Source organism: Exiguobacterium sp. MMG028 (genome assembly GCF_027947425.1).
GTDB classification, from domain to species: domain Bacteria; phylum Bacillota; class Bacilli; order Exiguobacteriales; family Exiguobacteriaceae; genus Exiguobacterium; species Exiguobacterium aestuarii_A.
Map to the genome: position 1 here is coordinate 55,609 of NZ_JAQJIN010000005.1, position 47,760 is coordinate 103,368.

Annotated in this window: 46 protein-coding genes and 2 tRNA genes (1 of these 48 only partly in view); 22 read left to right on the top strand and 26 right to left on the bottom strand. The window is 43.6% G+C overall.

What is annotated here, in order from left to right; genetic code table 11:
- Nucleotides 1–85: the beginning of a CBS domain-containing protein gene (locus tag PJK55_RS13635; protein ID WP_271306160.1), read on the bottom strand. Its footprint begins 614 nt before the window's first position; 85 of the gene's 699 nt are visible here — the first part of the coding sequence; the start codon lies at nt 83–85; its stop codon lies beyond the left edge, outside the window.
- A gap of 29 nt (nt 86–114) precedes the next feature.
- A complete protein-coding gene (locus tag PJK55_RS13640) occupies nt 115–2,448 on the bottom strand; it encodes a hypothetical protein (protein WP_271306161.1) in 2,334 nt (777 codons plus the stop codon).
- A gap of 62 nt (nt 2,449–2,510) precedes the next feature.
- Between PJK55_RS13640 and drmA the strand changes: the two genes are divergently transcribed.
- From drmA to PJK55_RS13685, 9 genes are all read left to right on the top strand, one after another.
- On the top strand, nt 2,511–5,921 hold the full coding sequence (gene drmA / locus PJK55_RS13645; protein ID WP_271306162.1) for a DISARM system helicase DrmA: 3,411 nt from the start codon (nt 2,511–2,513) through the stop codon (nt 5,919–5,921).
- Nucleotides 5,908–7,662 (top strand): DUF1998 domain-containing protein, encoded by a 1,755-nt coding sequence (gene drmB, locus PJK55_RS13650; protein WP_271306163.1) that lies wholly within the window; start codon nt 5,908–5,910, stop codon nt 7,660–7,662. The genes drmA and drmB overlap by 14 nt, the downstream gene beginning before the upstream one ends.
- A 133-nt stretch (nt 7,663–7,795) precedes the next feature.
- Entirely contained in the window at nt 7,796–8,245 is a 450-nt protein-coding gene (brxF, locus tag PJK55_RS13655) for a BREX-3 system P-loop-containing protein BrxF (RefSeq protein WP_271306164.1), read from the top strand.
- Nucleotides 8,246–8,266: 21 nt separating this feature from the next.
- On the top strand, nt 8,267–11,971 hold the full coding sequence (locus tag PJK55_RS13660) for a DUF6079 family protein (protein WP_271306165.1): 3,705 nt from the start codon (nt 8,267–8,269) through the stop codon (nt 11,969–11,971).
- 12 nt (nt 11,972–11,983) lie between these two features.
- Complete coding sequence (locus PJK55_RS13665) at nt 11,984–14,743, top strand: DNA methyltransferase (RefSeq protein ID WP_333781804.1); 2,760 nt, start codon at nt 11,984–11,986, stop codon at nt 14,741–14,743.
- 18 nt (nt 14,744–14,761) lie between these two features.
- The gene (gene pglZ / locus PJK55_RS13670) at nt 14,762–16,648 is read left to right on the top strand and encodes a BREX-3 system phosphatase PglZ (RefSeq protein ID WP_271306167.1); all 1,887 of its coding nucleotides are present in this window, start codon (nt 14,762–14,764) and stop codon (nt 16,646–16,648) included.
- A gap of 18 nt (nt 16,649–16,666) precedes the next feature.
- Complete coding sequence (locus tag PJK55_RS13675) at nt 16,667–17,329, top strand: hypothetical protein (RefSeq protein ID WP_271306168.1); 663 nt, start codon at nt 16,667–16,669, stop codon at nt 17,327–17,329.
- A 48-nt stretch (nt 17,330–17,377) separates the two neighbouring features.
- Nucleotides 17,378–20,521 carry a DEAD/DEAH box helicase gene (locus PJK55_RS13680; protein WP_271306169.1) on the top strand — a complete coding sequence of 1,048 codons (3,144 nt, stop codon included), beginning with the start codon at nt 17,378–17,380 and terminating at the stop codon, nt 20,519–20,521.
- 64 nt (nt 20,522–20,585) lie between these two features.
- Nucleotides 20,586–21,356, top strand: a complete 771-nt coding sequence (locus PJK55_RS13685; protein WP_271306170.1) for a hypothetical protein — start codon at nt 20,586–20,588, stop codon at nt 21,354–21,356.
- Nucleotides 21,357–21,464: 108 nt separating this feature from the next.
- On the opposite strand, the gene groL is transcribed toward PJK55_RS13685, so the two are convergent.
- Together groL and groES are read right to left on the bottom strand one after the other, a co-directional pair.
- Nucleotides 21,465–23,099 carry a chaperonin GroEL gene (gene groL, locus PJK55_RS13690; protein WP_224863484.1) on the bottom strand — a complete coding sequence of 545 codons (1,635 nt, stop codon included), beginning with the start codon at nt 23,097–23,099 and terminating at the stop codon, nt 21,465–21,467.
- A gap of 39 nt (nt 23,100–23,138) precedes the next feature.
- Nucleotides 23,139–23,423, bottom strand: coding sequence for a co-chaperone GroES (gene groES, locus PJK55_RS13695; protein WP_214689558.1), 285 nt, complete (start codon nt 23,421–23,423; stop codon nt 23,139–23,141).
- 214 nt (nt 23,424–23,637) lie between these two features.
- Here groES and PJK55_RS13700 point away from each other — a divergent pair, with 214 nt between their 5' ends.
- The gene (locus PJK55_RS13700; protein WP_271306171.1) at nt 23,638–24,333 is read left to right on the top strand and encodes a CPBP family intramembrane glutamic endopeptidase; all 696 of its coding nucleotides are present in this window, start codon (nt 23,638–23,640) and stop codon (nt 24,331–24,333) included.
- Nucleotides 24,334–24,349: 16 nt separating this feature from the next.
- Nucleotides 24,350–24,559, top strand: coding sequence for a YdiK family protein (locus PJK55_RS13705; RefSeq protein WP_015880600.1), 210 nt, complete (start codon nt 24,350–24,352; stop codon nt 24,557–24,559).
- Nucleotides 24,560–24,573: 14 nt separating this feature from the next.
- Here PJK55_RS13705 and PJK55_RS13710 read toward each other — a convergent pair whose 3' ends face one another.
- Entirely contained in the window at nt 24,574–24,975 is a 402-nt protein-coding gene (locus tag PJK55_RS13710) for a hypothetical protein (protein WP_271306172.1), read from the bottom strand.
- Between the two features lie 11 nt (nt 24,976–24,986).
- Nucleotides 24,987–26,612 (bottom strand): ABC transporter substrate-binding protein, encoded by a 1,626-nt coding sequence (locus tag PJK55_RS13715; RefSeq protein WP_271306173.1) that lies wholly within the window; start codon nt 26,610–26,612, stop codon nt 24,987–24,989.
- Nucleotides 26,613–26,712: 100 nt separating this feature from the next.
- Between PJK55_RS13715 and PJK55_RS13720 the strand changes: the two genes are divergently transcribed.
- A complete protein-coding gene (locus tag PJK55_RS13720) occupies nt 26,713–27,948 on the top strand; it encodes an MDR family MFS transporter (RefSeq protein ID WP_271306174.1) in 1,236 nt (411 codons plus the stop codon).
- Between the two features lie 36 nt (nt 27,949–27,984).
- Here PJK55_RS13720 and PJK55_RS13725 read toward each other — a convergent pair whose 3' ends face one another.
- Both PJK55_RS13725 and PJK55_RS13730 read right to left on the bottom strand, forming a co-directional pair.
- Nucleotides 27,985–28,383 carry a hypothetical protein gene (locus PJK55_RS13725; protein ID WP_214748815.1) on the bottom strand — a complete coding sequence of 133 codons (399 nt, stop codon included), beginning with the start codon at nt 28,381–28,383 and terminating at the stop codon, nt 27,985–27,987.
- Nucleotides 28,380–28,538, bottom strand: coding sequence for a hypothetical protein (locus tag PJK55_RS13730; protein ID WP_271306175.1), 159 nt, complete (start codon nt 28,536–28,538; stop codon nt 28,380–28,382). Before PJK55_RS13730 ends, PJK55_RS13725 begins: the two co-directional genes overlap by 4 nt.
- A 104-nt stretch (nt 28,539–28,642) precedes the next feature.
- On the opposite strand from PJK55_RS13730, the gene PJK55_RS13735 reads away from it, so the two are divergent.
- The gene (locus PJK55_RS13735) at nt 28,643–28,978 is read left to right on the top strand and encodes a TM2 domain-containing protein (protein ID WP_214697039.1); all 336 of its coding nucleotides are present in this window, start codon (nt 28,643–28,645) and stop codon (nt 28,976–28,978) included.
- Between the two features lie 39 nt (nt 28,979–29,017).
- Here PJK55_RS13735 and PJK55_RS13740 read toward each other — a convergent pair whose 3' ends face one another.
- On the bottom strand, nt 29,018–29,596 hold the full coding sequence (locus PJK55_RS13740; protein ID WP_271306176.1) for an NADPH-dependent F420 reductase: 579 nt from the start codon (nt 29,594–29,596) through the stop codon (nt 29,018–29,020).
- A gap of 3 nt (nt 29,597–29,599) precedes the next feature.
- On the bottom strand, nt 29,600–30,073 hold the full coding sequence (locus tag PJK55_RS13745; RefSeq protein WP_159563401.1) for a hypothetical protein: 474 nt from the start codon (nt 30,071–30,073) through the stop codon (nt 29,600–29,602).
- Nucleotides 30,074–30,232: 159 nt separating this feature from the next.
- On the opposite strand from PJK55_RS13745, the gene PJK55_RS13750 reads away from it, so the two are divergent.
- A complete protein-coding gene (locus PJK55_RS13750) occupies nt 30,233–30,415 on the top strand; it encodes a PspC domain-containing protein (protein WP_074032578.1) in 183 nt (60 codons plus the stop codon).
- A gap of 35 nt (nt 30,416–30,450) precedes the next feature.
- On the opposite strand, the gene PJK55_RS13755 is transcribed toward PJK55_RS13750, so the two are convergent.
- The 6 genes from PJK55_RS13755 to PJK55_RS13780 form a co-directional block, all read right to left on the bottom strand.
- Nucleotides 30,451–31,797 (bottom strand): FAD-dependent oxidoreductase, encoded by a 1,347-nt coding sequence (locus PJK55_RS13755; protein ID WP_271306177.1) that lies wholly within the window; start codon nt 31,795–31,797, stop codon nt 30,451–30,453.
- Nucleotides 31,798–31,970: 173 nt separating this feature from the next.
- On the bottom strand, nt 31,971–32,261 hold the full coding sequence (locus PJK55_RS13760; protein ID WP_271306178.1) for a hypothetical protein: 291 nt from the start codon (nt 32,259–32,261) through the stop codon (nt 31,971–31,973).
- Nucleotides 32,262–32,298: 37 nt separating this feature from the next.
- On the bottom strand, nt 32,299–32,592 hold the full coding sequence (locus PJK55_RS13765; RefSeq protein ID WP_271306179.1) for a hypothetical protein: 294 nt from the start codon (nt 32,590–32,592) through the stop codon (nt 32,299–32,301).
- 131 nt (nt 32,593–32,723) lie between these two features.
- Nucleotides 32,724–33,512 carry a twin-arginine translocase subunit TatC gene (gene tatC, locus PJK55_RS13770; protein ID WP_214761444.1) on the bottom strand — a complete coding sequence of 263 codons (789 nt, stop codon included), beginning with the start codon at nt 33,510–33,512 and terminating at the stop codon, nt 32,724–32,726.
- Between the two features lie 3 nt (nt 33,513–33,515).
- Complete coding sequence (gene tatA, locus PJK55_RS13775; protein ID WP_034770678.1) at nt 33,516–33,734, bottom strand: twin-arginine translocase TatA/TatE family subunit; 219 nt, start codon at nt 33,732–33,734, stop codon at nt 33,516–33,518.
- Nucleotides 33,734–34,390, bottom strand: coding sequence for a redox-sensing transcriptional repressor Rex (locus tag PJK55_RS13780; RefSeq protein ID WP_015880579.1), 657 nt, complete (start codon nt 34,388–34,390; stop codon nt 33,734–33,736). Before PJK55_RS13780 ends, tatA begins: the two co-directional genes overlap by 1 nt.
- A 150-nt stretch (nt 34,391–34,540) precedes the next feature.
- Between PJK55_RS13780 and PJK55_RS13785 the strand changes: the two genes are divergently transcribed.
- The 5 genes from PJK55_RS13785 (at nt 34,541) to PJK55_RS13805 (ending at nt 39,210) form a co-directional block, all read left to right on the top strand.
- Complete coding sequence (locus PJK55_RS13785; RefSeq protein WP_271306180.1) at nt 34,541–36,442, top strand: ABC-F family ATP-binding cassette domain-containing protein; 1,902 nt, start codon at nt 34,541–34,543, stop codon at nt 36,440–36,442.
- The gene (locus PJK55_RS13790; RefSeq protein WP_026824457.1) at nt 36,439–36,846 is read left to right on the top strand and encodes a hypothetical protein; all 408 of its coding nucleotides are present in this window, start codon (nt 36,439–36,441) and stop codon (nt 36,844–36,846) included. The genes PJK55_RS13785 and PJK55_RS13790 overlap by 4 nt, the downstream gene beginning before the upstream one ends.
- Before the next feature lie 154 nt (nt 36,847–37,000).
- Nucleotides 37,001–37,663: a type 1 glutamine amidotransferase domain-containing protein gene (locus tag PJK55_RS13795; RefSeq protein WP_271306181.1), complete on the top strand. Its 663-nt coding sequence runs from the start codon at nt 37,001–37,003 to the stop codon at nt 37,661–37,663.
- Nucleotides 37,664–37,749: 86 nt separating this feature from the next.
- Nucleotides 37,750–38,043 carry a putative quinol monooxygenase gene (locus tag PJK55_RS13800; protein WP_271306182.1) on the top strand — a complete coding sequence of 98 codons (294 nt, stop codon included), beginning with the start codon at nt 37,750–37,752 and terminating at the stop codon, nt 38,041–38,043.
- A 3-nt stretch (nt 38,044–38,046) separates the two neighbouring features.
- A complete protein-coding gene (locus PJK55_RS13805) occupies nt 38,047–39,210 on the top strand; it encodes an iron-containing alcohol dehydrogenase (RefSeq protein ID WP_271306183.1) in 1,164 nt (387 codons plus the stop codon).
- A gap of 26 nt (nt 39,211–39,236) precedes the next feature.
- Here the strand turns inward: PJK55_RS13805 and PJK55_RS13810 are convergent, their stop codons facing one another.
- Nucleotides 39,237–40,100 carry a LysR family transcriptional regulator gene (locus PJK55_RS13810; protein WP_271306184.1) on the bottom strand — a complete coding sequence of 288 codons (864 nt, stop codon included), beginning with the start codon at nt 40,098–40,100 and terminating at the stop codon, nt 39,237–39,239.
- A gap of 113 nt (nt 40,101–40,213) precedes the next feature.
- On the opposite strand from PJK55_RS13810, the gene PJK55_RS13815 reads away from it, so the two are divergent.
- Entirely contained in the window at nt 40,214–41,197 is a 984-nt protein-coding gene (locus PJK55_RS13815; RefSeq protein ID WP_271306185.1) for a zinc-binding dehydrogenase, read from the top strand.
- A 42-nt stretch (nt 41,198–41,239) separates the two neighbouring features.
- Here PJK55_RS13815 and PJK55_RS13820 read toward each other — a convergent pair whose 3' ends face one another.
- From PJK55_RS13820 to PJK55_RS13850, 7 genes are all read right to left on the bottom strand, one after another.
- A complete protein-coding gene (locus PJK55_RS13820) occupies nt 41,240–41,806 on the bottom strand; it encodes a hypothetical protein (protein ID WP_271306186.1) in 567 nt (188 codons plus the stop codon).
- A gap of 14 nt (nt 41,807–41,820) precedes the next feature.
- Nucleotides 41,821–42,843, bottom strand: a complete 1,023-nt coding sequence (tsaD, locus tag PJK55_RS13825; RefSeq protein WP_271306187.1) for a tRNA (adenosine(37)-N6)-threonylcarbamoyltransferase complex transferase subunit TsaD — start codon at nt 42,841–42,843, stop codon at nt 41,821–41,823.
- Nucleotides 42,840–43,301, bottom strand: a complete 462-nt coding sequence (rimI, locus tag PJK55_RS13830) for a ribosomal protein S18-alanine N-acetyltransferase (protein WP_214761456.1) — start codon at nt 43,299–43,301, stop codon at nt 42,840–42,842. Before rimI ends, tsaD begins: the two co-directional genes overlap by 4 nt.
- On the bottom strand, nt 43,294–43,950 hold the full coding sequence (gene tsaB / locus PJK55_RS13835; protein WP_271306188.1) for a tRNA (adenosine(37)-N6)-threonylcarbamoyltransferase complex dimerization subunit type 1 TsaB: 657 nt from the start codon (nt 43,948–43,950) through the stop codon (nt 43,294–43,296). The genes rimI and tsaB overlap by 8 nt, the downstream gene beginning before the upstream one ends.
- Nucleotides 43,947–44,396: a tRNA (adenosine(37)-N6)-threonylcarbamoyltransferase complex ATPase subunit type 1 TsaE gene (gene tsaE / locus PJK55_RS13840; protein ID WP_214786283.1), complete on the bottom strand. Its 450-nt coding sequence runs from the start codon at nt 44,394–44,396 to the stop codon at nt 43,947–43,949. The genes tsaB and tsaE overlap by 4 nt, the downstream gene beginning before the upstream one ends.
- 103 nt (nt 44,397–44,499) lie before the next feature.
- Nucleotides 44,500–44,576, bottom strand: a tRNA-Met gene (locus tag PJK55_RS13845).
- A 25-nt stretch (nt 44,577–44,601) separates the two neighbouring features.
- A tRNA-Met gene (locus tag PJK55_RS13850) sits at nt 44,602–44,678 on the bottom strand.
- Nucleotides 44,679–44,816: 138 nt separating this feature from the next.
- Here PJK55_RS13850 and PJK55_RS13855 point away from each other — a divergent pair.
- The gene (locus PJK55_RS13855) at nt 44,817–45,599 is read left to right on the top strand and encodes a sporulation protein (RefSeq protein ID WP_214748859.1); all 783 of its coding nucleotides are present in this window, start codon (nt 44,817–44,819) and stop codon (nt 45,597–45,599) included.
- On the opposite strand, the gene PJK55_RS13860 is transcribed toward PJK55_RS13855, so the two are convergent.
- Nucleotides 45,584–46,225 carry a uridine kinase family protein gene (locus tag PJK55_RS13860; protein ID WP_271306189.1) on the bottom strand — a complete coding sequence of 214 codons (642 nt, stop codon included), beginning with the start codon at nt 46,223–46,225 and terminating at the stop codon, nt 45,584–45,586. The two genes, PJK55_RS13855 and PJK55_RS13860, sit on opposite strands and share 16 nt — an antisense overlap.
- A gap of 50 nt (nt 46,226–46,275) precedes the next feature.
- Here PJK55_RS13860 and PJK55_RS13865 point away from each other — a divergent pair, with 50 nt between their 5' ends.
- Entirely contained in the window at nt 46,276–46,653 is a 378-nt protein-coding gene (locus tag PJK55_RS13865; protein ID WP_271306190.1) for an HIT family protein, read from the top strand.
- 9 nt (nt 46,654–46,662) lie between these two features.
- Here PJK55_RS13865 and PJK55_RS13870 read toward each other — a convergent pair whose 3' ends face one another.
- The gene (locus tag PJK55_RS13870) at nt 46,663–47,601 is read right to left on the bottom strand and encodes a hypothetical protein (RefSeq protein ID WP_271306191.1); all 939 of its coding nucleotides are present in this window, start codon (nt 47,599–47,601) and stop codon (nt 46,663–46,665) included.
- Nucleotides 47,602–47,760: the final 159 nt, after the last annotated feature.

The window sequence follows — 47,760 nt, forward strand, 5'->3', positions numbered from 1 at the left end:
AAATATGCTCTTCTTGTCTTAATTGCTGACGCAACATCGTTTCAATGCTATGGAACCGATCTAAGAAAATAACGGATTTTTCCATCAGATACCTCCATGTTTGAAAATCTGATCTCAACGCACCACAAACTCTTCTTGCTTAACAGTTTTCCATGCCTCTCCGTCATACAATTTAAACAACTCGCTAGCCAATTGGTAATTCCGCTCAAATGCTACGTTACCTAGATTAAAGAATGGTTTTGTAGATTCGCTCCAATTCCACAACACACGCTTGTCATCTCTAATTGGCATTTGTCTATCTTCTAACAATGCAGTGAGCGCTTTGCGTTCTATCGGCTCAGAGTATCCAAGCATCGCATAGAGGAAGTATGCGTACTCCGTCTCATCAAAATTCAAAACAACGACATGCGCATTATGTTCGTTAATAAACCGCATCATTATCCTATACTGTTCAAATAACAACGGTGCTAAAAGCGTACTTTCTGGATGGCTACCATTCAAGATTGATTTCGTCAATCGGGAACACTTCAATCGATGAGGTAACCGTAAAGCTGGGAAAGTAGGGATTGCTAGTACATTCGTTTTAACTCCAGCTAGTCGAAAGAAACGTTCAATTTTTTGATCAAACGCATGTCTTGTAGTCGAACTACTTTTTCCTTGTTCATATATGAGAGACGCCCATGTCAAAAACTGTTCTTCGTCCAAATTCTGATTGATTGACTTAGGGTTAAGGAGCATTCCACCTTCTCTATACTCAAATTCTTGAGTTCGATTTAATGGAGATTGGCCACCCCATATCATGACACGAACATCTTCGACATCTTGTGGGATAAAATGTGGAGCTGGTGCGTTACTACCTTCATATATGAATGGTATTAACTCTCCCCAAATCTGAATCAATTCTTCGTTCATATTTAATAAACTATTGGATTCTTGACGTGTATTCCAGAGACCCGGCTCAAAGCGCCATGTGTGAAGCGTATCTTGAATGAAGTAGGGATGTTTGTACAGAATTGACTCGACCGTTTTCGGTGAATATGGATATTGCTGTTGAACCTCTTCAATTAACTTATCCACAGAAACGGGAGATTTTTGTTTCAATAAATAGTTTACTAAGAGTGAACGTGCGCTTGGATGTTCAAGGGATGGATCGAGTTCTTGTAGACGGTTAAGCCGCTCAGCTTCGCGCATATCCTCTGGTAGATACGAAGCCACTCTGACAGTCGCTTTGCCCTCCTGAAGATTCTCGAATATCATCTTTTGCCCCGGTTTAATTCGATGTTCAAAGAGAAAATCGCTAAAGCTGTGGCTTCCTGCCTGACCTTTTGCATTCATGGTAAGGATAAAAGGACTCGACTGATTTAATACCTCTAACTGTCCATTGACAAAATACTTAGCCAACTCACCAGACACCTGAAAGGTAGAATTTCTTCGTTCGAGTGTAGATAAACGAACCGTCACACGATTATTGGCTGTACGTTCACGTTTAATAGGTTCAGTAACGTTTAAGCTCTGCTTTAGTCGCGGCGATGGAATTGGAGAAATAATTGTTTTCCCTCGCGTTTTATTTGAAGTGAGATCTAGTAGTTCTTTAGGTTTGGAATCATCATAAATAATTGTATTTTGAGAAATGACAATATTTCGTTCCATCTTTAAAACTTGTCTCAATCCTTCATAATAAGCAGAGAATATATTTTCATACGGCTGTTTTCGGAAATATTTTTGAATCACTTCTCGAATTTTAATCGGTGTTTCACGATTCCGTTTCAGGTGCTCAACAATGGCGCCTTTCTGTTCTTCAATTTCTTCTAGAATATCTGGTGAAACGATGATGTTGTAATCCATTGGTGGATTATCATAATCATTTAAACTAATCCGTTGATAAGATGTCTTGAAACGAGAATCTACTTTAGGAAAGAACAAGACGTTAGAATCTTGAATGTCATAGTATGATTTTACTTTTGCAATCACATCATGTCTGACGATATTTTCGAGTTTATTCTTATACATATAGCGATGAACCAAATCATTTAGCAATTGCCATTCGCTAAGAATGACATACTGTGCGTCTTTATGCCCGTGCTTTCCGTTTAAAACAATAAATCGAGGGTCTTTATATAAACTTGCAATTTTGTTTTTCAAATCTTTATTCATTAGAACAGGCTCTCGGTTTTGACGTAGCTCACGCTCTAGCGAGTTAAATTGTGACGAAGGATCATTTTTTCGTCTTACGTAATCTCCTTCGCTAATGACCGACGGTACGTTTGCTTCTAATGCTGTAGTTAAATTCCGTACAGCATCTTCTCGCTTACAGCCTCGTCCTGAATCCCAAATCATCATCAAATATTCAATTAATTTCTCTCTCGTCAATACATCAGTATGAAGTGAGTTAAATGACAACTGAATATAACTAATATTTGAAGAGACTACCCCTGAAGATTCCATCATTTCCCCTCGCCCCCTTTATTCAAATGTTTTACAATTAAATTATATAAGAAAGGGGCAAAATAATGAATGATATTATCCAAAGCCTAGTTAATTTTTTATCAGGTAAAGATAATCAACAAGCCTCGATTGATGAGGTATTAGATTTACTTGAAGATGAGTTCATCGATTTGCGACAACTTCGACAGATTTTAGCACATCAATCGCAAATTCAAATGAATGAGGACACTCTTCAATTAATTAGTCAGAAGAAGCAATCTACACAGGCTAAAGCCTTTACACCTAAACAACGAACTGCACTCGTTGAGAATCTAGAAAAAAGACTGATAGGACCTCAAAATGGTGAACATGAAACACTAAAAGCGGCACCAAGTTCTTACTATTTGACTGGTCGCCTTTTTCCATATGGTGCTTCATCGAACGTTATTCATGAAGAAGAAACGGATCAACCTTTAAATGAAGTTGAAGGCATTACTGTTGAAGGTGAAGCCATTGAAGAAATCATTACTTCTCAAGACCAATTCCGTAATTCAAGCATGGGCGTTAGTTTCATTTTAAATGACGTTACCACACTAACTTGTCACATTAATTGGGCTCGTTATGAATCCGTAGAAGAAGATAGCTCTTTTCATTACAAGCGGCGTCCGTTCTCAAAAACTATCTCACTTGATTTAAAACAAAGTGGTGAACTGTCAGTCGACTTAGATTCAAACCTACTTTTAAAATGGTATGTTCGCTCAGGTAAATCAGGGTTAGACATTGGTCTTTATCTCGTCCATAGCTTGGATTTGAGTTCAACTAATCGTTTTCCGAGACAAGACGAAATCATCTTCCAACCGCAACTATCGTTTAGCATTAATAAGCAGTCGATTGTGCCTCGTCCTGCTTATGGCATGAATAACTTAATTAACTTCTTATATCGCGAAAGAACCGTACCGATTATCGGTCACCAAATCGGTACAGATTGGTCTGTAGATGATACAACCTACTACTTCACAACAACATGGTTACCAAAAGAAGAAGTGCCACTTGTTGAGCATCAACGTTTGACAAATACGTCGTTTAATATGCTTGATTTGGCTAAACAACCTAAAGATGAAGTGATTTCTCGATTAAACAAATTACCAGATGCTTACATGGAATGGATTGCGGATGAATCCGCGAAGTTGGACGGTCTTACCGAAATGGATCAATCCTTACTTTTACAACAAGTTGAACAAGCAAGAGAAACTTGCTCGCGTATGTACGATGGCATTCGTCTTTTAGAGACGAACGACAAAGCATGGACCGGTTTCAGACTCTCGAACTTAGCGATGCATATTCAACGCGAGCAAGGAATCCATGCCTCGGTTTATAAAGAAACAGGACAATATGATTTTGAACCCGTTAAAAGCGAATGGCGTTTATTCCAGTTAGCCTTTATTCTTATGAACTTACCTAGTAGTTTTGACGAGCAACATGAAGACCGTCAGCTTGTCGACTTGCTGTGGTTCCCGACCGGTGGAGGTAAAACGGAAGCTTATCTTGGTCTAGCAGCGTTTGTGATGTTTGTTCGCCGCTTAAAGAATGATGTTAGCAATCCAATGAGTTATGGTGGCATGAGTGTCATGATGCGCTATACACTCCGTCTACTAACCATTCAACAGTTCCAACGCGCGACACTTCTTATTTGTGCCATGGAAGCAATTCGCCGACACGAAGATTCTTACTCAAAACAGATTTCTGATATTCAATTAGCAGATCTAGGCACTGTCCCGTTTTCAATTGGACTTTGGATTGGAAGTGCATCTACGCCAAATAATTATGATGATGCAAAAATCGCCCTTCAAAAACTAGAAAGTAACGAGCCTCTCGAGAACGGTGAAGTCGGAAACCCGATGCAACTTAGCCATTGTCCTTGGTGTGGTGAGAAGTTAACTGTACAATGCTATTCTGTCGATCGGAGTAAAGCGACAATCACATGTCCGAAGGCAAGATGTACGTTTCATAGTGGTATACCAGCTTATACGATTGATGAGGCGATTTATGATCATTTACCGTCACTTGTCATTGGAACAGTCGATAAACTAGCACAAATCGCTTGGCAACCACGAATTGGCGAATTGTTTGGCCGCAAATCATCCTATCGAGCCTCTAGCAATAAGTTTATAGGTGATTCTCCGACACAAGATTTGACTCAGCAACAGGCTTGGCTCCCACCTGCGGATCTTGTGATTCAAGATGAGCTACATCTATTAAATGGTCCGCTCGGCTCTTTAACAGGATTATATGAGTTTGTGATTGACGAGCTCATGGGCTTTGGAGAATCAAAACCAAAAATAGTGGCTTCAACTGCTACCATCAGTGGGGCAGAATCTCAGATTCGAGGGCTTTATGACCGCCCGGCAAATCAATTCCCTGTCTATATTCATTCACCTGATGACTCATTTTTTTCAAAAACAGTACCGATTGATCAGAAACCAGGACGTCTGTATGTAGGAGTTTCTTCGCCAGGCGTCAGTATGAAAATCCATACGGTGAATGTATATGGAGCTCTAATTGCAGCGACTCGGAAACAAGAAAAGCAAGCAGAACTCGATCCATACTGGACAGTCGTTGGATATTTCAATACCATACGTGAATTGGCCGGAACGAATACAATGTTTTATGACGAAATTCGAACCTATCTTCAGGCAAATGAAATTGAAGAACCGTTACTCGATTTCGAAGAGTTAACGAGTCGCAAAAAAGCACAGGAAATTCCTGAATTATTAGCTCGAATGGAACGATCATTTGAGAATGATGAAGTATTGGATGCAGTTCTCTGTACAAATATGATTTCAGTTGGAGTTGACGTCAATCGCCTCGGCTTAATGGTTGTGCATGGTCAACCGAAGACAACTGCTGAGTATATTCAAGCTACAAGCCGAGTTGGGCGTCAACACCCTGGTCTTGTCGTGACAATTCTGAATCCTCAACGAACACGCGATTTGTTCCACTTTGAGCAGTTCAAATCATTTCATCAGTCGTTCTATCAATATGTGGAACCTACAAGTGTGACACCATTCTCAAAAGGTGCATTAAAACGTGGAATTACTGGTGTTCTCGTGGGATTAATTCGTCAAACGATGACCTCGCCTCCTATTTCAAAAGCCAATAGCGCAGGTCAATTTAACTTAGATGCCGTAGATGCTTCAATGATTGATCGCTTCGTCGCTCGAGCTAAATCCGTCTATGATTGTTCAGAAACAGAAACTCGTCAGCTCGTCAGTGAAGTGTTAGATACATGGGAATCACTCGCTAATCGTACAAATCGTGAACTAGCCTATCGGCAAAAAATTGTGAACGGTAGACCGATGAATACGTCACACCATTTGTTGAAGTACTTTGAAGAAACACCTTATACTCACGAGGCGATGTTTGCACTCACTTCTTTACGTAGTGTGGAACCTGAAATTAAAGTGGAAGAGGAGGTCAATCGCTATGACAGTTGGTGATTCAAAGCATTCCTATCAACGAGGCTCAATTCGAGCGGCTCAATTACTTCATCACTTTGGTCCGGGAGCAATCGTAGATTTACCAGATGGTAGTTTCATTACGAACGCAGTGGATCAATGGAAGTTCAAACACAATCAAATTCGAGAAGAAGATCATGATGCTGTCATGAGCGCATTCAATCAGAAGCCGATTCGCCTACTAAACAGCAACCCTGAAGCAATCCGAACGAAAGTATCACGATTTCCAATCTGGCGTTTCTGTCCGAATTGTGGTTCTATGACGGATCAACCGAGACGCACGTTTTGTACGAACCCAAAGTGTGAACCACTTGGAGTAAAATATGCGCCGATGCGTTTTGTAACGGTTTGTCGTAAGGGACACATTAGCGATTTCCCTTGGGTAAAGTGGGCGCATCAAGAACATAACGTTTGCGATAAGCCACGTTTACGATTGATGACAGATAAGGGGACGCTATCGAGTTCTTACAAAACAATGCGAATTATATGCTCAAATTGCGAAGCACCTCCCGTTTCTTTAGCACGGATTAAAGAAAAAGGAGAGCTCGAACGTGTCACGGGTAAAAAATGCGCTGGAACCAAACCATGGATCTTACATCATCAAGCCGAGACTTGCGATGCTGAAATGACAGTGGCTTTGCGTGGAGAGACAAAATTACACATTCCAAATGTCCAAAGCGTGATTACACTCCCGCTCAAAACAGCTAGTTCTGAAGCGATTTATCAAGAAATTGATAAAAAGTATGAGTTATTTAAAAATACATGGTCAAACTTTTCCTCAGAACAAAAAATGGTCATGTTGAAAGGCCTATTGAGTGATGGAGATTGGACAGAAAATGATATTCAAAAAGGAGTTCATTACTTAGACTCTAATCGACAATTGGATGATATTTCTTTTGGTTCCATTAAGCAACGCGAACTTAGTGCATGGAAGCATACGAAAACTGCGCCACTCCAAGAAAAAGACTGCCAAGCGGAGCGGGTGCCTGTTCCTGAAGACTGGACGGACTACATCAGTCACATTACTCGTGTAGATTTGATGCGCGAAGTCCGTGCCTTGACTAGTTTTAATCGTTTGAAATATGCCGATTCATTCGTCGAACGTAAAGCAGGAGATGGTGTTTCCATCTTTAAAAATCATACAAACTGGTATCCAGGAATCGAAATTTTTGGCGAAGGGATATTTATTGAATTAAATCCAGAGATGATTGAAGAATGGGAAAGTCGCGACTCTGTAAAGCGTATCTTTGAAAGTCAGTTAGCAAGATTTCAACAAAAACGTCTAAAGCGTGACCAAGCTGAAATCGAATTATACCCGCGTCACATCTTGCTTCACACATTTGCTCACGCTTTAATTCGCGCATTTGCTGAAACGAGTGGGTATTCTTCTACCTCTTTACGAGAACGGTTGTATTTTGAGAATGGCGCTGCCTCTGTACTAATCCATACTGCCGAAGGTGACTCTGAAAGCAGTTTAGGGGGATTGATTGAACTCGCCAAGCCAGAGAAGATGTCATTGATGTTAAAGCGTGCCATTGAATTGACGGAGTACTGCTCCTCAGACCCGACTTGCCTTGAAGGTGGACAAGACCGAAAAGCTGCCGCATGTCATTGTTGTCTGTTCTTAAGTGAGACTTCTTGTGAATGGAACAATGAATTGTTAGATCGGCGGACACTTCATCCAAAGTTATCGGATGATCATCTTGCGTTCTTTAACCTATAACATTTTTTTAAATGCTAATCGCTTATTTGTTTACTATAATAAGGACATCAGCAACAGCTGATGTCCTTATGCGCATTATAAAAATGTGTGTTAGTATTATAAGTTGCATTAGACAACATAAGGGAGGATTCTCATGAATTTAAACACTGTCGAAAAAATTCAAAGCAGTCTCCCGCAAGTAACTAATCAATACTACAAACTTATATATGTGAATGAGTACTTACATGGGAATACCATTTCTTACTATGCTAAAAACTTTGAGACAGGCTATTTAAATTTAGGCATAGAATTATCCTTATCTTTACTCGACATTCCACTTAAACGTCGACCGTTCAAAGTGACAGACATAATGGAAAATCTCATTCAAAAACAACATAACAAGATCATTTGTATCGATCGTATCGAAATCTTATTCGAACCTAGCTTAAAAACAAATCCATTCCAAATGTTAAAACAGTTAAGTAAAAACCATACGTTGATTATTGCTTGGCGTGGAGTAGTCAGTGACCAAACCTTAACTTATGCAAAACCAAATCATCCTGAATACTCCAAGTACACAACAACTGAAGAATGGATTTTATAAAAAACTGAAGGAGTGCCTCTTATGCTATATAAAGATTTACTTCAATTTGAACCAATCGAGTCAATCATTAAACTGACTGATGCTAATGAAGAAGACTATGCTAAAGGAATGCTTCAATCATATGTCATTTCTGAGCGTATGGCAGATCAGTTAGCAGATGAAATTATTGAGCACATTCAATTCGAACGCCCACTTGAAAACAAAGGTCTTTTTATCGTCGGTAACTATGGGACCGGTAAATCACACTTAATGAGTGTTGTTTCTACGTTAGCGGAGCGTGAGAACTCCAGCCAATATATCACTAATGAAAAAGTTGCTACTAAAGCAAAAGATATCGAAGGGAAGTTTAAAGTAATTCGAATCGAAATAGGTTCAGTTCAAACCCCTTTACGTGATATTTTAATTGATGCTATGGAGACTCATCTATCTGACTGGGGAATCGATTATAAGTTCCCTTCAGACATGAAGATAGCTAACAATAAAATTGCACTTGAAGAAATGATGGGCTTATTCAATGAAAAATATCCAGATCAAGGACTTCTTCTCGTCATCGATGAATTATTAGATTACCTACGTGGACGTAAAGAACAGGAACTCACACTTGATTTAGGTTTCTTACGCGAAATCGGAGAAACTTGTTCAAAAACTCGACTACGCTTCATGGCTGGTATTCAAGAAATGTTATATGGAAACGCACGTTTTAGTTTTGTAGCTGACTCGCTACAAAGAATTAGTCAGCGCTTCGTTCAAATTAGCATTGTCCGTGAAGATATCGCATTTGTTGTTTCAGAACGTCTTTTAAAAAAGACAGATGAACAAAAGTCGTATATTCGTGAACATCTTAAACAATTCACAAAACTGTACCACCGTTTAAATGAAGATATAGAAACATACGTTAACTTGTTCCCAATCCACCCTGCCTATCTGACTGCTTTTGAAAGTGTAAACCTAGTTGAAAAGCGAATCGCACTTCAAACAATTAGTGCAGAAATCAAAAAAATCATTAATCAACCATTGAATGAACATAATCCAGGTTTGATTTCATACGATAGCTACTGGACATACATTGAATCGAATGCCACAAACAAGTCAGATCAGCATATTCGTGATGTAATGAGTAAACATAAAACTTTGTATCGAGCGATTGATCAGTCGTTTCCAGAAACTAAAAAGCGCAGCTACCAGCAGACTGCGTTTCGAATTATTAATGCGTTAGCTGTTGATCGTTTAACGACCGACGACATTAACGATAAAGTTGGACTAACACCTGAGCGTTTACGTGATGAGTTATTTCTCCTGCCACCTGTAAATATTGAGTTCTTATTAGAAGAAGACGACCCATCAGATTTTTTGAAAACCAATGTTGAGGCAGCATTAAAAGAAATCCAAAAAACTGTAAGTTACCAGTACATTTCAACAAATGAAAGCAACGGCCAGTATTATTTGGATTTAAAGAAAGACATCGACGTGGACAGTCTAATTCAAGCTCAGGCTGAGACGATTGAAAATAACAAGTTGGATCGTTACTATTTTGACCTGCTTCAACAGACGTTGGAACTAGACGACAACACCTACATTAGTAACGTTAAAATTTGGAGTTATCAATTAATGTGGGAAGCTAACCGTATTGAACGTAAGGGTTATCTGTTCTTCGGAGCTCCGAACGAACGCTCGACAGCACAACCAGAACGTGACTTCTATTTATACATGTTGCCTCCTTATGAGAAACGTTCATTCAAAGATGAACAAAAACCTGACGAATTATTCTTTGAATACGATCGTAGCGACAGCGAATTTGATCGCTTGTTAAAACTTTATGCTGCCTCTCAGGACTTAGCACACGATGCTTCAGTAAGTACAAAGAAATTGTATACTGCTAAAATCGATACGTACCGTAAACAATTAGTAAGACGATTAACGGAGCAGTTTAACCAAACGGTTCAGGTTATTTATCAAGGAAAAAAAGCAATAATTGCTGATACGATTCCGTATATGTTAAATACAGTTTCAGTCAAGAAATTAATTGATGCATCGGCAGAATCTCTATTGACCGATTGGTTCTCTAAAAAATATCCCGATTACCCTTCATTTGGACGAATTTATCCAGGAGTAACATTTGAAAACATGCGTCAATATGTATTCAAAGCGTTACAAATGATTAACGGTGATCCTCAAAAGATGGGTGAAGATTTATTATCTGGTTTTATCTTACTAGACAGTAAAAATCAATTTACAACCAGTCACTCTGGATATATCAAGTGGCTACAACAATTATTAGAGAATAAAGAGAATGGTCAAGTCATCAATTATGACGATCTAATTGTTACTGAGCGAATTAAAGGAACTGAAGATATTCGTTATACGAAAGAATTTCGCATGGAACCTGAACTTTTTGTTGTATTGCTTGGTGCTATGTTACAAACAGGCAAAATTGAAATTACAATCGACGGTAAAACGTACGATGCAATGAACTACAGTGAGTGGATGAAACTAGATATAAGTCTCCAAACAGGATTTAATCATATTCGAAAACCATCTGGGCTTCCAATCGCTGCAATCACAGCATTAAGTGACTTATATATGATTCCATTATCCAATTTTGAAGAAGAAACACTTCAACGCTTTATTAGAAAATTAAATGAGAAAACGTCAGAAATCATTAAAAATATCCTTGAAGTGAATCAAAAATTAAGAGATGGACTTCAAATTAATGGCCAATCGATTCTCCCTTCACGGGAGATTCAAGAAAATCAAAGTATTCTAAATAAACATAAAGAGTTTGCAGAAACGTTACAACGCTATAATACAAAAGCTAAATTGAATAACTTGAGATACAGTGAAGAGGACATTAAAAAGCAAGAGGAAGCTTTGAAAGTATACGCAAAACTCAATGAACTTCTCTCCAATGTGAATCAATTGCAACCATTGCTCCATTATTTAAACTTGGCTCAATCAGCAGTATCTTTAGACTCTGAATGGAACAATCAAGTTGAGATTACAGTCGTTGAATTGGGACAAGTATTGCGAGACGGAACTAATATCGATTCAATTAAAAGACAATTAGAACAACTAAAGGAAACCTATACTCAAAAGTATCTACTAGCACATTCTAAAGTACGACTTACAGCTACTGAAAATACTCAAAAACAGAACTTGTTAAATGATCAAAGACTTAGAGACTTAGAGTCATTAGCGGAACGGATTTCGATCTATCAAAGTTCTCAATTAAATCACTGGAAGCAACAGCTAATGAATTTGATGCCTTGCTACGAAGCAACTGAGGAACAACTACAAAGAAATCCATTATGCAATTGTAAGTATCGAATGAATCAAGAAGAGCATATTGATAAACGAACATTAACTCAAGCAGATGAAAAGCTTCAGACTTTATATGATCATTGGACTGAAGAACTCGCTAAAACTCTCTCATCGCAAGATATTCAACAAAACATTTCATTACTAAAAGACACACAGCAAAAACAAATTCAGGATTTTATTTCATCTAGAAAATTACAATCTCCGATTGAAATTTCGTTTTTGCAAACAGTGAGTGAATTACTCTCTGGAATTACAAAAGTTGAATTCACATTAGAAGATTTTGAGAACATGATGGCACATGGTAGCCCGCTTACCATTCCTGAAATGAGAAATCAATTTGAGCAATTATTACGTGAAAAGATTGGAAACCAATCCCCACAAAGTATTCGCGTATTGTTGAAGAAGTAAAGGAGAATTATGATGTCTGAACACGAACAATTATCATTTACTACAGGAAACGAGACAAACGGTGAACCTGTCGTTTGTCTCGGTTTGACATTTAAAAATGATGATGAAAGAAGAGTGTATTTTAGAGAAGAACTACGTAAAAAATTACCTGAGTTAAAACAAATTGATGGCTTCCCAATTGGTCAAGATGAAGACATCATCGCTCTATCTGATCCGCCTTATTATACAGCTTGCCCTAATCCATGGCTAAATGAATTTATTCAGGAATGGGAGTTGCAGAAACAAGAATATTATAAAGAATTTTCAAATGATATTTATAAAGTTGAGCCATTTACTAGTGACGTTAGTGAAGGGAAAAACGATGCCGTTTACAATGCACATTCTTATCACACGAAAGTCCCACCAAAAGCGATTTTAAATTACTTATTACATTATACGAATCCAGGAGATATTGTTTACGATGGTTTTTCCGGCACTGGTATGACAGGTGTAGCGTCTATAATGGCTAATCAAGAAGTTACAGTGGAACAATTAAAACAAAAATCACTTCTAAATCATTCTAAAGAAATTTCCTATGGGAATCGGAACGTGATTTTGGGGGATTTGTCACCCATAGCTACCTTTATCTCAAAAAATTATAACACTCCATTAAATAGTGAGGATTTCGAGAAAGAAGCTTTAAAAATAATTTTTGAATTAGAAGATGAATATGGTTGGATGTATCAAACGCTAGATGAAAACACTCAAAAACATCATACTATTAGTTATACAGTTTGGAGTGATGTCTTCTCATGTCCCCAATGTGAATCAGATATAGTTTTTCACTATGATGCTACAGACGATAAAAATAACAAAGTTTTAGATTCCTTTAGCTGCCCTAATTGCAAAATAAATTTAACTAAAAAAGAATTAAATCGATCATGGGAATATATTTTCGATGAAGCATTGAATCAAAATGTAAAATGTATTAAAACATTACCAGTAATGATTTGTTATAAAGAGAATAATAGAAACAAACTCAAAACAATTTCTCAAACAGATAATGAAATAATTGATCGAATAAATAATTTACCACTTGATTCCTGGTATCCAACTGACAGGATGCCTGAAGGCGATGAGTCTAGAAGGAATGACAGAATCGGATACACTCACGTTCAACATTTTTATACAAAACGCAATTTATTTTTGCTCTCTAAGCTACACGAACGTATTTCTGTAAGCCCCTATCGAGACCAACTTTTATTGTTGTTTACTAGCCACCTTGTAAACTTGTCTAAACTTAATCGATATCGTCCTGAAGTTTCTTTTCCATACAATCCATTAAGCGGTACGCTCTATATTGGTTCAAGAGTTGCAGAATCTAATATATTTGAAGCTTATAAGAATAAAGTTAAAAAACTAAAATTAGCATTTCTTGCAAAAAATAAAAATAACGTAGTATCTCTACACTCACAGTCACATACAAATATTAAAGATAATACAATAGATTATGTATTTACTGATCCTCCATTTGGAGCAAACATAATGTATTCTGAGCTTAGTTTTTTATGGGAATCCTGGATTAGAGTTAAGACTAACAACAAACCTGAAGCCATCATCAATAAATCTCAGAATAAAAAGATAAATTCATACCAAAAATTAATGGAACAAAGCTTCAAAGAGTATTATAGAGTATTGAAGCCTGGGCGATGGATTACAGTAGAATTTAGTAACTCTAAAGCTAGTATTTGGAATTCCATACAAGATTCGATACAAAAAGCAGGATTTATAATAGCTAATGTAGCTGCTCTTGACAAAAAAATGGGAAGCTTTAAAGCGGTGACTTCTGCTACAGCTGTCAAACAGGATTTAGTTATTTCTGCATATAAACCGCTTAATAAAGACATAAAGAACATTCAGCAAAAATCTAATAGTATTGAGTCGGCATGGATGTTTACATCGCAACATCTTGAGAAATTGCCTCTAATTCATAAAAACTCTTTACAAAATGACTATATTATAGAACGTACTCCTAGAATATTGTTTGATAGAATGGTAGCTTATCATATACAAAATAATCTTCCAGTACCTATTTCTTCTGCAGAATATCAAAAAGAATTGACACAAAGATTTCCTCTAAGAGATGGAATGATATTTTTAGATAATCAAGTCACTCAATATGACAAATATTCAGCATCTTTTAAAGAAGTCTCCCAAACCTCTTTGTTTATTTCAGAAGAAAGCAGTGCTATTGAATGGATACGTCAACAACTATTAAAAACACCTCAAACTCGTCAAGATCTTCACCCTAAATTTATGAAAGAAATTCAACACATTGCAAAGCATGAAAAACTACCCGAATTAGATGAATTGTTAGTTCAAAACTTTTTACGTTACGACAGTGAACCTGAGGTTCCTTCACAGATAGTTTCATACTTCCGAAGAAACTATCCTGATCTGCGCGGACTTGAACCTACTGATGAAAAGATTAAACAAAAAGCAATGAATCGCTGGTATGTTCCGGATCCAAACAAACAAGCAGACCTCGAGAAACTTCGTGAAAAATCTCTCTTACGAGAATTTAATCTCTATGTTGATGAAATGACAAAGTCGAAAAAGAAATTAAAAGAATTCCGTACTGAAGCAATTCGAGCAGGCTTTAAAAAAGCATGGAGTGAAAAAGACTATCAAACAATTGTCGATATAGGTAACCGTCTGCCTGAAACTGTTATTCAAGAAGATGATAAACTTCTTATGTATTTCGATAACGCCCAAATTAAGCTAGGGCTATAACAGGAGATGAAGAAAACGATGAATGATTTGCATCGCATACAATCATTTCTGCTTCAATCCAATCCGTATTATGTCGTTCATGACATGAATAAGCTATTTAACTCACCGTCTTTCCGAAATATGGTGACCAATTTAGGTTATACCGTTCATGTAGCAGATGACCCGATAGCAACTCGACTTGCCTACGAGACATTTTGTTTGAGTAAACAAAATGAACCGTTCCTTTTAGTCATTTCTCAGGATTTCTCTTCTGTGCCGTTTGATATTTTAGAAAGTAGTCTTCAAGTTACTATAACTTGGGGACTACTTTTTCCTCATTTAGACGAATCTGCTTTACAGCAATTTAATAGCGAGGATTTACTTCCAGTATTAGATGCACATGAACATATGCCTAAAACGATGCAATCTTATGAAGAGTCGATGATCTGTTTATTCAACAAGCTGTACGATATTGATTTAAAACGATATTTTAGTCATCCGTATGAGTTCTATGCATATGTAGCATCATTCTATGAATCTCGTGGAGATTTTCCAGCTCAATTCAAAACATTCTTGAAGGAAGCTCACTCTTTATCACCACTCTGGACATCTAATCAAGAATTGTTTGAATCTCAAGTAAAGTTGCGTAAGTTGCTAAATCAACAATTTATGAATGATATTGCTCAATATGACATGATGCAAAAAGAGAATTCATCTTTTTATGAAGTTACTTTTCCTGGATTATCTTTTTATCTGCGCCCTGAGATTATGGCCCAGTTAACAAAGTTGCCAGTAGAGAACAAAAAAAAATATCCAGCTGAGATTCAACTGCTCCTCATTGAACAAAGCAAACAATCAGCAGATGCAGTACCACTTGCTGAGTTACCGATTTCAAATTATCAAGCTTTTAAACTAAATGATTGGAAAATGTTTGGAGAACAAATCGGGAAAGTACGTGCCTCTTATCTTTTAAACGATTTATCGTTCTCTATTGAGGCTGAGGAAAATATCAAAGTAGCAAACACCCACTTTGAAAATTGGCTTACTTCTAGTTTCGAATCTTTGCGCTCTTTACCAAGTGTGCCATCGCCAAAACTGTCTCATCAAATTCCTCATTTCCTTTCAAAATCTTCAGCAGATAAAATTGCGTTAATCGTGATGGACGGAATGAGTTTTACGATGTGGGAAGTCATAAAGCCAACTCTATTAAAAGAAGGGTGGTCATTTGAAGAGCACAGTGTTTTCTCATGGGTGCCTACCCTAACCAATGTTTCGCGACAGGCTATTTTTTCTGGTAAAGAGCCCCGTGCATTTGCAGATAGCTTTTCGACAACAAACAAAGAAGCTCAACTATGGAAATCTTTTTGGATGGAAGATGGTTATCAACTAAATGAAATTTTTTATCAACGTAGCCTTGGGCTCGAAGAGTATACAACAGAATCCATCCTAAGTCTCAATTCTCCTTATGCCCGTGTATATGGTTGTGTCATTGATGTGATTGATCGATTCATGCATAGTGCAATACAAGGACTTGTTTCAGTGTTTCGAGAAACTCAACTTTGGATCCAAGGAGGATATCTTCTATCTTTGCTTCAGGATTTACATCAATCAGGATACGAGATCTATCTTACAGCTGACCACGGTCATATTGAAGCTACTGGAACTGGACGAATCAATGAAGGAATTCTTGCGAACACAAAAGGGCAGCGCGTTCGAAATTATGATACTATGTTAATTCGAGAACGAACTCATGTAGAACACTCATCTTCAATTGAATGGAATTCTTCAGGACTGCCACCTACAATCTATCCGTTACTTGCGAGTGGTAATTCCGCTTTCATCACAAAGAATGAACGCATTGTGACCCATGGCGGTATTCATATTGAAGAAGTGATTGTTCCGTTTGTTCAATTAACACGCAAATGAATGAAAGAGAGGCTCTTTATGAATCCAATTGGCTTCATTAAACCTATACGTCCTGAATATGTTCACTTTTATATTCATATGAGACAAGATTCAACCTATACATTGAATGATGACTTATCGTTGTTCATAAAAGGGAAAGAAACAAAAGATCAAATTAAAAGTATCTTGAATCGTACCCTATCCGATCAAGATGACGAATCGCTGTTCCGCTATCACTCTTTCTCTACTTCCAATCAAGCATTTTACTACTATGCTTTGTCATGTCTCGCTTATCCGTTTTTTAGAGATACTGTAGAATACATTGGAAAACAATTTCGACTTCATGACCATGTGACTACTCGTCAAATTCAGCACCATTTAAAATCAATATACGGAAACCGACGTCGGGTTGAAGTAGCTGTTGCTTCTGTTTTGTCTACTTTATATTATTGGAATTTAATCGATCGTCCTAAGATCGGGGTTTACTCTAAGGTTGTCTGTGAAATTGATTTCAAATTTCATATCGCTCTAATGATTGAAGTGTTAATGCAATCTGTAAATCATTCTTCCATTTCGAAAGAAACGCTCGAATACAATTCGATTTTCTTCCCTTTTCACTATGATGTTACAATTGCAGATGTGAAAGAAGAAAATTATAGAGTTATTTCTACTATTCGAGATACCATCATTGAACGTGCCTAAAAAGTCTTTTACAGTTAACTGTAGAAGACTTTTTCTTTGGAGGATATTATGAAGATACAAATTGGAACAATTATTAACATCCCACTATTTGAAGAACCAATAAAGCTATTGAAGTGCGAGCCATATGGAGAACAATATCACTCTTTACAAGCAATCGGTCTCCGAACCAATCAGTACTATCATCAACTTATAAGCAATGATTCACTACTTGGAACTGACCAATCCTCATCTGGGCACTTACCTGAAAAATGGTCTGATCTTCTCCCATTGTTAAGTTACCATTTATTGAAAGCCGAAGACTTTGCTAAAGAAAATTACTTATCACACTTTAAAAACATATTGCCATTTCCTCACCAAATCGAAGCTGTCTATCATAAATTTTTAGAAGGAACCCCGGTCCGCTTCTTACTTGCCGATGATCCTGGTGCAGGTAAAACAATTATGTCGGGGATGCTTTTAAAAGAGCTAACGGTTCGTCATCATCTTAAGCGTGTATTAATCTTAGCACCACCTCTTGTCCTTACACAGTGGCAACAAGAAATGAACGAAAAGTTTAATGAAGCCTTCACAATTATTTCTCGCTCCACTTTAACGACAGAAAAAGTAAATTCTTTTATTAAGCACACTCATTGTTTAACTTCTTTAAACTGGGCAGCTCGTGAAGATGTTCAAAAGTTAATACTTGAAGCAGATTTTGATTTAGTGATCATTGATGAAGCACATAAAATGGCTGCCTATCAAACGAATAGCAAAAAAATCGTGAAAACTAAGTTATATACATTAGGTGAAAAATTACTTCAAAGTACCCCTCATGCTCTATTACTAACAGCCACACCTCACAAGGGGGATACACAAAATTATAGATTACTTTTGAAATTGCTTGACCCACTCGTATTTCATGATTCATTAAGTGAAGAAGCACTCAATCAAACAAGTAATCCGTATATTGTTCGTCGACTAAAAGAAGACATGGTTGATTTAAACGGAAAAAGTATATTTCCAAAAAGAGTCACAAAAACCATTCAATATGAGTTAAGTAAAGAAGAACTCGAATTGTACAATACTGTAACGTCTTATGTGCAGGATTACTATAATAAAGCTGTGGCAAATAAGCAAAATGCCACCACTTTCGCACTAATGATTTTACAACGACGATTAAGTTCATCGATATTTGCGATTGAACAGTCTTTGGACAGACGACTTCAAAAATTAACATTGTACTTAGAATTAAATGAACGTGATCGAAAAAAACGAATGACAAATGTCATAAAAACTTATCAACAAAAAAGTGAAGACGAATTTACTCTTAATTCAGCTGAAAACTTAGTTGACGACATTATTGAATTTGTTGACACAAATCGCATCCAAGAAGAACTCAATATTGTTCAAGGGATAATCTCAGAAATCAAACAATTTCGTCGATACCATACCGAACGGAAATACATTGAATTAGAAGATTTATTATTAGGTGTAGATGGATTATTAAATCAAAAAGAGAAATTATTAATTTTTACTGAATCTGTCGACACCTTAACTTTTTTAAAAAAACGTTTATCATTTCATGTTGACAATATCGCCATTTTACAAGGTAGCCAATCAATGAAAGAGCGTTTAACCCAGATTGAGTACTTTAAAAAAGATGCTCAAATTATGATCGCGACTGACGCTGGCGGAGAGTCAATCAACCTTCAATTCTGTAATCAACTTGTGAACTATGATATTCCTTGGAATCCTAACAAACTGGAACAACGTATGGGTCGAATACACCGTATCGGTCAGCAGAATGACGTACTAATTGTGAATATGGTCGCAAATAACACGCGTGAAGGCTATGTTCTAACAAAACTTTTTGAGAAGCTCGAGTCTATGAAATCGAGTTTAGGACAGAACAGTGTCTATGATTTCTTAGGCGATGTGTTAGGAAATGACTTCTCATTAAGTCGCATTATGGAAGATACTGTTGTGTCCCGAAAAAGTCTATCCGATGTTGTAGACGAGCTCGATAAGCAGCTAACTGACGAACAGTTAAAACTTAAGTACTCTGCCGATCAATGGAACTACTTGACTTCAAACTATGATTTACAAAAGATAAAAAAGGATTTAGTTTGCTCAGAAGTAAACCAAATACCTCTTGACCTCCACCAAAATTTTATAATTCAATCCCTGAAACAAGAAAACGTTGTGGTTGATGAAAACGAAAACTACTTTTTAGTAAATTATTTACCACCGTCTTTCAAGAAAAATTATAAAGAAAGTATTAATTGGTCAATAGACACACCTTTCTCAGTTTTCAATCAAGACGAATTGGATGATCTGTCTCGGATTACAAAAACTCACTATCTATATAGATGGATGTTAGATTACGTAGAAACACCTGCAATTCGATTACCCGCTCAAAAATATATATTTGATAACAATCTACTTAATTTGAAACATATCTGGATGTTCCGGATTCGATTTAAAAATAGTAAGCATGAAACAATGAATGATACCGTTCTAACCATTGGAGAGAAGAGAAATGGTACTTTGATTCAATTGAGTAATAACTGGTTATATACAAGTAATCTTTCAAATTTGACTACAATTGATGAAGTTAGCTATGGAGAAAACGTTCTAAGCTTTTTGACAAAATATATTACGGATGAAGTGAAACCCTTAGAAGAAAAGAAAAATCTATATACGTTCAAATTGAGACAGTTTATTAGTCAGTCTTTAGAAGAACAAACCAACCAGCTGTACGATCAAATCTTCCAACTTCAATCCAACATGACTACCACTAATTCTCAGACACTAAATAAATTGAATGCATCGGTTAAATCGCTTCATCAAATTAAGAGTGCTAAGCTCGAACAATTAGATCTACAACGTATGATTTTAGTTGATTACCCTAAACTCATCGGACAATTTGAATTCAATCCTTTAAGTGAACTTGAAAGTAGTTCTCGAATTAATCCTGAGAAATTCGAACAACTTGTTCGTGAGTTTGAATTGAGCCACGGTCGTCAGATAAAGCATGTGTTTAATCCATTAGGTGTTGTTGATTATTATTCAGAGTCATTAAATGGAGAAGGAAGATATATAATCTTAAAAAGTTCTAGTGATTCTTCATATACCACTTCAAGAAACCTAAAATATCCATGCTTTTTATACACGATAAATAAAATGAATTTAATTAATGAGATACAAAATTGAAATTGAACTATATATCGTACTAACTTTATAAATACAATTTAGCTTATACAAAGGAGAAAATTATATGCAACCATATCAAAAATACCCTTCAAAATCTGGTTCTCATAACAAAATCCATGAATTTTTAGAAGGTAAATATGCAAATTCTTATGTTTGGCCAGTAATTTGGCATAACGTAATTAAAGAAGAAGAACTTGCATATCAAATAGAATATGTGACCTTCGAAGTTCACAAAGATTCTAATTTAAATCAAAAATTAAGTGATATCCAGTTTACTTTAAACCCAATTAATGAAGAAGATCCTAAAGTTTTTTATTTAAATTTTTTAACTCCTGCAAAAAGTAAGATTTTATCTTCTGATAACAAACATTTCCCTACTTTTTTTGTAAATGCTCTTCAGCATACTAAAAATACTTTAGAAATTGTAAGTAATGAGAAATACAATACTGATCAAATTGCTACTATTGATATAGATTATTTATGGGAAAGTGAAACTGGTGAAATGAAAGCGCTAGAAGTTACAACTTTCAGAAAAAACTTAAGTTCTCTAAGCGAAGCTAAACGCTTATTACAGTTTGCTATTGACAAGAGATTTAGTAAGCCGAATGCTTATCAGTTAGATTTTCTCTCTTACGTTTCTAATAAAATTTTTAATGCAAAAATATATTTTGTCTGTGTGAATACATTGAATAGCACAAATGAAATTCTTCCACAAAGTAATGTATTATGGTTTGAACTTACGTCTGAAGTCGCTCAAAATATGCATAACGGAAAACTACCTGAAGACTCACATTTAAAGTTTTGTAGTATTGAAGAATTTTTGTCTGAACTTTAAAATAATTATTTAAAAAAGTAAACTTGGATAATAAAAATATAAAGAAGATGATTTCTATTTTCAGAAATCATCTTCTTTAAGTAGTAAACCTCGCTAAATTTATAAAGTTTACATCATACCGCCCATTCCACCCATGCCGCCCATGTCAGGCATTGCAGGGCCATCTTTTTCTGGCTTGTCTGCGATGACGGCCTCTGTTGTGAGGAACATCGCTGAGACAGATGCTGCGTTTTGAAGAGCTGAACGCGTCACTTTCGCTGGATCGACGATACCATGTGCGATCATGTCGACGTATTCGCCAGTTGCCGCGTTGTACCCGACACCGACTGACTCGTTCTTGAGTTTCTCGACGATGACCGAACCTTCTTCACCCGCGTTTTCCGCGATTTGACGGACCGGTGCTTCGAGAGCACGAAGGACGAGTTTGACACCTGTCGCTTCATCCGCTGTCACTTCTGCAAGCAACGCACGAACGGCTGGGATGACGTTGATGAGTGATGTACCACCACCCGCAACAATTCCTTCTTCAACTGCTGCACGTGTCGCGTTGAGTGCGTCTTCGATGCGAAGTTTACGCTCTTTGAGCTCTGTCTCCGTAGCTGCACCGACTTTGACGACGGCTACGCCACCTGCGAGTTTCGCGAGACGCTCTTGAAGTTTTTCACGGTCGAAGTCAGACGTTGTCTCTTCGATTTGGTTACGGATCGTTTGAACGCGTGCTTTGATTGTTTCTTCGTTCCCTGCACCTTCGACGACAGTCGTTGTGTCTTTTGTGACGACGACTTTCGACGCGCGACCGAGCATGTCGAGTGATGCTGATTTGAGATCGAGACCGAGGTCTTCTGTGATGACTTGACCACCTGTGAGTGTCGCGAGGTCTTCAAGCATCGCTTTACGACGGTCACCAAATCCTGGTGCTTTGACCGCAACCGCGTTGAACGTACCACGAAGTTTGTTCAAGACGAGTGTCGCGAGGGCATCGCCTTCGATATCTTCTGCGACGATCAAGATTGGCTTCCCTTGCTGCACGACTTGCTCGAGCACTGGGATGATTTCTTGAATGTTTGAGATCTTCTTGTCTGTGATCAAGATATACGGGTTGTCGAGTGACGCTTCCATCTTGTCAGAGTCTGAGATCATGTAAGGTGAAAGGTATCCACGGTCGAACTGCATTCCTTCGACGACGTCGAGTTCTGTCGTGAAGCCGCGTGATTCTTCGATTGTGATGACACCGTCGTTTCCGACGCGCTCCATCGCTTCTGCGATCAATTCGCCGACTTCTTCGTCCGCTGCCGAGATGGCCGCGACTTGTGCGATCGCTTCTTTTGACTCGATCGGTTTTGAAATCAATTTCAATTCCTCGAGTGCACGACGAACCGCTTTGTCGATCCCTTTACGAAGGATCATCGGGTTCGCGCCCGCTGTGACGTTCTTGAGGCCTTCACGAATCATCGCTTGTGCGAGGACTGTCGCTGTTGTCGTACCGTCCCCTGCGACTTCGTTTGTCTTCGACGCGACTTCGGCAACAAGTTTCGCGCCCATGTTTTCGAAGCGGTCTTCGAGTTCGATTTCTTTCGCGATGGTCACGCCATCGTTTGTGATGAGTGGTGAACCGAATTTCTTCTCGAGGACGACGTTACGTCCTTTTGGTCCGATCGTTACTTTGACTGCGTCAGCGAGTGCGTCGACGCCGCGAAGCATCGCGTGACGTGCATCTTCTGAGAATTTGATATCTTTTGCCATCGTTCATTTCCCCCTAAAAAAGTTTTTGAATAATGGTGCTTAGCCTACGATTGCGAGAATGTCGCTCTCGCGAACGATTAAGTACTCTTTTCCATCATGCTTCACTTCGGTACCTGCGTACTTCGAGTAGATGACCAAATCATTTTCTTTCACGTCGAGATCGATGCGCTTGCCTTCGTCCGTCACGCGGCCTGTTCCGACTGCGATGACTTTCCCTTGCTGCGGCTTTTCTTTCGCCGTATCAGGAAGCACGATGCCCCCGATCGTCTTTTCTTCTTTCTCCACGACTTCGATGATGACACGATCGCCTAGTGGTTTTAACATGGAAAAACCCTCCTCCGAATATGAATGATGTAATGTGTATCGTAAGGTTTTAGCACTCAGTTAAAAGGAGTGCTAACATTGATAAGTGTAGTATGCGACGATTAAAAAATCAAGTGGGGAACATCAAAAAATGCTCTCACTCGCGGTCAAGAGAACTTATTTGTTACAATGAAAAAAAGGTAGGTTCATTCTTAAAAATTAAGGACGTGTTGAATTGGCTACATTAAACTCAAACCAATCGATAAATACCCGTTTTTCGATGGCGCCTAACATTCGCCTCCGGCACCTCACCCCGATTTTATTATATGCGTTCGTCCAACTATTTCCGCTCGTCATTAGCGAAGTACGACCGGAATGGCTGACCGAAACGTTCGTCGGGCTGTGGCTCGCCATCGGATTCGGTGTGACGATTATTCTGTCAATCTTGCTCATCTGGCCAGACTTGAAACAATACAAGGCGCAAGGCATCCAGTCGAACTTGAACGACACGGTCAAATGGATCGGCCTCGGAATTTTGATGCAATACGGGCTCGTTATCGTGGCAAACTTGATTGAGACGGCCATCTCTGGTGAACTGGTCGAGTCGGTGAACACACAAAATATTGCCGAGATGGTGCAAGTCATTCCACTCATGATTTTGCCGGTCGTCTTGCTTGGACCGATTATCGAAGAGATTCTCTTCCGTCATATACTGTTCGGGAACTTGAACGCGCGCTTCGGTTTCTGGATTGCCTTTGGGGTCAGTTCGATCCTATTCGCGCTCATCCATGATGACAATCGATTCCTCGTGTATATCGCGATGAGCTTCGCGTTCTCATACGCGTATGCGAAGACGAGACGATTAATCGTGCCAATCGCCATCCACGCGTTCAACAACGCGCTCGTGATGCTCGTACTATTTTTAATGTAGAAATGAGGTGGCAGTTATGCCGCGACAATTAAAAGTGATGATGCTCTTCAGTCTCTCGTTCGGTGTGTTGTTCACCGTCCTCGCGTACTTCTCGGTACAAGAGTATGGGTTCAGCTTCTGGACGTACTTCATCATCGCCGTCGCCGCTTACGACTTTTTCAAAGTGTATCAAATCTTGGCACTCGCTCGAAAAGTCAAAAAAGAAGGCACGGACAAATCCGCATAACGAAACCCCGAGTCTTACGAACTCGGGGTTTTTCTTATCATTGTCACTTTCGATTGGTCCTGTATTTCTACTTGATAGACACTCCGAATGAGCAGTCCACGCAGACCGAACAACACACCTAATGCGACATAAATGACATCAATCAATGATAACTGTGGTTCATCCATAAAGAAATTGATGATAATGCTAATGACCAACAATCCATAGATTGTGATGCTCATGAGTGTCGCATCGACTTGTCTCATGATTCTCTTCGTAACCTTTTCCTCAAGCTTTTCAATCTCTTCGTGTCGATAACCATAAATCGCAAATCCTAGGCCTGTGATTGACAAGGCGACGAACTCACCATCCCATAGCGCGAATAAAAACAGTCCTACAAAAAAGATCATGAACCCAATAAGTAACTTCTTACGCACCATACCCCTCCTTAAGACGGAATCCATAGTTTCGCAAAATCAAAATAACCGAACAAGTCGACACAGACGTCCTTCAGCTCGACTGGGAACGGAATGGTCCGCTCCTCGTTATAGAGCGGGATAAAGTACGACTTCTCTTTTAACTCGCGCTCAATCTCTCGGTGCAGCGGCAACCAGTCCTCAAACGGCAGGTCATCATATTGTCCGACCCGCTCCGCCATCCCCTCGATATAAGGGAACACCTTATGCGGAGGCGAGTACTCGTTCGTCATGAACTGTTCAAACCCGAGCGTGATGTTCCGCTCGAACACTTCTCCGTGAACGACCAAATCAACGTATTCATAATACGTTTTGTCATGGATTGAATCTTTGAAGCTGATGGGTACGAACTCATAAGCAATGCCGTGACGCGTCAACATCTCGGCAATCCAGTCGGTCGTATCGTTCGTGAAGTCCGTCTGTTTGATTCGTATCGGACGATTGAACGTGACGGGTGCTCCTTCCGGAACATCATACGTCTCACTCAGCGAACCGAGAAAACCTCGATCGTTCGGCGTTCTCCGCTCATGCAGCGTCCCAATCTTCGGTCGAATCTCCGCAATCAATCGATGGATGTAATGTCGCGCCTCTTCATTGGCAAATACACTATTCGGATGACTATTCAAGATGACAAGCCCAAACCCGGACGGTGTCGAGATGTGTCCGGTCTCTTTGGAATCCCTTGATGAGATGCGATACGTCGGATCATATCCGTCCGGCACTTTGATGAACTCGACCCGGTCCAGGAGCGCCCGCACCCCAAAATAATTCTCGAAGGCGAGGAGGATTGTCTTTTCCTTGTCATGGCGATCCAATTGAAACGGCCCCGTCCCGATACTTCCTTTGGCGATACTCGTATGAATCATCGACAGTTTCGGGATGTAGGAATTTCGACGCCTGTCGAGCGAGACGTCGACGCGATACGTGCCGTTCGATGCGATATGCCGGACGTGCCGATACATATACCGATACGCATCCGACTGAACGAGCATGCGTAAACTCTTCGTCACATCTTTACTCGTCATGAGCGACCCGTCATGGAAACGGACGCCTTTCCGAAGAAACAAGACGAGCGTACTCCCCTGCCATTCATAGTGATGTGCGAGCTCCCCGGTGACCTCACCGGACGCGTCAATCATGAACAGACGATTGAATACGTTTTGGACGAGGTGGGCGCTATGGATGTCAGCCGCCTCGAGCGGATGTGTCGTCAAAAAGTGACGGCGTCGCGGGATGATGAGCGCATCGCTCGATGTTTGGACGTAACCGAACTTTTTCTCGAGCTGACGCATGAACCGGCCAGCCTGCGCAGGCGACCAGTCCCATTCCAACTGACTCGTCACCGCCTCGACCGACTCTTTCTCCATGCGTTCGAGTAGCTGTTTCGCCAAGTCGCGCTCCACGTGTCGCAGCCATTCAAGTCGCGTCAAGTTTCCCCGTCCGCGTCCGCTCGTATAGGTGAGCCATCCTTCCTCTTGCCATCGTGCCAAATGGCGCTTCGTCTGTTTCGGGCTTAAATGGATGGCTTCCGCCATATCAGAAATCGTGTACGCCCCGTCCCGACACTCTTTCCACAATCGAAATAAATATGCATCCACGTCGCATCCCCCTTAAAAGTGGACATCATTTCCCCATGTCGTCCATTTTTCAAATCCGTTGTCTTGTTTATCATACAGGTACAGAATGGAAGGTGACAAGATGAAATGGAAAGATATACCTAAGCCAATTAAAGTACGACTCGTAACATCGTTTTTCAACCGTTCGGTCTCATTCGCCATCATGCCGTTCATGGCACTTCTCTTTGTTAAAGCGTTCAATGAATGGATTGCAGGCGTCTTCTTAGTCTCGCTCGTCTGTCTCGGATACGTCATCGGGTTAATCGGGGGATACCTCGCTGATCAATTTTCACGGAAGCGACTCCTCGTGTTGACGGCCAGTCTCACAGCATCCATGTTTCTCGTCATGACGCTCAGTCTCCAGTTCGACCAAATGATCGTCTTCATGATCGCCTATACGATCTTCACGGTCACAAATAACCTCGGTCGGCCTGCGATGAGCGCCATCATCATCGATGCGACGACGCCGGAGAACCGAAAAGCCGTATACGCGCTCGATTACTGGTTAATCAACTTATCCATCACGATTGGGACGGCGCTCGGGGGTTGGCTCTATGTGAGTAATCAACTGTTACTGTTTTGGATTTTGACGTTCACATCGAGCATGTTGCCGATTGCGTACGCCATTTTCCTTGAAGACACGAAACGCACGTGGACCTCACAAAAGCTCAAGCTCGTCTTCGTCGACGTGTTTCAAAGCTATCAAATCGCCTGGCGTGACCACCCGTTCGTCAAAGTCGTCTTCGGCTCGATGTGTATTCTCGCTGCCGAGTTCTCCATGGGCAGTTACGTCGCCGTCCGACTCGCCGATTCATTTGAACCGCTTTCGATTGAATCATGGACAATCAACGGGGTGCGGATGATGAGCTTGATCCAAATCGAGAACACGCTCATCGTCGTCGCGTTGACGTTCTTCATTCAACGTCTCGCCTCACGCTTCTCAAATAAACACACATTACTCGGCGGGCTCACGTTGTACACAATCGGCTACGCCGTCATCACGAGTTCGAATTCGATGATGCTTCTTCTCGGCTTCATGCTCATCGCCACGTTCGGCGAATTGTTGTACTCGCCCGTGTTGAATACGGAGAAGGCGAACATGATGCCGGAAGACCGACGTGGTGCGTACTCTGCGTTTGCCGGGACCTCGTTCGCCGGTGCCGACTTCTTATCTCGCTCGACGATTTTGATTGGGTCGCTTCTCACCCCGTTCATGATGAGCGTCTACATCGGACTGTTGGTCAGCTTCGGCTGTTTCCTCGTCTATAGCGGCATCTATGTAAAAGAAAAGCTCGTCCTGCGACGAGCGGCTTCCTAAATAAAACCCATCCTTTCTCATGCAAAGGGGTGGGTTTTAGTCGAGCTGTTCTTGGTGCATGGCATAAATCAATGTCAATGCCCGGATGCAAAAGATTGTCGAGAAGCCGTAAATGCTCAGCTCGAGCAATGAAATAGAAGGTTCTTGTAAACCGAGTGAGACGGCATAGCCTACGAAGCAAAGCAAGATGACGAGTGTGATTGTCCACTCGTTCGACCGCTGCTTCATCTTTTCGGCTAACGCCTTGTCTTCTTTCTCGACACGTTCCCGTTGCCAAAAGTAAAAGAACAATGCATACATCGCAAATGAGATTCTTGGAACGTCACCTAAAAGTAAATCAAAGATAATCAGACCTAAAAATAGATATGTCCCTAACTGATAGCCACTCTGCATGTGAAGACGCGAACGAAGTGGTCCATTTGCCCCCCACTTCATAACCCAATCACAGCCACAGTCAACCCACCGTAGACGAATCCGAGTATGATGGCACTGATGGCCATTCGTTTATATTGTGGGTACTGATACAACGCAATCGCCCCACCGACGACGTGAACAAAGGCGACGATGAATGTCAAAATCGGAAAAAGCATAGCAAACCTCTTTTCTTTTTAGGAAATCATGGAAACAAATCCATTTTCAGATATACTAGAGTCCGAACTTATTATATCAATTATGGATAGGGAGTTGAAATCCGATGAATGTATCACGCATGGATTTGACGACGGAAGAAATGCAGCTCGTCAACAGCGAAGTCGAGAAGCGCAAGCGCAGCTTACTCGTTGCGTACTTACTTTGGTTTTTCCTCGGTGCACTCGGTGCACATCGCTTTTATTTCAAAAAGATTGGGTCAGGGATCGCGATGGTCCTCCTCGTCGTCTTGACGCTCGGTTTCGGTGCCATCATCACAGGAATCTGGGCACTCGTCGATGCGTTCCTCATGCCAGGTTGGCAACAGCGCGAAGTCGAACAAATCGAACGTGAGACGATCGAGCTACTGCAAACACGCTCTGACCGCTACACAGGGTTCTAATCAATAAGACGATCGAGGCATTTCGCCCCGATCGTCTTATTAACGTTCTTTTAAGTAGAATGCGAAGTCCCGTGTCTTCCGTTCTTTCACCGCATAATGAATCCATAGCCACGCTAACCCTTCTAGTTCACGGGCAAGCTTCAGCCCGTGGAGCGGATGCGTATCGAAGCCGATTTTGTTCGAAAGCTCGACAACAAGCCGCACCGCTTCCTCATCTTCTCCTGCGACAAACATGACAGAACCGTCCGGGTTGCCTAAATTCTCGACACCCGTCTGGTTGAACGCTTTGACGACTTTCGTATCAGGAACAAGTCTCTGCAAATACTCCGCGCCCGACACCCCATCAGGGCGCTCGACTTCGTTAAACTCGATGGCGATTGGATTCGTCACATCAATCAACACTTTCCCATTCAGTCCATCAAGTGTCGGCAGCAAATCGACCGCTGCCGCAAAAGGCGTACAGAGCAGGAGCACATCGCTTGCTGAGGCGACTTCTTGTAACGTCAACGTCCCTTCCCGCTCCGTCCGTGTTCCGTACAACACCTCATAACCGGCCTGTTCGAATTGCTCCCCGAGCGTGCGACCGACTTTCCCCGCACCTAAGATTCCGAGTTTCATGTCTCACAACTCCTCGTCTGTCCGTGTGACCGTTCCTCCATACTCTTCTGCAAGCCCGTCTAAAATCGATGGATCGAATTCCTCCCCGATAGCCATGACACCTGTCTGACCGGGTTCGATGTTACCGACCGTCCGTTTGAACGTATCTTGGATCCCTTGCAAATGTTTTACGTCTTTCGTGCCGCCAATGAGACCACCTGTGAGTGTCCCGAACAGGATTCCGAACGGTCCGCCAAGGATCCCAACCGCCATCCCGATGAGCGCACCTTTCGTCGACTTGTTGACCGGTGCGAGCTGCGCTGCGTCTTCAAACGAGAACGCCCCGTTCTCTTCACGCTTGATGACGACCAATTGTTCAAAACCGACAAGCCCATCCGAATGGTACTTTTTCAACTTACTGAACGCCTGATACGAGATCGCCTCTTCCGGAAACGTGAACGTGACGATGTGATACGGTTGTTTTTCCTTTTTAGCCATGAAAAATTCCTCCTTTAAGGTAGAAAACATGACGCGCACGTACCCTATCCTATTTCCCCGAGAGACTTGTAAATAATCTACATATACAAATCAATCGAGGAAGACACCCCCATCATGATATGGTAAAATTTACATATCAACTCAATAGGGAGATTTTCTATGCAACGTACACTTCGGAAGTCGGCGACCGACCGCTCTCTGTCAGGAGTATGTGGTGGAATCGCTGAATACTTTGGTATTTCTTCAATCGGAGTTCGACTCATCTTTCTGATTCTTCCAGGGAGTTTTCTTCTTTATATGATTTTGACGAATTCCATGAAAGATGCGCCACGCTATCTATAAGAAAACGCGAAAGCTGTTAGCTTCCGCGTTTTCTGTCAGGCATTCACTTTATCTTTCATCGCTTCAAGCGCTCCGCTGTTCAAGAAGTGCCATGGTTTGTTGTAGTGAGGTTGGAAGAAGAAGTCGACGTACGCGAGTTCTTCGACCGTCATCTCGTTTTGGATGGCGAGGGAGAGCGTGTTGACCGCTTGTGTCAAATCCGCTTTTGATAACACTTGTCCACCGACAATGCGATGTGTCTCTTTTTCATAGACGAGTTTGAATTCGACTTTCTCTGCGGTCGGCATGAACTCCGGACGATATGCATCCTCAATGACGACACTTTCTACGTCGAGTCCGAATAGGGCTGCCGCTTCTTCCGTCAATCCAGACGATGCGATGTTCCAGTCGTAGAGACGAAGTCCTGACGTTCCTTGTGTCCCTTGGTAACGGACGCGTGGTTGCATCATATTTTCCGCGACGAGCGTCCCCATACGGACAGCATTCGTTGCAAGCGGGATATAGGCATGTGTGCGTGCCGGGTTGTAGTAAACGGCACAGCTGTCCCCTGCCGCAAAGATATCCGGGTTGCTCGTGCGCATGTATTCATCGACGATGATTGCACCGTTTCCGAGCATATCGACTTGTCCTTCGAGGAGTCCTGTGTTCGGACGGAAACCAACGCAGAGGATTACGAGATCCGCCTCGAATTCACCTTTATCCGTCACGACATGTGTGACATCTCCATCTGTACCACGGAACGCTTCGACCGTCTGACCGAGTTCGAGGTCGATTCCCCGACTTGTCATGTCCGCTTCTAGTGGATCTGTGAACGACTTGTCGAGATATTTGTTCAAGATGCGGTCGGCACTGTCGATGAACGTAACATGTTTCCCGTATGCTTCGAACGCCTCGACGAGTTCGACTCCGATATAACCCGCCCCGATGACGGCAATCTTCGTCGCATCTGTCGCACGCTCAATGATGCGTTGTGCGTGCGCATAGTTTTTACAGAGCTCAATTCCATTCATCTCGATTCCTGGGAGTGTTGGGACAATCGGCCATGAACCCGTCGTGACGATCAAGCGGTCATACGTGTCGTGCACGTCTTCCCCTGTCTCGAGATTTTTGGCGTGGACCGTCTTCGCGTCGGCATCAATCGACAAGACATCATGTTTCATGCGCATGGTTGCTCCGAGTTCTTCAAGCTCGCGTGGAGAGGAATAGAACAATTCTTCCGCACGTTGGACGACCCCACCGACGTGGAGCGCAATCCCACACGAGAGGAAGCTGACATTGTCGTTCCGCTCATAAACGGTGATGTCGAGATTATTGTATCGATTGAGTAACCCTTTGACTGCTGCTGTTCCTGCGTGTGTACATCCGATGACTGCGATTTTCATATGAGTCGTCTCTCCTTTTATGTTAGACAGTACGTTTCGCTTTTTACATTGTGATAAACATCACATTTACTTCTTGACCTTAGTGTACTATTTCACAATATAAGGTTCAACGACTATGCTCACTACTTCACGTAAAAGTGTCTAAAGTTTGAACAGAAAAAATCCGCTCATTCTCATGACCGGACTCGTCGCTTTTTCAATAGATGATAGCTTATTACAAATAGATGCACGATCAAACCGAAGACGTTCATAGCAAGCCCGACGACCGCCCACCACAATGCTCCCCAACCGTACCCAAACGTCAGACTGCCAATTAGTAGCATATAGCCACTTACGACCAATACTATATTTAAGATGAATGGAAAAGGCCTTTGTTTTTTCGTTCGGATCATTTGATACGTTGAAATGATGACTCCTAGTGTGAGTCCAAACAGCAGTACGAGCAAAATGGTGATGTCATTCATCCTTATTTACCTCCATAACTTGATTGGAAAGATGCTTTCAAGATTGTCCCTCATGTCTACTTTTCAGCTTCTGATAAATGACAGTGCCAACGTGAAGAATCATACCAAGTACATACAAGATCAACCCTAGTGCAAGCCAACCGAGTGCATCCCAACCACGTACAATTGTCATTCCGACAAGAAATAAGATATAGCCAGTCACAAGTAGCAACGACGAGACGATGAATTGACGTCGCAATCGAGATTTGATAGCGAAAAATGAGAAAAGCAGTAGGATGGTTGTCAGAGCGCCTAGCAATACAAGGACTTCTCCATTGTACTCTCGAATCATCGTACTTCCCCCTTCACTGTGCGACTCATTTTATTGTAACACATAAAATGGAAAATTATCTCAATCACTCATGTCGTATGACATCAGCTTGAAACGACAAAAAAAGCATCGTCCCATTTACGGAACGATGCTTATTTCTCATTCATCTGTTTCATTAAATCCATCTGTTCTTGCACCATCGCTTCTTTCTCTCGGCGCAGCACCCCTTTGTAGGTGACGCGTGAAATCGATAAACTGATTTCATACAGGAAGAAGAGTGGCAATGATACCATGAGGTGCGACGTCAAATCCGGTGGTGTGATGAATGCCGCGACTACGAATAGCGCGAAGTACGCATACTTACGAATCTTCGATAAGAAGTATGGTGTCACGACACCAATCCGGGTCAAGAACATCGTCACGACCGGCAATTGGAACAATAGACCGAACGGGATCGTCAGTTGCAACAAGAACGTGAAGTAATTGTTCGCCCCGATGATTTGTTCGAGTCCGAGGTCTTGCCCGAGGTCCGTCGAGATATCGAGGACGAGCGGGAACAACCAGTAGTAGGCGAACGCAAGACCGATCAAGAACAATCCGAAGATGATTGGGATATAGGCAAGCGTACCTTTCCGTTCATTCGGATGCAGACCGGGTGCGACAAACGCCCACACTTGATACAGTAGGAATGGGCTCGCCGCAATCAGGCCGATGATGAGCGCCAAGTTCAAGTAAATCATGAGCGGGTCCGCGACCCCAAAGGCGTTCAGTTCGAGCCCGCGTTCGACGAGATCTTCTTGCAAGTACGCGAGTACATATTTGACACTCGGCAAAGCCATCAAAAAGAAGGCAAAGACGACAAATGCAGATAGCATCAGTCGTCTCCGCAGCTCTGTCAAGTGATCGGTGAGTTCCCGCTCTTGATCAGGTTGATGATTCATGGCTTACTGCTCTTTCTTTTCGATAGCTTTCTTGTCGTTCTCGTCGTGCTCGTTCATCATGCCGTTCGTTGCATTTTTGAACTCACGAAGCGTTTGTCCGGCCGCGCGACCAAACTCCGGTAATTTCTTCGGTCCGAAGATGATGAGCGCGATGATGGCGATGATGAATAGACTCGCCCCACCCGGAATCCCGACGACGAGTGATGATGCTAGTAATTCCATTATTGATGGACCCCCTCAGCGGTTGGATAGTGTTGCATAAAGTAAATGAGTGACTGCAGCTCAATCGACAAATCGATGTGATGGACGCGAACCGTGTCCGGTACTGTAAGTCGTGCCGGTGTGAAGTTCAAGATGCCCTTGATACCGAAACGGACCAAGTCGTCTGCGACGGACTGCGCATAGGCAGAAGGTACCGTCAAAATGGCGACGTCAATCTTGTTTTGCTTCATAATTTGTTCCATCTCATCGACGTGATGAATTGGGACGCCTGACATCGTCGTGCCGACTTTTGTCTCGTCTGCGTCGAACCCGACGACGATATGTGTGTTATTGTTTTTAAGGAAGTTATAGTTGACGAATGCCGTCCCAAGGTGACCGACCCCGACCAAGGCGACATTCGTAATCTCGTCCTGATTCAGTGTCTTTCGGAAAAAGTCTAACAGATACTGCACGTTATAGCCATATCCCTTTTTACCGAGCGCACCGAAGTACGAGAAATCACGGCGAATCGTAGCCGAATCGACCTTGACCGCCTCACTCAGTTCTGCTGAAGAGACACGTTGTTTACCTGACGCGTGCAGGCTTTGAATAAATCGATAGTATAGTGGCAACCGTTTGGCTGTCGCTTGTGGAATCTTTGGTTCGTTTTGACTCAACGGAAAGAGCCTCCTTTTTACGACACGTTACAAACGAATCTGAATTTCATACACCTTGATTGTAAACGAATTCACATGACCACTCAACGAATATACCTAAAATCGCTGAAAAATACAGTATACTAAATAGAGAGAAAGGGGTTTTTTCACTTGATCCTACTGCAAGTCAATAACTTATCCAAATCCTTCGGCGTCGAGCCGATTTTAGAAAACGTCAAACTCGAAATCCAAGAAGGCGAACGCGTCGCCCTCGTCGGCCGAAACGGGGCCGGGAAGTCGACGCTTTTGAAAGTCATCGCCGGTGAATACAACTATGACTCCGGGGACATCATGAAGCCAAAAGACGTCACCATCGGCTATCTCGCCCAAGACTCAGGGCTCGAATCCGACGAGACGATTTGGAACGAGATGCTCACCGTCTTCACGGACTTGATCGAGCAAGAGAAGACGCTCCGTCGCATGGAGGCCGACATGGGATCCGAACGGATTCTAAACGACGCCGCTGCGTACGAACGCCTCCTCTCCTCTTACGATGAAGAACAGCATACGTTCAAAGAGCGCGGTGGTTACCAGTATGAAGCGACGATCCGCTCGGTCCTTCACGGGATGCGCTTCTATCCGGACGACTTCGAACGTCGAATCGATACGCTCTCTGGGGGACAACGGACGCGTCTCGCCTTGGCGAAGATGCTCCTTCAAAGTCCCGACCTGCTCATCTTGGACGAGCCGACGAACCATTTGGACATCGAGACGCTTGCCTGGCTTGAGAAGTACTTGAGCGGCTATAAAGGTGCCGTCCTCATCGTCTCCCACGACCGATACTTCCTCGACCGCGTCGTCTCGGTCGTCTATGAGTTGTCGCGTCATCGGAGCCGCCGCTTCGTCGGGAACTACACGAAGTATCTCGAACAGAAGGCCGCTCTCTACGAACAAGAGAAGAAGCAGTTTGAGTCGCAGCAAGAAGAGATTGCCAAGATGCAGGACTTCATTCAGCGAAACATCGCCCGGGCGACGACGACGAAACGGGCACAAAGCGTGCGGAAACGTCTCGAGAAAGTCGACCGACTCGATGCGCCGGACGGTGACGAACGCAGTGCTGTCCTCTCGTTCTCCATCAAACGCCAAAGCGGGAACGATGTGTTGAGCACGAGTAACCTCGCCATCGGGTATGAGGAAGCGATCGCCCAAAATCTCCGTTTCCAGCTACAGCGCGGGGAATCTGTCGCTCTCGTCGGTCCGAACGGGGTCGGAAAGTCGACACTTCTCAAAGTATTGACGAAACAACAAGCTGCCCTCACGGGTGAGATTCGTTACGGGACCGGCGTCGAGATCGGTTATTACGACCAGGAACAACAAAACTTGTCGGACGCGAACCGTGTCATCGATGAGATTTGGAACGACTGGCCGCTCATGCGCGAGCAAGAAGTACGCAGCCTTCTCGGACAGTTCCTCTTCAGCGGGGATGACGTCATGAAGCGTGTCCATGAACTATCCGGTGGCGAACGCGCACGTCTCACGTTGGCCAAGCTGAAGCTTGAGCAACCGAACCTCCTCATTTTGGACGAGCCGACGAACCACTTGGACCTCGACTCGAAGATGATTTTAGAGAACGCCCTTCTCGACTATCCAGGTACGATTCTCTTCGTCTCGCACGACCGCTACTTCATCGACCGTCTCGCGACGCGTGTGTTAGAAATCACGCCGAACGGCATCGATGAATATCTCGGTGACTACTCGTACTACGTCGAGAAGAAAGAAGAGCTCGAAGAACTCGCACGACTCGCCCGTGAAGAGACGAAGCAGGTCGTCGTGAAAAAACAGCGTGCCGATAAGGAACAACAACGGGAAGAGCGCCGAATCAAACAGCGCATCGAAGAGATTGAGCAAGCGATTGAGCAACATGAGAATCGTCTCGACGAGATTGAACAGTTGCTTTGTGAGCCGGACGTCTTCAACGACTTCGCCCGTGCCCAGGAGTTGTCGACCGAATCGGACGCAGCGAAAGAATCAATCACCGCACTCTATGCGGAATGGGAGGAACTCCATACATGATGCGTACACGTGCCATGCGAATCGAGTTCATTCAAGCGTTCCTCACGGGACTGGCCTATATCGTGCCAACCGGGACCGAGTTCGTATCTGAACTCATCCGCGGGGAGCCGACGATCGTTCCGTCTATTCTCTTTTACTTTTTACCGGTCGTGATCGGCTTCATCATTCAGACGTGGCCAGGGATTCTACTCAGTCTTTTCAGTGGCCTGCTCATGAGCACGCTCTTCATCCGTATCGTCGTCTGGCCGGTCGATGTGACCGTTCACACGTTCTATGCGCCGGGATCGGTGTGGGCCCACTTCTATGAAGAGACGCTCTTCATGTGGATCCTCGCCCTTCTCGTGTTCATCGTGAGCCGCATCAATACGTGGCATCGAGAGAATTATCGACAACCGAAAGCTTGAACAGTCCGTCCTCTTTTTGAAGGGGGCGGCTTTTTCATTTATGTATAAATTTATTTATAGATAAGGTGTTTTTTCTTAATTTGTTTTTCGTTAGAGTGCGCGTTATTCTAGTCACGTACCGAAACAACGGATTATTTCTTAGGAGGAATGACAGATGAGTAAACATGTATTAATGGTCGTGACGAACGCAAAAGAAATGAAGGACGGTCACACGACTGGACTTTGGTTGTCTGAGTTTGGTGAGGCATACGTCGAGTTCAAACAACAAGGATATGACATCACGGTCGCTAGCCCGAACGGTGGTCAATCTCCAATCGACGCACGCAGTTTAGAAGGAGAAGTACCTGCTGATATTCAAGCGACGGCTCCCCTTCTCGAAGACACGATCGATTTGAAGACAATCACCAACTTCGACCAATTCGATGCCATCTTCATGCCAGGTGGTCACGGAACGATGTTCGACCTTCCACAAAGCGAAGCATTGAATGTTGCGATCCGTTCACTATTTGAAGCAGGCAAAACGGTTGCTGCCGTCTGCCACGGTCCCGCTGGTCTTGTCGGTGCGACATTGTCTGACGGCGCACCACTCGTGAACGGTAAAACGATTGCGACGTTCACGGATGAAGAAGAACGTGCGACAGGTCTTGATATCTACATGCCGTTCTTACTTGAAACGCGTCTTCGTGAACTCGGTGCGAACATCGTGCTCGCAGACAACTTCACAGAAAACGTTCAAGTTGATGGAAACTTGGTAACTGGCCAAAATCCACAATCGACCGTTGCTGTCGCAAAAGCCGTCATCAACACGTTAAACTAATCGATTCTTTCTCGTTGCCAATCGATGAAAGAGAACGACCCGTCTGTTCTCGAACAGGCGGGTTTTATAGATGAGGAGGAATGAAGATGATTACCATCTTAGCTCAGATTCAAGCGAAGCCCGGTCTCGGGTCCGCGCTTGAGACACATTTACGCCAAGTCGTCACCCCATCACGTGCGGAGGCAGGTTGTGTCTTCTATACGCTATACCGAGTCGAAAGCAACCCGGACGCGTTCGTCTTTTACGAAAAGTGGGCCGACAAGGCGGCACTCGATACGCATATCGCCTCACCCCACTATCAAACGTATCGCCAAGAAGCAGAGGCACTTCTCGCTAGTCGCGACGTTCAGTTTTTAGAAGAGATCAAGGAGGCTGACTAATTAATGGAACGTTTTCAATATCACAACCCAACCAAACTCTTATTCGGGAAAGGACAACTTGAATCGCTCCGCACCGAAATTCCACGATACGGGGACAGCGTCCTTCTCTTATACGGTGGAGGGAGCATCAAAGCGAACGGGCTTTATGAGGAAGTAACCGCTCTATTAGCCGACATGAACGTAACCGTCGTCGAACTTTCTGGTGTCGAACCAAATCCGCGTCTAACGACTGTTCAAACAGGGATCGACTTAGTCCATGAACATCAAATCGACCTCATCTTAGCTGTAGGTGGAGGTAGCGTCATCGACTGTGCGAAAGGAATCGCAGCCGGTGCAAAATATGACGGGAATCCGTGGAACATCGTGACACGACAAGTCCCCGTCACAGATGCATTACCGATTGGGACCGTCTTGACATTGGCGGCAACGGGATCGGAAATGAACGGTGGCGCCGTCATCACGAACTGGGAGGCACAGGATAAGCGCTCGTTCGGCTCACCCCTCACTTACCCAAAATTCAGCGTACTCGACCCGACCTATACGTTGAGTGTACCGGCGAACCAAACCGTATATGGAATCGTTGATATCATGTCGCACGTCTTCGAACAATATTTCCACGCTTCAGAGAACGCCCTACTCCAAGAACGGTTCGGGGAATCGATTTTACGGACCATGATGGAAACGGCACCTCGCCTCGTTGAAAACTTGAATGATTTTGACGCACGGGAAACGATGTTGTTGAACGGAACCTTTGCCTTAAACGGGACATTATCGATGGGCGTGAAGACGGACTGGGCGACTCATATGATCGAACACGCGGTCTCTGCCGTCTACGATATCCCACACGGTGGCGGACTTGCGATTCTCTTCCCGGAATGGCTTCGCTATGTCGGAAAGACACGTCCTGAACGCATCATTCAACTCGGTGAACGCGTCTTCGGCATTGACATGAACGACAAATCGGATGACGTGCTCGTCGAAGAGACGGTTCAGGCGTTACAAGACTTTTGGACATCGATCGGTGCACCGTCACGTCTCAGTGATTATGAAATTGACGCCACGCATCTCGAATTGATGGCAGAACGGGCGATGGTCGCTGAACAGATTGGCCAGTACGTCCCACTCCGACAACAAGATGTAGCAACAATCTTAAAAAACGCATTATAAAAAGTAGGGCCCACGGGGGTCCTACTTCATTTTGCATCCTGCAGCGCTTGGATGACTTGGTTGATGACGGGGTCATGCTTCGACTCAGTCCGGTGCGCGAGGTAAATGACGTTCGTCGCAAAACGTTCAGGCGCCACGATTTGAACGCTTCCTCGCTCGAGTGCATGTCGAATCAAATAGTTCGGTAAGATACTGATGCCGCACTTCGATTCGATTGCCGCAAGGATGGCGTCGACGTTTGGTAAGATCATCTCCGGACGTATGTCTGGACGTTCCCCGAACTGAGTCTGATAGTAACGACGGATGATGGGAAGCTCCAGTCCATAACTGATCCACGGCTGACGATCCATCCAATCTTTTAACTCATCGGTTGGGATTTCCCAATCGTTCGGCGCCACTAACAAAAACGATTCGTCGGCAATCGGGACGTATTGGATACCAGGCTCCTCCATCCGCTTCGTCGCGATGACAAAGTCGAGCTCCCCGTCTGCTAAGCGTTTGATTAAATCTGCTGTCATCCCGAAATCTGCGATGTACTGTGCAGCATCAAGCGGCAAAGCGGGTATAATCTCATGTGTGACGAACTCGGTCGGTCCACCGAACTTGAACACGGGACGCGGTTGCTCCCCTGAGACATATTTCATCTCAAGCGATAGTTCTTCAAGACGGTCAATCAAGCCGACTACTTGCGTGTATAGTTCCTTCCCCGCATCCGTCGGAATCATCTGACGTGGTGCTCGTGTGAAGAGGGACGTTTCGAGTTCTGCTTCAAGTGCGGCGATATGTTGGCTGACAGCCGGTTGGGTCAAAAAGCGAACACGCGCCGCTGCCGACACGGAACGTTGCTGGTACACGTGGATAAAACTGCGATACCATTCAAAATCAATCATCTGTGTAAACTCCTTTTGTATTCATTACCTTCAGTATAAAAGGGAGTAAATCATAAGACAAATAACGTTTAAAGGATATATCGATAAATAAATTTATAAGGAGTGGCTATTTAATGAAAGCTTTATTACTACATGAACCGAACACATGGCAGACGATGCGAATCGAGGAGGTCGATGCACCATCACTTCGTTCCGGCGAGGTATTGATTGAGGGAGAATATGCAGGGCTCAACCCAGTCGACTACAAAACGGCTACCAATGGCAAACCCGAATGGTCATACCCTCACGTCCTCGGGCTCGATGTCGCAGGTACGATTGCTGCTGTCGCGGATGACGTGACGAACGTACAGATCGGTGACCGTGTCCTCTACCACAGCAACTGGAATGAATGGGGTGGCTTCGCCGAATTCACACGTGCCAAGGCGCACATGGTCGTCCCAATTCCAGAATCGATCTCGTTCGCTGATGCAGTCGCTTTACCGACAGCTGGATTCACAGCGTACCAAGCCATTTTTGAAAAATTTCCGATGAATGCAATCGATACAATCCTCATTCACGCGGGTGCCGGTGGTGTCGGTGGCTTTGCCATTCAACTGGCGAAGTATCTCGGAAAACGTGTCATCACGACCGCTTCAGCGCGTAACCATGACTGGGTCAAACAGCTCGGAGCCGATGAGGCAATCGATTACAATACGGAAGACTGGCAACAACGGGTGATGGAACTGACAAGTGGTCACGGTGTCAATGCTGTCATCGATCCCGTCGGTCGGGAGACGGCGACCGCTTCCCTCCAAGTCATCGCCTACAACGGACACATCGCCCATATCGCAGGAGCCCCTGACATGAGTGTCATCAAACCGTTCACACGTGTCATCTCCTACCATGAGGTCGCACTTAATGCGATTCATCATCAACAAGACCGTGTGAGCGAAGCAAACATCGTCCGCATCGGTACGCACATGCTCGAACTGCTTGCAGCGGGTGAGATTCAACCAATGATTCAAGAGACAATTCCATTTGCGGATATCCCGAAAAAGTTGGTCGAACTCTCAGACCGACACGTCGTCGGGAAGATTGTTGCCAATTTGAAGGCATGAAAAAAGAGGTCAGCGTGTTTAATACGCTGGCCTCTCTTTATCTTAAAAGTATCGTAACGGTTGGAATCCTACCGTATGGAAATCGAGCTTCGTCCCGTCCTCAGCGATAAAGAAGACCGCCTCGTTCGTATCGACGTCACGTGTGAACACTTTATAGAACGTCAACGATTTTTCGTCATTCGTCACATAGCGTGCTTCGTGTGTCGAGATGACTTGTGCGAACAGTTGCTGTTCGTCGAGCTCCTCGATCAAATCATCAAACTTCGCAGCCTCTTCTTCTGTTGCCTCGCGACCCCGCTCAATTTCATAGTAAGCATCGCTCGCTTTTGGCTGAACACCGAGATTGCGATCAACGACAATCACACGCTCTGGTTCTTGGTCGATGACACTCGTGTAACCATACAATGACTCGATGAGCGTATTCTCTCCGGTCACACGACCGATACCTTCTAATGACTCTTCTCCAGTCAACGACTTCACTCGTGTCTCTTCAGGCACAATTTCCTCTTGATAGGCGATATTGTAAGCGCGGATGATTTCTCGTACTTGTAAAAACGTCGCGACGACGAGTAGTACGATGAGTCCTCCAATGATGATGCGTTTCGTCATGTCTCTATTTCCCCCTAGACTGTCATGCTCTCTTCTAAGGATAACCCAGGAACCGCATTCATCGCTAGTGTATCGCGCTTCCCGCGCACATACGCGTGATGTGCCGCGACCCCAATCATGCCGGCATTGTCTCCACAAAGAGCGAGTGGTGGGATGACAAGTCGAATCCCTTCAGCAGCAGTCGCTTCTTGAAGCGCGGCCCGGAGTCCACGGTTTGCCGCGACACCACCGGCAACGAGCAATTGCTTCGCTCCTTTTTCTTTCACAGCGCGAATCGCTTTCTCAACAAGCACTTCGACAACACTTGCTTGGAAACTCGCTGCCAAGTTTTCAGGAATGACCGTCTCCCCACGTTGCTCCGCATTGTGTACAGCGTTGATGACCGATGACTTCAAGCCACTAAAACTGAAGTCGAAGCTACCCGGTTCAAGGCGAACGCGTGGAAAGTTGTACGTATCTTCTCCAACCGCTGCTAAACGGTCAATTGCCGGACCACCCGGATATGGGAGGCTGAGTGTGCGTGCGACTTTATCATAAGCTTCACCCGCCGCGTCATCACGTGTCTCACCAATGACTTCAAAGACACCATGTTCCGGCATATAGACGAGCTCCGTGTGTCCACCTGAGACGACGAGACAGACGAGTGGGAACTCCATCTCTTCGACGAGTTCGTTCGCGTAAATATGCCCCGCGATATGATGGACGCCGATGAGCGGTTTTTGATGGGCGAACGCCAATGCTTTGGCCGCACTGATGCCGACGAGAAGGGCACCGACGAGACCTGGTCCTTGTGTGACCGCGACCGCATCGACATCTTCCATCGTCACGCCTGCTTCGCTCAACGCATCGTCAATGACATACGTGATGCGCTCCACGTGATGACGAGACGCCACTTCAGGGACGACGCCACCAAATCGTTTATGGCTCTCAATTTGAGAAGAGACGACGTTCGACAATAGCGTCTTCCCGTCTTTGACGAGCGCAACAGACGTCTCGTCACAGCTCGACTCGATTGAGAGAATCAGTGATGTGTTCATTCTGAGTCACTTCCTAACTTCGCCCAATAAATATAGGCGTCTTCATTATTATCCTGATAGTAGCGTCTTCTTCGTCCCGCTTGCATAAACCCAAACTGTTCATATAGTTTTTGCGCCCCGACGTTCGACACACGGACTTCTAACGTCAATCCGACAAGCCCCTTTGACTTGGCAAACGCGACAAGTTCCGCTAACAGTTGGTTACCGATCCCTTGCCCACGAAATTCAGGTAAGACAGCAATATTCGTGATATGTCCTTCGTCGACGATTTGCCATACTCCGACAAAACCGACGACTCGTTTGTCATGGACCGCGACAAAATAAATAGCCTGTTCATTTCGAAGCATCTCGTTCATGAACGCCTCTTTTGTCCAAGGAATGGAGAACGACGCTTCTTCGACTTTCGTCACTTCTTCGACATCGAGCCACGTCATTCGACGAATTTTAACGTCAGCCATTGTTTTGACCCTCTAACCATTTCGCTTCCGCTTCAGCGAGTCGCAAATACTCTGGCTCAAACGCATGGACATCACTCGTCTCATCGCTAAAGACGACCAAATCACTCGCGCGGCCGTAACGATGTGCAGCCGGTGCTTCGACGTACTCATATTCACTCAATACGTCACGGAACGGTTCGACATCTCCAACGACGAGGAAACGCCCTTGGATATTCAGTCGTAGCCAGTCGGCGACAGACGCATGTTGATCGTGTGTCAGTGCCTTGTTCTGTTGATAATATCCGATATAGGCGTTGCCGCGTCGCGCGTCAATCAACGAGACAACGGGCAATTCCGTATTCGGGGCTGCTGCCATGAGTTGAAGGGCAGACACGCCGATTAGTGGAATGTTTAACGTATAAGCAAGTGTCTTCGCCGTCGTCACTCCAATCCGAATCCCCGTGTACGACCCAGGACCTGTCGTAACAACGATGCGTTCGAGCATATTCGGAGTCCATTTCACAGCTGCCATGAGTTGTTCAATCATCGGCATGAGTGTGACCGCATGGTTTTTCGAGACCATGACCGTCGCTTCGGCTTGAATTTCTCCAGCCTCACTTAATGCGACAGATAAACGTGTCGTCGCGGTATCAATCATCAATTGCTTCATGCGAGCACCTCCTTGGCGATTTGAACGTAACGCTCCCCCGTTGGAGCGAGTGTCAATTTTCGTTCCTCGTCACTGACTCGTTCAATCGTAATCGCCAAGCGTTCTTCCGGAAGAGAAGACTCGATCAAGTTCGACCACTCGACGATGGCGACACCGTCACCGTTGATATATTCCTCAAGACCGATGTCATCCCCCGTATCCTCGAGTCGATAGACATCCATATGATAGAGCGGCAAGCGCCCTTTGTATTGTTTCATAATGGTGAAGGTCGGACTGTTGACGTTCCGTGTGACACCGAGTCCTTTTGCGAACCCTTGTGTGAACGTCGTCTTGCCGGCACCAAGGTCACCGTTTAACGTAATGACCGTTCCTGCTTCGACGAGCATGGCCAAACGTTCTGCCACTGCTTGCGTCTCCGCCGCAGAATGCGTAATCAATGTATACATGAATGGTTCTCCTTTTATCACTTCTCATACGTACTCATTGTACACTTCATTTTAAGCAAAAAAAAACACGAAACGCTATCGTTTCGCTATCTCATTTAAAAATTGGTTGCGGGGGCTGGATTTGAACCAACGACCTTCGGGTTATGAGCCCGACGAGCTACCAGACTGCTCCACCCCGCGACGACATATGAAATTAAATAAAAATTGGTTGCGGGGGCCGGATTTGAACCGACGACCTTCGGGTTATGAGCCCGACGAGCTACCAGACTGCTCCACCCCGCGATGGTTTGAATTGTTTCGACATCCTCTATAATAAGTGAGACAGTTATAAAAAGCAACCTTTTTCTCAATGTTTTTTGAAAAATGGAATCGGGAACAGGTATAACAGCATAGAATTTAGAGAAAAGGGGCGCGACCGCCATGTCCAAATGGGGAAACCGATTCAAGAAATGGTTCTTTTCGGAGATCGAAGCCGACATCACGTTTGACCCGGCAGCACTCATTCCGAAGCAGGTAGTGACCGGGACCCTGCACGTATCCAACCCGACGACGACTGTCGTCCGGTTACAAGAACTGACACTCAACTTTTTGACGACATTTAAAGACATCACCATGGAAGGAAATGAATTCAATCGAGAAGCCGACATTCAAGAAATTCCGATTCCACTCACTGTCGTACTAGAACCTGGTGCGAAGGAAGACGTTCCATTCTCCTTCGAATTGACGATGTATGCCCCTTCGTCTGCTGGAGCTCCATACAGCGTGGAAGCGACGTTATGGGACAAGGACATGAAACGTGTCTGGTTTGACGTGATTGAACACATTGAAATCGAACCGATGCCTGAACTGAAACGATTGCTCGACGCAACGGCTCATGCTGGACTTGAACCGATGTTTGTTCGGAACGTGATTGACCCGCTCGGAGAAGAGCGTCCTTATCCGTTCGTCGAAAAGTATGGGTTCAAACCGGTCGGTGAGTGGGCCGATGAGTTTGAGGTCGTCAAATCATTTTGGCGTCTGCATGAAGATGGAATCGACCTCTACTACTGGCTCGACAACATCGAAACACAACGAACGCTCGAGTCGATGGCGACTGACGTCGAATTGCGTCATCGCTCCCTCACCTGGGAACAACTCGAACGTGAGCAAGAACAGCTCGGTCTCGGTATTCAAGATACGCTACGCAGTCACCGCTCCTCGTGAGCGGTTTTTTCAATTTGAATTTCATCCTTACTCGTATTGACGATGGTTTGAAAGTAGTGGCGATACGGATGCATGAATAATTCATATTGCAGACGTCGTTCTACATGTGAAGCGTGTAAATAGTCCAGCTCCATACCCCGTTCCTGAATATCACGTTGTGAGCGTCGCTTGAACTCCGTCTCCCCGTCCGTATAAAGATATATTGATTGGTCAAAAGATGAAAGATCCAGGAATGCGACACTCATCCCTTCAATAATCGTGATCGGTTTCTCCGGATCAATCCATGTCCGCTCCAAATAGGGGACATCAATCGTATAAAACCCAATCCCTTCCTGAATCATACGGACATCACGCTCGAGTGAAAGCAGATGATGCGCAGACGGATGACACGCCGTCATCTTATAGTGATGGGGTATTCCATCGTGTTGATATGTGAGGATCGTTTGTTTCCGTAACTGTGAATCGATGATGTATGGATCTGTATGAAGGAGGTTTATATCACCGAATCGATCCCGTAATGTTTCGGCTAACGTCGATTTTCCTGCTGCCCCATGTCCGGAGATTGCAATCAGCGTTCGTTTTCCTGTTTGCACATTTTGCACGATTTCATTGATGAGTCGTTCCATGATTCTCCCCCTTTGGTACACTTAATATAGAAAGGAAGTGTACCTATCTCATGTCTACTTGTCCATTTTGTCACCCGACACTCGATCCATATCAAACCATTATTGCCGAGAATGACTCTTGTTACTTTCTCATGCATGACCACGAGCAAGATGTCCTCGTTGGCTCGGGTGTAATTGTCCCGAAAGCACACCGCGCGACGACATTCGACTTAACGCCTTTAGAATGGCAACATACATACGAATTACTTCATATAGCAAAAGAACATCTTGATCGAACCTTTCAACCTAATGGATACACACTCGGTTGGAACGTCGGCACGGCATCAAACCAAACTGTTCCTCATGCCCATCTGCACGTCATTCCGCGTTATGAGGCAGGCCCTCATGCAGGAAAAGGATTACGGCATTGGCTAAAACGACCGGAGTAAATAGACAGCTCATCGCGTAAGGATGAGCTGTCTTCTTTTTTCACCAACCTCTTCGAGTCTTTCTCCCAACTGTTCCGTTTTTGTCATCATATGCGTAATCAACTGACTGATTTCCTTATCCAGTCCGCTCACTTGATCTAATGAATCATTGATTCGCCCATGCATCGTCCATTCTGAAAAAATATCATCCAAAAAGTAATCTGCGAACTGAATCAGTGAACCTCGATCGACATGTAATTCTTGAACAATTTCTTGGACGTCTGCCAATTCACGGGAGAAACGTTCCAATGCAGATTGTAATTCATGCATCGTTTGCTCGGATGCATCTAGCGCATCATGTTTCATTGCCGTCGCAAACAAACCTCCCCCGAAGAACGTATCATATGTCGACCAACCTTTGGCGCTGTCTAAGTGCTTTAGCGTCCTCGTAATCGTTGCTCGTGCTACCTTACCCGCAACAATGGCTTCTCGATATTCGATGAGAAGTTCATTCGTCTTAGCTTGTTGATTGGTGAGATCATGTAGGTCTCGGCGAACAGCTGGATCTTTTGTGAGATGGGCCTCTTTTGTTTCTAAGAAGGTCTCCCACTCTGTGTCTATGTCTTCATATCTCTCGAGCTGTTCTTGTAAACCTCGATGCTCGAGCGTCAATTCATCGATCATCTTCTCGTGTTCGCGCAATTTCAGTTCAGCACGAGCAGCTTCTTCTACTTCCTTTATGCGTTGCTCATCAAACGTGCCTCGTAACTTCCGCCACGTATTGACGAGCGAAAAACTTTCAAGATCGTAAACATCGCGCTGTTCTTTCGTAAATGTATTCAACAATTCTTTCCGTATCGCTTCATGTTCCTTTAGCTGTTTTTCAAGTGTCTTTTGTTTGCGGACAAGTCGATCACGCTCGGCGATACGTTGTTGTAGGTCTAATTGGATTTGCTGAAGATCTTTCATTATGCTTCCCCTCTCGTTTTGTTTCCCCGATGAATCACTGTAAGGAGACATATTGTTCATAAAAAAATCCCCTCTTTCTCATATTCACTACGAGGAAAGAAGAGATAAAGTTTCAATGAAACAAAAAAACGACCGAGCGTATGCTCGGTCGTCCTCTGC

What these genes read in the sequence shown, in the direction of transcription:
- PJK55_RS13800 (WP_271306182.1), top strand. Translation starts at nt 37,750, where the DNA reads ATGATTACCATCTTAGCTCAGATTCAAGCGAAGCCCGGTCTCGGGTCC.
- PJK55_RS13735 (WP_214697039.1), top strand. Translation starts at nt 28,643, where the DNA reads ATGAATGTATCACGCATGGATTTGACGACGGAAGAAATGCAGCTCGTC.
- tsaB (WP_271306188.1), bottom strand. Translation starts at nt 43,950, where the DNA reads ATGAAGCAATTGATGATTGATACCGCGACGACACGTTTATCTGTCGCA.
- PJK55_RS13755 (WP_271306177.1), bottom strand. Translation starts at nt 31,797, where the DNA reads ATGAAAATCGCAGTCATCGGATGTACACACGCAGGAACAGCAGCAGTC.
- PJK55_RS13805 (WP_271306183.1), top strand. Translation starts at nt 38,047, where the DNA reads ATGGAACGTTTTCAATATCACAACCCAACCAAACTCTTATTCGGGAAA.
- PJK55_RS13680 (WP_271306169.1), top strand. Translation starts at nt 17,378, where the DNA reads ATGAAGATACAAATTGGAACAATTATTAACATCCCACTATTTGAAGAA.
- PJK55_RS13765 (WP_271306179.1), bottom strand. Translation starts at nt 32,592, where the DNA reads ATGATTCGAGAGTACAATGGAGAAGTCCTTGTATTGCTAGGCGCTCTG.
- PJK55_RS13750 (WP_074032578.1), top strand. Translation starts at nt 30,233, where the DNA reads ATGCAACGTACACTTCGGAAGTCGGCGACCGACCGCTCTCTGTCAGGA.
- brxF (WP_271306164.1), top strand. Translation starts at nt 7,796, where the DNA reads ATGAATTTAAACACTGTCGAAAAAATTCAAAGCAGTCTCCCGCAAGTA.
- PJK55_RS13745 (WP_159563401.1), bottom strand. Translation starts at nt 30,073, where the DNA reads ATGGCTAAAAAGGAAAAACAACCGTATCACATCGTCACGTTCACGTTT.
- PJK55_RS13790 (WP_026824457.1), top strand. Translation starts at nt 36,439, where the DNA reads ATGATGCGTACACGTGCCATGCGAATCGAGTTCATTCAAGCGTTCCTC.
- tatA (WP_034770678.1), bottom strand. Translation starts at nt 33,734, where the DNA reads ATGGAATTACTAGCATCATCACTCGTCGTCGGGATTCCGGGTGGGGCG.
- PJK55_RS13795 (WP_271306181.1), top strand. Translation starts at nt 37,001, where the DNA reads ATGAGTAAACATGTATTAATGGTCGTGACGAACGCAAAAGAAATGAAG.
- drmA (WP_271306162.1), top strand. Translation starts at nt 2,511, where the DNA reads ATGAATGATATTATCCAAAGCCTAGTTAATTTTTTATCAGGTAAAGAT.
- PJK55_RS13675 (WP_271306168.1), top strand. Translation starts at nt 16,667, where the DNA reads ATGAATCCAATTGGCTTCATTAAACCTATACGTCCTGAATATGTTCAC.
- PJK55_RS13865 (WP_271306190.1), top strand. Translation starts at nt 46,276, where the DNA reads ATGTCTACTTGTCCATTTTGTCACCCGACACTCGATCCATATCAAACC.
- PJK55_RS13660 (WP_271306165.1), top strand. Translation starts at nt 8,267, where the DNA reads ATGCTATATAAAGATTTACTTCAATTTGAACCAATCGAGTCAATCATT.
- PJK55_RS13720 (WP_271306174.1), top strand. Translation starts at nt 26,713, where the DNA reads ATGAAATGGAAAGATATACCTAAGCCAATTAAAGTACGACTCGTAACA.
- PJK55_RS13640 (WP_271306161.1), bottom strand. Translation starts at nt 2,448, where the DNA reads ATGATGGAATCTTCAGGGGTAGTCTCTTCAAATATTAGTTATATTCAG.
- PJK55_RS13855 (WP_214748859.1), top strand. Translation starts at nt 44,817, where the DNA reads ATGTCCAAATGGGGAAACCGATTCAAGAAATGGTTCTTTTCGGAGATC.
- PJK55_RS13815 (WP_271306185.1), top strand. Translation starts at nt 40,214, where the DNA reads ATGAAAGCTTTATTACTACATGAACCGAACACATGGCAGACGATGCGA.
- tatC (WP_214761444.1), bottom strand. Translation starts at nt 33,512, where the DNA reads ATGAATCATCAACCTGATCAAGAGCGGGAACTCACCGATCACTTGACA.
- rimI (WP_214761456.1), bottom strand. Translation starts at nt 43,301, where the DNA reads ATGGCTGACGTTAAAATTCGTCGAATGACGTGGCTCGATGTCGAAGAA.
- tsaD (WP_271306187.1), bottom strand. Translation starts at nt 42,843, where the DNA reads ATGAACACATCACTGATTCTCTCAATCGAGTCGAGCTGTGACGAGACG.
- PJK55_RS13820 (WP_271306186.1), bottom strand. Translation starts at nt 41,806, where the DNA reads ATGACGAAACGCATCATCATTGGAGGACTCATCGTACTACTCGTCGTC.
- PJK55_RS13810 (WP_271306184.1), bottom strand. Translation starts at nt 40,100, where the DNA reads ATGATTGATTTTGAATGGTATCGCAGTTTTATCCACGTGTACCAGCAA.
- PJK55_RS13730 (WP_271306175.1), bottom strand. Translation starts at nt 28,538, where the DNA reads ATGCTTTTTCCGATTTTGACATTCATCGTCGCCTTTGTTCACGTCGTC.
- groL (WP_224863484.1), bottom strand. Translation starts at nt 23,099, where the DNA reads ATGGCAAAAGATATCAAATTCTCAGAAGATGCACGTCACGCGATGCTT.
- PJK55_RS13705 (WP_015880600.1), top strand. Translation starts at nt 24,350, where the DNA reads ATGCCGCGACAATTAAAAGTGATGATGCTCTTCAGTCTCTCGTTCGGT.
- groES (WP_214689558.1), bottom strand. Translation starts at nt 23,423, where the DNA reads ATGTTAAAACCACTAGGCGATCGTGTCATCATCGAAGTCGTGGAGAAA.
- PJK55_RS13860 (WP_271306189.1), bottom strand. Translation starts at nt 46,225, where the DNA reads ATGGAACGACTCATCAATGAAATCGTGCAAAATGTGCAAACAGGAAAA.
- pglZ (WP_271306167.1), top strand. Translation starts at nt 14,762, where the DNA reads ATGAATGATTTGCATCGCATACAATCATTTCTGCTTCAATCCAATCCG.
- tsaE (WP_214786283.1), bottom strand. Translation starts at nt 44,396, where the DNA reads ATGTATACATTGATTACGCATTCTGCGGCGGAGACGCAAGCAGTGGCA.
- PJK55_RS13760 (WP_271306178.1), bottom strand. Translation starts at nt 32,261, where the DNA reads ATGAATGACATCACCATTTTGCTCGTACTGCTGTTTGGACTCACACTA.
- PJK55_RS13740 (WP_271306176.1), bottom strand. Translation starts at nt 29,596, where the DNA reads ATGAAACTCGGAATCTTAGGTGCGGGGAAAGTCGGTCGCACGCTCGGG.
- drmB (WP_271306163.1), top strand. Translation starts at nt 5,908, where the DNA reads ATGACAGTTGGTGATTCAAAGCATTCCTATCAACGAGGCTCAATTCGA.
- PJK55_RS13665 (WP_333781804.1), top strand. Translation starts at nt 11,984, where the DNA reads ATGTCTGAACACGAACAATTATCATTTACTACAGGAAACGAGACAAAC.
- PJK55_RS13685 (WP_271306170.1), top strand. Translation starts at nt 20,586, where the DNA reads ATGCAACCATATCAAAAATACCCTTCAAAATCTGGTTCTCATAACAAA.
- PJK55_RS13725 (WP_214748815.1), bottom strand. Translation starts at nt 28,383, where the DNA reads ATGAAGTGGGGGGCAAATGGACCACTTCGTTCGCGTCTTCACATGCAG.
- PJK55_RS13870 (WP_271306191.1), bottom strand. Translation starts at nt 47,601, where the DNA reads ATGAAAGATCTTCAGCAAATCCAATTAGACCTACAACAACGTATCGCC.